General features: G+C 74.4%; 51 protein-coding genes (1 of these 51 only partly in view). 27 read left to right on the top strand and 24 right to left on the bottom strand.

Going from position 1 to position 56409, the window contains the following annotated elements; all coding sequences use genetic code 11:
• The first annotated feature begins 101 nt into the window (after positions 1-101).
• The 7 genes from RCG67_RS11290 (at position 102) to RCG67_RS11260 (ending at position 11581) form a co-directional block, all read left to right on the top strand.
• Positions 102-809, top strand: a complete 708-nt coding sequence (locus RCG67_RS11290) for a hypothetical protein (RefSeq protein WP_368826298.1) — start codon at positions 102-104, stop codon at positions 807-809.
• 33 nt (positions 810-842) lie between these two features.
• On the top strand, positions 843-5462 hold the full coding sequence (locus RCG67_RS11285; protein WP_368826296.1) for a fibrinogen-like YCDxxxxGGGW domain-containing protein: 4620 nt from the start codon (positions 843-845) through the stop codon (positions 5460-5462).
• Positions 5459-6289 carry a CDP-alcohol phosphatidyltransferase family protein gene (locus RCG67_RS11280; protein WP_368826294.1) on the top strand — a complete coding sequence of 277 codons (831 nt, stop codon included), beginning with the start codon at positions 5459-5461 and terminating at the stop codon, positions 6287-6289. Before RCG67_RS11285 ends, RCG67_RS11280 begins: the two co-directional genes overlap by 4 nt.
• The gene (locus RCG67_RS11275) at positions 6279-7244 is read left to right on the top strand and encodes a glycosyltransferase family 2 protein (protein ID WP_368826293.1); all 966 of its coding nucleotides are present in this window, start codon (positions 6279-6281) and stop codon (positions 7242-7244) included. The genes RCG67_RS11280 and RCG67_RS11275 overlap by 11 nt, the downstream gene beginning before the upstream one ends.
• Before the next feature lie 7 nt (positions 7245-7251).
• On the top strand, positions 7252-8526 hold the full coding sequence (locus RCG67_RS11270; protein WP_368826291.1) for an O-antigen ligase family protein: 1275 nt from the start codon (positions 7252-7254) through the stop codon (positions 8524-8526).
• Positions 8523-10049 carry a lipopolysaccharide biosynthesis protein gene (locus tag RCG67_RS11265; protein ID WP_368826289.1) on the top strand — a complete coding sequence of 509 codons (1527 nt, stop codon included), beginning with the start codon at positions 8523-8525 and terminating at the stop codon, positions 10047-10049. Before RCG67_RS11270 ends, RCG67_RS11265 begins: the two co-directional genes overlap by 4 nt.
• 170 nt (positions 10050-10219) lie before the next feature.
• Entirely contained in the window at positions 10220-11581 is a 1362-nt protein-coding gene (locus RCG67_RS11260) for a hypothetical protein (RefSeq protein ID WP_368826288.1), read from the top strand.
• Between the two features lie 70 nt (positions 11582-11651).
• Here the strand turns inward: RCG67_RS11260 and RCG67_RS11255 are convergent, their stop codons facing one another.
• Together RCG67_RS11255 and rsmA are read right to left on the bottom strand one after the other, a co-directional pair.
• Positions 11652-12599, bottom strand: a complete 948-nt coding sequence (locus RCG67_RS11255) for a 4-(cytidine 5'-diphospho)-2-C-methyl-D-erythritol kinase (protein WP_368826286.1) — start codon at positions 12597-12599, stop codon at positions 11652-11654.
• Positions 12596-13498 carry a 16S rRNA (adenine(1518)-N(6)/adenine(1519)-N(6))-dimethyltransferase RsmA gene (gene rsmA, locus RCG67_RS11250; RefSeq protein WP_368826284.1) on the bottom strand — a complete coding sequence of 301 codons (903 nt, stop codon included), beginning with the start codon at positions 13496-13498 and terminating at the stop codon, positions 12596-12598. Before rsmA ends, RCG67_RS11255 begins: the two co-directional genes overlap by 4 nt.
• Before the next feature lie 293 nt (positions 13499-13791).
• On the opposite strand from rsmA, the gene RCG67_RS11245 reads away from it, so the two are divergent.
• On the top strand, positions 13792-14688 hold the full coding sequence (locus tag RCG67_RS11245; RefSeq protein WP_368826282.1) for a DUF559 domain-containing protein: 897 nt from the start codon (positions 13792-13794) through the stop codon (positions 14686-14688).
• 505 nt (positions 14689-15193) lie between these two features.
• Here RCG67_RS11245 and RCG67_RS11240 read toward each other — a convergent pair.
• The gene (locus RCG67_RS11240) at positions 15194-16186 is read right to left on the bottom strand and encodes a TatD family hydrolase (protein ID WP_438612664.1); all 993 of its coding nucleotides are present in this window, start codon (positions 16184-16186) and stop codon (positions 15194-15196) included.
• Positions 16187-16406: 220 nt separating this feature from the next.
• Between RCG67_RS11240 and RCG67_RS11235 the strand changes: the two genes are divergently transcribed.
• The 5 genes from RCG67_RS11235 to RCG67_RS11215 all read left to right on the top strand — a co-directional run bounded on the left by RCG67_RS11235 (position 16407) and on the right by RCG67_RS11215 (position 22698).
• Positions 16407-17357: an AAA family ATPase gene (locus RCG67_RS11235; protein ID WP_368826326.1), complete on the top strand. Its 951-nt coding sequence runs from the start codon at positions 16407-16409 to the stop codon at positions 17355-17357.
• A gap of 53 nt (positions 17358-17410) precedes the next feature.
• Positions 17411-18718 (top strand): DUF58 domain-containing protein, encoded by a 1308-nt coding sequence (locus RCG67_RS11230; protein WP_368826276.1) that lies wholly within the window; start codon positions 17411-17413, stop codon positions 18716-18718.
• Positions 18715-21129 carry a transglutaminaseTgpA domain-containing protein gene (locus RCG67_RS11225; RefSeq protein WP_368826274.1) on the top strand — a complete coding sequence of 805 codons (2415 nt, stop codon included), beginning with the start codon at positions 18715-18717 and terminating at the stop codon, positions 21127-21129. Before RCG67_RS11230 ends, RCG67_RS11225 begins: the two co-directional genes overlap by 4 nt.
• 277 nt (positions 21130-21406) lie before the next feature.
• Positions 21407-21910, top strand: coding sequence for a hypothetical protein (locus RCG67_RS11220; protein WP_368826272.1), 504 nt, complete (start codon positions 21407-21409; stop codon positions 21908-21910).
• Between the two features lie 215 nt (positions 21911-22125).
• Complete coding sequence (locus RCG67_RS11215) at positions 22126-22698, top strand: hypothetical protein (protein ID WP_368826270.1); 573 nt, start codon at positions 22126-22128, stop codon at positions 22696-22698.
• A gap of 200 nt (positions 22699-22898) precedes the next feature.
• On the opposite strand, the gene cynS is transcribed toward RCG67_RS11215, so the two are convergent.
• From cynS to rsmI, 3 genes are all read right to left on the bottom strand, one after another.
• A complete protein-coding gene (cynS, locus tag RCG67_RS11210; RefSeq protein ID WP_368826268.1) occupies positions 22899-23348 on the bottom strand; it encodes a cyanase in 450 nt (149 codons plus the stop codon).
• Between the two features lie 262 nt (positions 23349-23610).
• Complete coding sequence (locus tag RCG67_RS11205; protein ID WP_368826266.1) at positions 23611-24453, bottom strand: formate/nitrite transporter family protein; 843 nt, start codon at positions 24451-24453, stop codon at positions 23611-23613.
• Between the two features lie 185 nt (positions 24454-24638).
• Positions 24639-25640 (bottom strand): 16S rRNA (cytidine(1402)-2'-O)-methyltransferase, encoded by a 1002-nt coding sequence (rsmI, locus tag RCG67_RS11200; protein ID WP_368826265.1) that lies wholly within the window; start codon positions 25638-25640, stop codon positions 24639-24641.
• A 78-nt stretch (positions 25641-25718) separates the two neighbouring features.
• On the opposite strand from rsmI, the gene RCG67_RS11195 reads away from it, so the two are divergent.
• Positions 25719-27362 carry a dolichyl-phosphate-mannose--protein mannosyltransferase gene (locus RCG67_RS11195; protein WP_368826263.1) on the top strand — a complete coding sequence of 548 codons (1644 nt, stop codon included), beginning with the start codon at positions 25719-25721 and terminating at the stop codon, positions 27360-27362.
• A 111-nt stretch (positions 27363-27473) separates the two neighbouring features.
• Here the strand turns inward: RCG67_RS11195 and RCG67_RS11190 are convergent, their stop codons facing one another.
• The 5 genes from RCG67_RS11190 to RCG67_RS11170 all read right to left on the bottom strand — a co-directional run bounded on the left by RCG67_RS11190 (position 27474) and on the right by RCG67_RS11170 (position 31937).
• Positions 27474-28520 carry a TIGR01906 family membrane protein gene (locus tag RCG67_RS11190; RefSeq protein ID WP_368826261.1) on the bottom strand — a complete coding sequence of 349 codons (1047 nt, stop codon included), beginning with the start codon at positions 28518-28520 and terminating at the stop codon, positions 27474-27476.
• 128 nt (positions 28521-28648) lie between these two features.
• On the bottom strand, positions 28649-29929 hold the full coding sequence (locus tag RCG67_RS11185) for a L,D-transpeptidase (RefSeq protein ID WP_368826259.1): 1281 nt from the start codon (positions 29927-29929) through the stop codon (positions 28649-28651).
• 152 nt (positions 29930-30081) lie between these two features.
• Entirely contained in the window at positions 30082-30402 is a 321-nt protein-coding gene (locus RCG67_RS11180) for a hypothetical protein (RefSeq protein ID WP_368826257.1), read from the bottom strand.
• A 321-nt stretch (positions 30403-30723) separates the two neighbouring features.
• Positions 30724-31392 carry a DUF3499 family protein gene (locus RCG67_RS11175; protein WP_368826255.1) on the bottom strand — a complete coding sequence of 223 codons (669 nt, stop codon included), beginning with the start codon at positions 31390-31392 and terminating at the stop codon, positions 30724-30726.
• A gap of 14 nt (positions 31393-31406) precedes the next feature.
• Positions 31407-31937 carry a WhiB family transcriptional regulator gene (locus RCG67_RS11170; protein ID WP_368826254.1) on the bottom strand — a complete coding sequence of 177 codons (531 nt, stop codon included), beginning with the start codon at positions 31935-31937 and terminating at the stop codon, positions 31407-31409.
• A gap of 310 nt (positions 31938-32247) precedes the next feature.
• Here RCG67_RS11170 and RCG67_RS11165 point away from each other — a divergent pair, with 310 nt between their 5' ends.
• Positions 32248-33036 carry a TIGR03089 family protein gene (locus RCG67_RS11165; protein ID WP_368826253.1) on the top strand — a complete coding sequence of 263 codons (789 nt, stop codon included), beginning with the start codon at positions 32248-32250 and terminating at the stop codon, positions 33034-33036.
• Between the two features lie 10 nt (positions 33037-33046).
• Here the strand turns inward: RCG67_RS11165 and RCG67_RS11160 are convergent, their stop codons facing one another.
• Positions 33047-33754 (bottom strand): GtrA family protein, encoded by a 708-nt coding sequence (locus RCG67_RS11160; RefSeq protein WP_368826251.1) that lies wholly within the window; start codon positions 33752-33754, stop codon positions 33047-33049.
• A gap of 239 nt (positions 33755-33993) precedes the next feature.
• On the opposite strand from RCG67_RS11160, the gene RCG67_RS11155 reads away from it, so the two are divergent.
• From RCG67_RS11155 to RCG67_RS11140, 4 genes are all read left to right on the top strand, one after another.
• Positions 33994-35109, top strand: a complete 1116-nt coding sequence (locus RCG67_RS11155) for a 5-(carboxyamino)imidazole ribonucleotide synthase (RefSeq protein WP_438612663.1) — start codon at positions 33994-33996, stop codon at positions 35107-35109.
• Positions 35110-35245: 136 nt separating this feature from the next.
• Positions 35246-35731 carry a 5-(carboxyamino)imidazole ribonucleotide mutase gene (gene purE, locus RCG67_RS11150; RefSeq protein WP_058874478.1) on the top strand — a complete coding sequence of 162 codons (486 nt, stop codon included), beginning with the start codon at positions 35246-35248 and terminating at the stop codon, positions 35729-35731.
• 49 nt (positions 35732-35780) lie between these two features.
• The gene (locus RCG67_RS11145; RefSeq protein WP_368826250.1) at positions 35781-37397 is read left to right on the top strand and encodes an LCP family protein; all 1617 of its coding nucleotides are present in this window, start codon (positions 35781-35783) and stop codon (positions 37395-37397) included.
• A gap of 55 nt (positions 37398-37452) precedes the next feature.
• Positions 37453-38472 carry a lipid II:glycine glycyltransferase FemX gene (locus RCG67_RS11140; protein ID WP_368826248.1) on the top strand — a complete coding sequence of 340 codons (1020 nt, stop codon included), beginning with the start codon at positions 37453-37455 and terminating at the stop codon, positions 38470-38472.
• A 153-nt stretch (positions 38473-38625) separates the two neighbouring features.
• On the opposite strand, the gene RCG67_RS11135 is transcribed toward RCG67_RS11140, so the two are convergent.
• Positions 38626-39801, bottom strand: a complete 1176-nt coding sequence (locus RCG67_RS11135; RefSeq protein WP_368826247.1) for a hypothetical protein — start codon at positions 39799-39801, stop codon at positions 38626-38628.
• A 210-nt stretch (positions 39802-40011) separates the two neighbouring features.
• Positions 40012-40959 carry a class II fructose-bisphosphatase gene (glpX, locus tag RCG67_RS11130; RefSeq protein ID WP_368826322.1) on the bottom strand — a complete coding sequence of 316 codons (948 nt, stop codon included), beginning with the start codon at positions 40957-40959 and terminating at the stop codon, positions 40012-40014.
• Positions 40960-41242: 283 nt separating this feature from the next.
• Between glpX and RCG67_RS11125 the strand changes: the two genes are divergently transcribed.
• The 3 genes from RCG67_RS11125 (at position 41243) to RCG67_RS11115 (ending at position 44100) form a co-directional block, all read left to right on the top strand.
• On the top strand, positions 41243-41953 hold the full coding sequence (locus RCG67_RS11125) for a DUF4245 domain-containing protein (RefSeq protein WP_368826246.1): 711 nt from the start codon (positions 41243-41245) through the stop codon (positions 41951-41953).
• Positions 41950-42600: a carbonic anhydrase gene (locus RCG67_RS11120; protein WP_368826244.1), complete on the top strand. Its 651-nt coding sequence runs from the start codon at positions 41950-41952 to the stop codon at positions 42598-42600. Before RCG67_RS11125 ends, RCG67_RS11120 begins: the two co-directional genes overlap by 4 nt.
• Positions 42601-42678: 78 nt before the next feature.
• Positions 42679-44100 carry a class II fumarate hydratase gene (locus RCG67_RS11115; RefSeq protein ID WP_368826242.1) on the top strand — a complete coding sequence of 474 codons (1422 nt, stop codon included), beginning with the start codon at positions 42679-42681 and terminating at the stop codon, positions 44098-44100.
• Between the two features lie 99 nt (positions 44101-44199).
• On the opposite strand, the gene RCG67_RS11110 is transcribed toward RCG67_RS11115, so the two are convergent.
• The 3 genes from RCG67_RS11110 to RCG67_RS11100 all read right to left on the bottom strand — a co-directional run bounded on the left by RCG67_RS11110 (position 44200) and on the right by RCG67_RS11100 (position 45641).
• Positions 44200-44445: an acyl carrier protein gene (locus RCG67_RS11110; RefSeq protein ID WP_368826241.1), complete on the bottom strand. Its 246-nt coding sequence runs from the start codon at positions 44443-44445 to the stop codon at positions 44200-44202.
• Positions 44446-44581: 136 nt separating this feature from the next.
• Positions 44582-45052, bottom strand: coding sequence for an NUDIX hydrolase (locus RCG67_RS11105; protein WP_368826239.1), 471 nt, complete (start codon positions 45050-45052; stop codon positions 44582-44584).
• A 64-nt stretch (positions 45053-45116) separates the two neighbouring features.
• Complete coding sequence (locus RCG67_RS11100) at positions 45117-45641, bottom strand: prepilin peptidase (RefSeq protein ID WP_368826237.1); 525 nt, start codon at positions 45639-45641, stop codon at positions 45117-45119.
• Between the two features lie 68 nt (positions 45642-45709).
• Here RCG67_RS11100 and RCG67_RS11095 point away from each other — a divergent pair, with 68 nt between their 5' ends.
• Positions 45710-46465: a hypothetical protein gene (locus RCG67_RS11095; protein WP_368826235.1), complete on the top strand. Its 756-nt coding sequence runs from the start codon at positions 45710-45712 to the stop codon at positions 46463-46465.
• A 103-nt stretch (positions 46466-46568) separates the two neighbouring features.
• Here the strand turns inward: RCG67_RS11095 and phoH2 are convergent, their stop codons facing one another.
• Entirely contained in the window at positions 46569-47918 is a 1350-nt protein-coding gene (phoH2, locus tag RCG67_RS11090; RefSeq protein WP_368826234.1) for an RNA 5'-3' helicase PhoH2, read from the bottom strand.
• 229 nt (positions 47919-48147) lie between these two features.
• A complete protein-coding gene (locus tag RCG67_RS11085; RefSeq protein ID WP_058874396.1) occupies positions 48148-48909 on the bottom strand; it encodes an isoprenyl transferase in 762 nt (253 codons plus the stop codon).
• A gap of 174 nt (positions 48910-49083) precedes the next feature.
• Between RCG67_RS11085 and trhA the strand changes: the two genes are divergently transcribed.
• Positions 49084-49791 (top strand): PAQR family membrane homeostasis protein TrhA, encoded by a 708-nt coding sequence (gene trhA / locus RCG67_RS11080; protein WP_368826232.1) that lies wholly within the window; start codon positions 49084-49086, stop codon positions 49789-49791.
• Here trhA and RCG67_RS11075 read toward each other — a convergent pair.
• Genes RCG67_RS11075 through mca form a run of 3 tightly spaced genes read right to left on the bottom strand, consistent with a single transcriptional unit; the run spans position 49784 to position 53220 of the window.
• Positions 49784-51898 (bottom strand): thioredoxin domain-containing protein, encoded by a 2115-nt coding sequence (locus tag RCG67_RS11075; RefSeq protein WP_368826230.1) that lies wholly within the window; start codon positions 51896-51898, stop codon positions 49784-49786. The two genes, trhA and RCG67_RS11075, sit on opposite strands and share 8 nt — an antisense overlap.
• Positions 51899-51952: 54 nt before the next feature.
• Entirely contained in the window at positions 51953-52333 is a 381-nt protein-coding gene (locus RCG67_RS11070) for a hypothetical protein (protein ID WP_368826229.1), read from the bottom strand.
• Positions 52334-52341: 8 nt separating this feature from the next.
• Positions 52342-53220 carry a mycothiol conjugate amidase Mca gene (gene mca, locus RCG67_RS11065; protein ID WP_368826320.1) on the bottom strand — a complete coding sequence of 293 codons (879 nt, stop codon included), beginning with the start codon at positions 53218-53220 and terminating at the stop codon, positions 52342-52344.
• Positions 53221-53424: 204 nt separating this feature from the next.
• Here mca and RCG67_RS11060 point away from each other — a divergent pair, with 204 nt between their 5' ends.
• The 3 genes from RCG67_RS11060 to RCG67_RS11050 all read left to right on the top strand — a co-directional run bounded on the left by RCG67_RS11060 (position 53425) and on the right by RCG67_RS11050 (position 54847).
• Positions 53425-53850, top strand: coding sequence for a DUF4307 domain-containing protein (locus RCG67_RS11060; RefSeq protein WP_368826228.1), 426 nt, complete (start codon positions 53425-53427; stop codon positions 53848-53850).
• Positions 53851-54126: 276 nt separating this feature from the next.
• Positions 54127-54630: a transcription elongation factor GreA gene (gene greA / locus RCG67_RS11055; RefSeq protein WP_058874391.1), complete on the top strand. Its 504-nt coding sequence runs from the start codon at positions 54127-54129 to the stop codon at positions 54628-54630.
• Between the two features lie 7 nt (positions 54631-54637).
• A complete protein-coding gene (locus RCG67_RS11050; RefSeq protein WP_368826226.1) occupies positions 54638-54847 on the top strand; it encodes a hypothetical protein in 210 nt (69 codons plus the stop codon).
• Positions 54848-54932: 85 nt separating this feature from the next.
• Here RCG67_RS11050 and ilvA read toward each other — a convergent pair whose 3' ends face one another.
• Together ilvA and RCG67_RS11040 are read right to left on the bottom strand one after the other, a co-directional pair.
• Positions 54933-56180 (bottom strand): threonine ammonia-lyase, encoded by a 1248-nt coding sequence (gene ilvA, locus RCG67_RS11045; protein ID WP_368826224.1) that lies wholly within the window; start codon positions 56178-56180, stop codon positions 54933-54935.
• Between the two features lie 100 nt (positions 56181-56280).
• Positions 56281-56409, bottom strand: the end of a protein-coding gene (locus RCG67_RS11040) for an AI-2E family transporter (protein ID WP_368826222.1). 1275 nt of this gene lie beyond the right edge of the window; 129 of the gene's 1404 nt are visible here — the last part of the coding sequence; the start codon falls outside the window, past its right edge; it ends in the stop codon at positions 56281-56283.

Here is a 56409-nt window from a genome sequence, read left to right as displayed (position 1 = left end):
TCGTCCGGGTGGCCGCGGGGGTCCCTCGACCCACAACCCGCGGCGGATCACCGCGGCGCCGGCCATTCGGCGCCGGAAGTTCAGATCTGGGGGGAGCTGACATGATCCTTGACCTGTCGTGCACATCGAGCACTCGAGGTCCCACTGTCCGTACTGCGCACCGGCTGCTCGGCGGGCTCGTGCTCGCCGGTCTGCTGGCCGGCTGCGGCGCCGCCGGCGACGACCCGGCGGCGGAGGCCCTCGAGGCCAACACCGTGGTGGAGCTGGAGACGCCGCAGGAGGTCAGCGCCAAGGACCTGCCCTCGGCGGAGCCCGTGGCCGCCGACGCGCCGGAGGTCGAGCAGATCGAGGCGGCGCTCGAGGCCCACGAGGCCTTCGTCCCCTCGGACGAGCCGGCCCCGGAGGACCCGGGCAACCCGCAGTCCGCCGCCGAGCTGGACGCCGGTCAGGAGCCCGCCGAGCTGGACCCGGCCGCCGTCGCGGTGGCCGAGGAGTCCGCCACCGGTGCCGCGCTCCAGGAGATCCTCGCGTCCCTGGCCGAGTTCGAGCACCAGGGCTGGGAGCAGCGCGGGGCGCCCGTCGTCGTCGGCGAGCCCGTCTCCGCCCCGCTGCCCACGGACGACGGCGAGGCCGTGCGCGTGACGGTCTGCCTGGACTCCTCCGAGGTCACCGTGGTGGACCGTGACGGCGTGGTCGTCAGCGGCAAGCAGAAGGGCCGGAAGGCCCTGCACAACTACGACCTCTTCCGCCAACCGGGTGAGTCCTGGCAAGTCGTCCAGCACGGCTTCCCCGACGACCCGACCTGCTGACCCGACCGCACGAACCTGTTGAGGAACCACACCATGGGAAACACGAACACCCCGCCCCGGGCGGACCGGGCCCGGCGCCGGGCCCGCACGGCCCGCACCAGGGCGAGCCTGAGCATCGGCACCGTCCTGGCCGTCGCCACGACGCTGCTGACGTTCGCCCCGTCGGGCGCCGCCGAGGCGCCGCCCGTCGACGGCAAGACCGCGGCCTCGGCCGCGGCGTCCTGCTGGGAGATCAAGCAGAAGGACCCGAAGTCGGCCTCCGGCGTCTACTGGCTGGTGACCCCGGCGATGACCGCACCCGAGCAGTTCTACTGCGACCAGGTGACCGACGGCGGCGGCTGGGTCCTCGTGGGCCGCGGCCGCAACGACTGGAAGGAGTACTACCAGGGCGTGGGCACGCCCAAGGACGTCTCCTCCACGGTCACGGGCACCGCGGCCTTCGCGCCCAAGCAGCTGTCCTCGGAGACGGTCGACGACCTCCTGAACGGGCAGCGTCCCGACTCCCTCGACGACGGCATCCGGCTGCGCCGGGCCCGGGACGCCGCGGGCACCACCTGGCAGGAGGGGCGGATGAAGATCTCCGCCAAGCCGTACTGGAACTGGGCCTTCGGCTCCCGCACCCCGGTGACCTCCTACTCGTTCACCTACGGCGGGAGCGTGGCCTCCGGGACCAGCGGCACCACCAACGACATCGGCACCACCGGCACAGCCCGCATGCGCTTCGAGGACACCGCCGAGACCAGCTGGCAGCGCGGCTTCCGATACGGCGACGAGATGGCCGGCAGCAACACGTCGACCACCTACCTGTGGTCGCCGGCCACGGGCGGCAAGGGCGCCATGCCCTTCACCCAGGTGTACCTGCGGCCCAAGGTCGACCAGAAGTCCTTCAGCGGCAAGGAGATCCCGGACTCCGGGACCGCCGCGATCGCCCAGCGGGCCCTGCCCAACAGCGGCGCCGAGCCCACCAAGTGGGGGGCCGTGGAGCGCGCCGACGGTCAGGGCGAGGAGATGAACACCGAGGTGCAGGCCCTCGAGCAGATCGGGAGCACGGTCTTCACCGGCGGCAACTTCAAGGCCATGCAGCGCAACGCGGCCGGCACCGGGCGGGTGGCCCAGTCCTACCTCGCGGCCTTCGACGTCAACACCGGTGAGCTGCGCACCGACTTCCGCCCCGTCTTCGACGGCCAGGTCAAGGCCCTCGCGGAGCTGCCGAACAACCGGCTCGCGGTGGGCGGGCGCTTCAGCACGGTCAACGGCGTGAGCTCCCCCGGCTTCGTGGTGCTCGACGCCACGACCGGCAAGGTGGACACCGCCTGGAACCTCAAGGTGGAGAACCTCCTCACCAACGGCGTCCTGCAGGTGCGCACCCTCGACGTGCAGGGCGACTGGCTCTACCTGGGCGGCGCCTTCACCCACCTCAGCGGCGGTCAGGAGACCGGCCGCGTCTACGCCCGCGCCGGCGCCCGCGTGAAGATCTCCACGCGCACCCCGGACACCTCCTGGAACCCCGAGTTCAACGGCACGGTGACCAGCATCGACGCCTCTACGAAGGGCGACCGGCTCTACGCGGCCGGCTACTTCAACCAGTCCCAGGACGCCTCGGCGTTCCGGCTCGCGTCCGTGCGGACCACCGCCGGCGCCCCTCTGGACACCTGGACCTGGGACCCGTCCATCCCGGTGGACTACGCCAACCCGGGTCAGGACGGCTTCCAGCTCGCCGTGCGAGAGCAGGGGAACACGGTGTGGGCCGGTGGCGCCGAGCACTCGATGTTCGGCTTCGACCGCTCCACCTTCCAGCGCACCTCCACGGGCATCACCACCGCCGGTGGCGACATCCAGGCGATCACCTCGACCGACAGCACGGTCTTCGGGGCGTGCCACTGCTTCAACTGGTTCAACGCCGGCGCCACGAAGTGGACCCGGCTCTCGACCCAGCCGACCACGGTGGCCGACCGGATCAACGCGATCGGCGCCTGGGACGCCGGCAGCGGACGCTTCATCCCCGGCTTCAACCCCGAGATCAAGGGCTTCGGCGGCTGGGGCATCTGGGCCACGCTGATGGACAGCAACGGGGTCCTGTGGACCGGCGGCGACGTCAACCGCAGCGTCTCCTCCACCGGCTCCCCGCAGTGGTCCGGCGGCTTCCTCCGCTTCGCCCCGCGGGACGCCAAGGCCCCGGCCGCGCCCACGGGCCTGAAGGTCGGCCTCGACGGGACCTCCGACGCCCTCACCTGGACGGCGGCCCCCGAGTCCGGGGTGACCTACCAGGTGCTGCGCAACGACCGGCCGGTCGGCACCGCCACGGGCACCAGCCTGAAGGTCCCGCACGTGGACGGCGCCCGGTACGCGGTGCGCGCGGCGGACGCCGCGGGCAACGTCTCCGCCTCCACCCCGGTGGTGCCGGCGGGCACGGAGCCGGCCCCCGAGCCGCAGCCCGAGCCCGAGCCCGGCACCAGCACCCTGATCGCCGCGGGCGCCACGTGGAAGTACCACCACAGCCGTGACGTCTCGCCCGGTGCGGACTGGACGTCCACCGGCTTCGACGACTCCGCGTGGAAGCAGGGCTCGGCCGTGCTCGGCTGGGGCGACTCCTCGGTGAAGACCACGCTGGTGGCCGACGGCACCCGCCCGATCGTCACCCAGTTCCGCCGGACCGTGGACGTGGCCGACGCCACGAAGGTCGCGAAGCTGACCCTCACGACCCGCGCCGACGACGGGGTGGTCCTCTTCGTCAACGGCAAGGAAGTGGTCCGCTCCAACGTCACCGACGGCTCCCTCACCGACGACCCGTACGCCACAGCCCCGCGCCGGACCGCCACCGCGGTGGCCGAGCCGGTCGTGGTCGAGGTGCCCGGATCGGCGCTGAAGACCGGCAAGAACGTGATCTCCGCCCAGATGCACTCCAACTGGACGAACACCACCGACGCCAGCTTCGACCTCACCGCCGTGGCCACCGCCGGCACGCAGCCGGCGCCGCCCGCCGAGGAGGAGCCGCCCGCAGAGGAGCCACCGGCCGAGGAACCGGCCGGTCCCGATGCGCTCGTGGCCGCCGGCGCCGAGTGGCGCTACCACCACGACCGGGCGAACCCCCCGGCCGCGGACTGGGCCGGCACCGAGTTCGACGACACCTCGTGGCAGAAGGGCTCGGCCGTGCTCGGCTGGGGCAGCGACCAGGTGAGGACCACTCTCGTGGCCGACGGCACCCGTCCGCTGGTGAGCTACTTCCGCCGCACCGTGGACGTCGCCGACGCCTCGGCGGTGGCGAAGCTCAAGATCACCACCCGGGCCGACGACGGCATCGCCGTCCACGTCAACGGGCACGAGGTCCTGCGGTCCAACCTGGCCGAGGGCTCCCTCGAGGACCACCCGTGGGCGCTGACCCCGCGGCGGACCGCGGTCGCCGAGGCCGAGCCGGTCGTGGTCGAGGTCCCCGCGGGGATGCTCCGCGACGGCGAGAACGTCATCGCCGCGCAGATGCACTCCAACTGGACCAACACCACGGACACCAGCTTCGACCTGACCGTCGAGACCGTCGCCGGCACCCAGCCGGCGCCCCCTGCGGAGGAGGAGAAGCCGCCGGCCGAGGAGCCGCAGCAGCCGGCCGATCCGGATGCGCTCGTCGCCGAGGGCGCCGCGTGGCGGTACCACCACGACCGCGAGAACCCGCCGGCCCGCGGCTGGGCGTCGACGGACTTCGACGACGCCTCCTGGAAGCAGGGCTCGGCCGTGCTCGGCTGGGGCGGCGACCAGGTGAGGACCACGCTGGTGGCCGACGGCACCCGCCCGCTTACCACCTACTTCCGCCGGTCGGTGCAGGTGGCCGATGCCTCCACGGTCGAGAAGCTGACCCTCACCACCCGGGCCGACGACGGCATCGCCGTCTACGTCAACGGGGAAGAGGTGACCCGCAGCAACCTGCCCGACGGGGTGCTGTCGTCCGGGACGTACGCGACCGCCCCGCGCCGGACCGCCACCGCGGTGGCCGAGCCCGTCACGGTGGAGGTCCCCGGCTGGATGCTGCGCGACGGCAAGAACGTCATCGCCGCCGAGATGCACTCCAACTGGACGAACACCACCGACGCCAGCTTCGACCTGAAGGCCGTGGTCACCGAGGGCGAGCAGCCCGAGGCGCCCGCGGTGCTGCCCGACGTCATCGCCCGCGGGGCCGAGTGGTCCTACCGGCACGAGGACTCGGCGCCGGAGGACGACTGGCAGGAGGCCGGCGCGGTCACGGGCTGGCTGAAGGGGAAGGCACCGTTCGGCTGGGGCACCCCGGTGGCCACGGAGCTGACCACGGACGGGCGCCGGCCGGTGGCCACCCAGTTCCGCAAGGAGTTCACGGTGGCGGACCCGGCGGCGCTCGGGGACCTGCAGCTCACCACCCGGGCCGACGACGGGATCGTGGTGCGGGTCAACGGCAAGGAGATCGTCCGGTCCAACATGCCGGAGGGCGACCTCGACTGGACCAGCTACACGCTGGGCGCCCGGCGCACCACCGCCGCCCTCGCCGACCCGGTCACCGCCGTGGTGCCGGCCTCGGCCCTGAAGGCAGGGGTCAACGTGGTCAGCGTCAGCATGCACCTCGACTACCGGGCGACCCCGGACGCCAGCTTCGACCTCGAGCTGGCGCCCCGCCCGGAGGACGCGGCATGAGCACCACCGCCACCACCGGCGGCGCCGGCGCCCCGCGGCGCCGGCCCACCTTCCCGGAGGCCCTGGCCGGGCTGCGCGCCGCGCAGAAGCCCGGCCAGGGGGTCCCGGCCTACACCCGGTGGGTCAACCGCCCGCTGGCCCGCTACGCCGCGGCCGAGGCGGCCGCGGCGGGGCTGACCCCCAACGGGGTGACCGCCCTCAGCGCGCTCCTCTCCGCGGCGGGACTGGCCGTGCTCGTGGCGGTCCCGCCGGCCCCGGCCACCGGCGTCGTCGTCGCCGTGCTCCTCGCGGCCGGCTACGTCCTGGACTCCGCCGACGGGCAGGTGGCCCGGCTCACGGGCACCGGCTCGCCGGCCGGGGAGTGGCTCGACCACGTGGTCGACTCGATCCGGACCCCGGCGCTGCACCTGGCCGTGGCGGCCGCCGCCCTGCTGCACCCGCGGCCGGAGGCCTTCCCGGCCGCGGCCCTGGCCGTGCTCGCCGCGCTGTTCGTGCTCGTGGAGGTCGGCCAGTTCATGAGCCAGATCCTCGCCGAGCAGCTGCGGCGCAAGGGCGGGATCGCCGGGCCGCCCTCGGGCGGGACGCTGCGCTCCTTCCTCAATCTGCCCACCGACGCGGGGGTCACCTGCTGGATCTTCCTCCTCTGGGGGATCCCCGCGCTCTTCCTGCCCGCCTACGCGATCCTGCTGGCCGCCCTCGCGGCGATCAGCGCGGTCTCGATGCGGCGCAAGTACCTGGGCCTGACCGCCCGGCCCGCCGACACCGCCCCGGGCGCCGACGCCGTCGGCGCCCTCCCGACCGACAGGAGCACCCGCCATGTCCGCTGACGTCCTCACCCCGGCCCCGGCCGCCGCCGCCGGCTTCCGCACCGAGCACCCGTCCGTGTCCGTCCTGATCGCCACCGCCGGGCGGCCGCAGATGCTGCGCGAGGCGGTCAGCGCGATCGTCGAGCAGGACTACGCCGGGCCCGTCCAGGTCGTGGTCGTCTTCGACCGCATCGAGGTGGACCCGCTCGAGGACGTCCGCGTCCCGGCCGGCGTGGAGCTGCGCACCGTGCCCAACACCCGCTCCCCCGGCCTGGTGGGCGCCCGCAACACCGGCGTCCACGCCGCCACCGGGGAGATCGTCGCCTTCTGCGACGACGACGACGTGTGGGCCCCGCACAAGCTCGCCCGGCAGGTGGCGCACTGGCACCGGCACCCGGAGGCCTCGGCGATCGCCGGCGCGATCGAGATCGTCTCCCACGAGCGCACCATCCGGCGCGTCCCGCAGGCCGTGGCCACCTTCCCCGAGCTGCTGGCCGACCGGATGATGGAGATCCACCCCTCCGCGCTGATCTGCCGCCGCGCCGACCTGTACGGGCCCGTGGGCCTCGTCGACGAGGACCTGCCCTCCTCCTACGGCGAGGACTACGACCTGCTGCTGCGCCTGGCCCGGCACGCCCCGGTGCACTCCGTGCCCGAGACCGTGCTGACCGTGCGCTGGGACCGGCCCTCCTTCTTCCGCCAGCAGTGGGGGGACATGGCCGACGCCCTGACCTACATGCTGCGCAAGTTCCCCGAGTTCGAGACCTCCGACCGGGGCACGGCCCTGATGGCGGGCCAGGTCGCCTTCGCCCACGCCGCTCGCGGCGACCGCCGGGAGGCCGTGCGGTGGGCCCGGGCCGCGCTGCGCCGGGACCGCGGGCAGCTGCGGGCCTGGGGGGCCCTGGCCGTGGCGAGCGGCGCGGTCAGCGCCGAGCGGCTGCAGAACGCCGTGTCCTTCTTCGGCCGAGGAGTGTGAGGCTGCCGTGGCCCTCCTGAGTCCCTCGGTGGTGCGGCCGGCCCCGGTCCGCCGCACCACCGCCGCCCTGCCCGCCTGGCCGCTGCTGGTCCTGTTCTGGGGGCTGCCGCTGATCTGGGCCTCCGGGGCCCTGCAGTTCGCCCCGGCGCTGCTCGCCGTGGCCATGCTCTTCCTGCTCGTGCTCCGCCGCGGCACCACGGTCCCGTGGCCGGCGTGGGTGCTCGGCGTGTTCCTGCTCTGGATGGCGGCGAGCTCGGTGCAGATCGAGGGCTTCGGCTCCTGGATGGGCTTCGCGCTGCGCTGGGTGAACATCTTCGCCGCGCTGATCTACTTCGTCTACTACTGGAACGCCCGGGAGACCCTGGACCACCGGCGGTTCCTGCGGGCCGCCGTGGTCGCGTGGGCCACGCTCGTGGGACTCGGCCTGCTGACGTTCGTGATCCCCGAGGCGCGGCTGACCACCCCGATCGGGCTGCTGCTGCCGGAGGGCATCACCTCCAACGCGCTCGTGCAGAACTTCTTCTTCCCGCCCCTCGCGGAGGTCCAGATGCCCTGGGGGGCGCCCGAGCCCTACAACCGGCCGGCCGCCCCGTTCCCGTACACCAACGGGTGGGGCTCCGGGTTCGTGCTCCTCACGCCCCTGGTGCTCGCCTACCTGACCACGGTGCGCTTCCGCGCCCGGCACCTGCTGATCGTGGCCGGGCTGCTGGCCTCGCTCGCCCCGGCCGTGGCCACGACCAACCGGGGCATGTTCCTCGGCATCGCCGTGGCGCTCGGGTACGTGATGGTCCGGATGGTCCTGCGGGGCCGGATCGGGGTCGCCCTGGCCGGGATCGCGGGCGTGGCCGCCGTCGGCGGCTGGCTCGTGGCCAGCGGCGCCGTCGAGCGGATCATGGGCCGGCAGGAGTACAGCGACAGCACGGGCACCCGCTCCGACCTGTACCGGGACACCTTCCTGGCCACCCTGGACTCGCCGCTGCTGGGCTACGGGGCGCCCCTCTACGACGAGACCGTCGGCATCGAGATGGGCACCCAGGGCTACGTCTGGACCCTGATGTTCTGCTACGGGCTCGTGGGCCTGGGCCTGTTCATGGCCTACCTGCACGGGACCACGCTGATGACCCTGAAGGTCCGCAGCACCACCGGGCTGCTCGTGCACTCCGCGCCCGTGGCCGCGTGCCTGTTCTTCACCTACTACGGCCTGGACGCGGTGCAGTTCATCCTGATCAGCCTGAGCCTGGCCGTGCTGCTGCGCTCCCGGCGCTACGGGGAGGGGCTGTGAGCCCGCAGCCGCTGGCGCGCTCGGGCTCGCTGACCTTCGTCTTCGTGGTCACCGGGGCGGGGCTGGCCTTCGCCGCCACGCTGGTGGTCTCCAACGCCTCGGGCGCGGCGGCGGCGGGGCAGTTCTTCCAGGTGGTGGCCGTGCTGGCGATCGCCACGACCCTGTCGACCTTCGGCGCCGACACCGGGCTGGTGCGGGCGGTCCCCGCCCTCACCGCCCGGGGCCAGGGCTCCGCGGTGACCGGGGTGCTGCGGATCGCGGGGCGCCCGGTGCTCGTGCTCGCCGCGGGCGTGGCCGCCACGGCGGCCGTGCTCACGGCCCTGCCGGGGGTCCTGCCCGAGGGCGTCGGCCCCGCCGTCCTGCTCGCCGCGCCCTTCCTGGTGCTCGGCGCCGTGCTCAACCTCGCCTTCGGCGCCCTGCGCGGGCTGCACCGGGTGCCGACCTTCTCCTTCCTGCAGAACGTGGTGCTGCCCTCGCTGCGGGTGCTCGGCGTCCTCGCCGTCGTCCTCGCCGGCGGAGGGCTGCTGGCCCTCACCGCCGCGTGGACGGTGCCGGTCGCCGTGGTCGCCGTGCTCGCCCTCGTGCTGCTGCGCCGGTACCTCCGAGGTCTGCGCGACGAGCCCGGGGCCGCGGCCCCGCCGGGGACGGCGGTGCAGCGGCGGGCGTTCTGGTCCTTCTCCTCCGCCCGCGGCGTGACCGCCTTCGTCGAGGCTCTGCTCGAGTGGCTCGACGTGCTGCTCGTGGCCGCGTTCCTGGGCCCCGCCGCCGCGGGCGTCTACGGCGTGGTCAACCGGTGCATCCGGGTGGGCGCCATGCTCGACCACACCGCGCGCATCGTCACGGGCCCGTCCATCAGCGCGGCACTGGCGGTCGACGACCTCGCCACCGCCCGGTCCGTGTTCACCCGCACCACCGCGGTGCTCGTGGCCGGCGCCTGGCCCTTCTACCTCACGCTGCTGCTGTTCGGGCCGGTCATCCTGTCCTTCTTCGGCGAGGGCTTCGAGTCCGGCTACCCCGCGATGCTCGTCATCGCCTCCGCCATGCTCCTGGCCGTCTCGGCCGGCGGGGTGCAGTCCCTGCTGCTGATGGCCGGGCGCAGCCGCTGGCAGCTGATGAACAAGTCCGCCGCCCTGGCCGTGGCGGTGACCCTGAACCTGTGGCTGATCCCGCAGTGGGGCCTCGTGGGGGCGGCCACGGCATGGGCGGCGTCGGTGCTCACCGACACGGGACTGGCCCTGTTCCAGTCCGTGCGGCTGCTCGGCATCGCCCCGCGCTGGTCCGTGGTGGGCGCCATCGCCGCGGCCGCCGCGGTGCTCACCGGCGGCGGCGGGCTGGCGGTCCGCGCCCTGCTCGGCTCCGGCACCACCGGACTGCTCGTGCACCTCGCGCTGACCGGTCTGCTGGTGGCCGGCGCCGCGGCGGTGCTCGTGCTCCGGGGCCGGACCGCCGTCCGGGGGACGGACGCCGAGGCGTGTGGCCCGAAGAGGCCACGCAGTTCCCGGGTCCTGCTGTGGTCCCGCTGAGTTTGCATCTGTAACATTCAAATCGATCGACATCGGATCAGGACGCCGCCGGCCGGGCTGGACTCGGCAGCGCTTCCGAGAGGCCGCGGTCGGCGATCCGCCGGGGGGCGGACGCCGGGCACGGCCGCACCGTCCGAGACGACCCGCGATCCACCAGGGGGGAAATCCACATGAGCGAGACTCTGAACACCATCGGCGCCGACCGGCGCCGGACCCGGGACGACACCGTCCGGACCCGGCCGCGCCGCCCGGAGCCGGCGGACCCGACGCCGCCGTGGCGCCGCGTCCTGCGCCGCTGGCCCACGATCCTCAGCACCTGGCTCGTGGTCCTGGCCGCCGCCGTGGTCGCGGGCCTGCTGTGGCCGCCGACCTACCAGGCGACCGCCTCGATGACCGTCACCCCGAGCGCGGTGAACCCGCTCACGGGCGACTCCGGCTTCGAGGACGTCGAGATGCAGACGGAGATGGCCACGATGGCCTCCCAGCGCATCACCCTGCGGGCCGCGGCCCTGCTGCAGGACGTCCCCGTCGAGGAGGCCGACCCCGCACTGGCCGAGGACCTGCTCGAGCGGCTCTCGACCACTGCCCCGGACGACACCCAGGTGCTCCGGGTGACGGTCACCGCCGACGACCCCGACCAGGCCGCCGAGCGGGCCAACGCCCTGGCCACCGCGTACCTCGCCGACCGCGGCGAGGACGTGCAGACCACCGCCGACGACACCCTGCAGCGCATCGACCGGTCCATCGCCGGCCTCGAGCGCAGCGACGACGACTCCTCCTCCCTGCGGCAGCTGCGCGAGCAGCGCACGGCCCTGGCTCTCATCGCCCCGACCCCGGGCCGCGTGATCAGCGAGGCCACGCCGCCGCAGGAGCCCTCCTCAGCCGGGCTGCTGCTCTTCGTGGCCGGCGGGCTGGTCGGCGGGCTGGTGCTCGGCGCCCTCGCCGGAGCCCTCCGGGAGCGCGCGGACCGCAGCGTGCGCCGGCCCGACCGGCTCGCCGACGCGACCGGCTCGCCCGTGGTGGTGCTGAACTCCGAGGACGACGAGGACGGCGCCCTCGAGCTGCTGCGCCGGCTCGCCCAGGACGAGGACCGCGCCGTGCCGCGGCCCGGCTCCCGGATCGCCGTGCACTCGACCCTGCCCGGTCAGGCGGCGGTCGTCGTCCGGGCCCTGGACAACGTGGTCTCCTCGTGGGGCGGCACCGTCGAGGTCGTGGGCGCGGACACGCTCACCGAGGCCGTGGGTCCGCTGGGCGACACGAACTGGCTGGGCATGGACGACACCACGCCCTCGCTGCTCGTGGCCACGGTCCCGCCGCGGGCCGGGGCGGCCGAGCTGGCCGCCCTCACCGACCGGGTCGACGGCGTGGTGCTGGCCGTGGAGCCCCGGGGCCGGCTGCGCCGGTTCGAGGAGCGCTTCGAGCGGCTCAGCGGCCGCGGCGCCGCCGTGGTGCCCGCGTTCGTGGTGCAGCGCCAGACCCGCCCGGCGGCGGACCCGGTGCCCGCCCAGGAGACCGGGCCGCAGCACCGCTGACCGTCCGCCGGCGCCGCCTGAACCCGGGAGGTCAGGTCCGATCCAGGCGCCGGCGGTCGAACGCCAGGGGTCAGGGAGCCCGCACCGCGAGAGCGGGCGCTCCCTGGCCCCTGAGCACGTCCGCGAGGTCCTCGGCCGCAGCAGCCTCCGCCACGAGATGGGCCACGGTGGGCCCGGACCCGGACACGAAGCTCGCCAGGACGCCGGCGGCCGCACCGGCGGCCAGCACGGGCGCCAGCTGCGGGGCGAGCGAGAGGGCCGCGGCCTGCAGGTCGTTGGCCAGCAGCGGGGCCAGCTCGGCGGCCTGCCCGGTGCGCAGGGCCTCCTCGAGGCCCGCCGGCAGCCGGGGCGGCGGGACGTCCTCGTGCGTGCGCAGGCGGTCCAGCTCGGCGTAGACCGCGGGCGTCGACAGCCCGGCCTCGGCCGCCACCAGGACCAGGTGCAGCGGCGCTCCGACCGGCACCGGCCGCAGGTGCGCCCCCGTCCCGGTGCCCACGGCCGCCCCGCCCGTCAGCGCGAACGGCACGTCGGCGCCGAGGCCGGCCGCGAGCTGCAGCAGCGCGTCGTCGTCGAGCGCGGGCTCCCCGGAGACGCGGGCGGCGAGCCGGTTCACGGCGAGCAGGGCCGCTGCGGCGTCCGCGGAGCCCCCGCCCATGCCGCCGGCCACCGGCACGGCCTTCTCGATCTGCAGGTGCAGTCCGCCCGAGAGCCGCGGGAAGCGCGCGAGCACGGCCTCGGCGGCCCGGACCGCCAGGTTGGACCCGTCGGTGGGCACCGCGTCCAGGGTGAACGTCCCCCGGTCGATCTGCTGGGCCACGAGCGAGCCCGGGACCGCCGCCACGCCCACGCTGGTGCCGGCGCCCCGGGTCGGTGCGGCCGTCACGGTCTCCCCCGTGCTCACCGCGCAGTACAGGCTCGCGACGTCGTGGTAGCCGTCCGGGCGCGGCGGGCCCGCGGCGAAGAACAGGTTGACCTTCCCGGGGGCGGCGGCCCGCTCCGGGCGCGGTGTGGCGGTCATGCCCCGCGCACCCCCGCGGTCAGTCCCGCGGCGGCGCCGGCCTGGGCGATCCGGGCGAACGCGTGCACGTCCAGCTTCTCGCCGCGCTCGCCCGGGTCGATCCCGGCCGCCGCGAGGATCTCCCCGGCCGCCGCGGCGGAGCCCGCCCACCCGGCCAGGGCGGCCCGCAGCGTCTTGCGCCGCTGGGCGAAGGCCGCGTCCACCGCCGCGAACACCAGCTCCCGGTCCACGTCCGCCACCGGCTGCTCGCGGCGCACGAAGCGCACCAGCCCCGAGGCGATCTTCGGGGCCGGCCAGAACACGTTCTTCCCGATGGTCCCGGCCTTGGTGACCTCGGCGTACCACGAGGCCTTCACCGACGGCACCCCGTAGACCTTGGAGCCCGGCGCGGCGGCCAGCCGGTCCGCGACCTCCTCCTGCACCATCACCAGCCCACGGCGGATCGAGGGGAAGCGGGCCAGCAGGTGCAGCAGCACCGGGACGGCCACGTTGTACGGCAGGTTCGCCACCAGGGCGGTGGGCTCGGCGGGCAGCTCCTCGACGCGCATGGCGTCCTGCTCGAGCACGGTCAGCCGGCCCGCCAGCTCGGGGCGCAGCCGCTCCACCGTGTGCGGCAGCTGCGCCGCCAGCGGCGGGTCGATCTCCACGGCCACGACCTGCTCGGCGGCGTCCAGCAGCCCGAGGGTCAGCGAGCCGAGCCCCGGTCCCACCTCCAGCACCGTCTCGTGCTCGCCCAGCCGTGCGGCGGCGATGATCCTCCGGATCGTGTTGGGGTCGATCACGAAGTTCTGCCCGAGCGTCTTGGTCGGCCGGATGCCGAGCTGCTCCGCGAGCGCGCGGATCTCCGCGGGTCCCAGCAGGGCGCGGGCGGCGGGCTCTGGAGCACTGGATTCAGTCACCGAGCCATCGTATCGGCCGCACTCCCTCGCCCCGCGCCCTGCCTCTCCCCGTCCGTCTGCCGCCTCTGCCGCCTCTGCCGCCGAGTCCCCACGCTCCACCCCCCGCGGGCGTCGAGTCCCCAATGTTGTTCCGTGTCCCCAGGAATCGGCATGGGGAAATGCGACTGGATTGGGGGCTCGGCGGGAACGCCATTTCCACTCCCCATTTCTGTGTTGCATGTCCATGTCGTGCGCTTGTTCTTCATCGCGGCGGCGCCGGACCACCGAGACGTCGTTCCAGCTATCAACAGGGCATGACCGAGCTCATGAGCCTCACCCAGTTGCACGACACCGGCCTCAGCGGCCACGAGATCCGGCGTCGACTCCGTGTCGGCGAGCTCCACCGGGTCCACCCCGGCTACTTCACGTCGTCGGACGGCTACCGGCAGCTCAGGCCCGAGGAGCAGTCGTTGCTCCGGCACCGGGCGCTCACCCGCGCTGCCTCCGTGCCACCGGTGTTCTGTCTCGCCTCGGCCGCCCTCGTGCACGGCCTCCATCTGCGCCGTGTCCCCGCCCGCCTGCACACGCTCACCCGGCCGGGCCAGGGAACCCACAACGGATACGCCGGAGTCGTCAGGCATCAGGAGCCGCTGCCCGAGACAGACATCGTCACGATCCATGGCCTGCGTGCCACCTCGGGCGAGCGCACGCTGCTGGACTGCGCCCGGTTGCTGCCCTTCACCGACGCCGTGGTCCTGGCGGACCAGGCGCACCGCTTCGGTCTCACGCGGATCGCGCTGGAGAACCGCCTGTCGGAGTGGGCGGGCCGACGGGGCGTGCGCCGGGCGCGGCGCGTGCTGGACGCCATGGACACGCGTTCCGAGTCCGTGGGTGAGACCCTCACCCGCCTGATGCTGGCGGAGTCCGGCCTGCCGGCGCCGGAACTGCAGTGGGTGATCGTGGGACGGACGGGGTCCTACCGGGCGGACTTCGCATGGCCCGAGCAGCGGCTCGTGCTCGAGTTCGACGGCGAGACGAAGTACGCGGACTCCGCCGCCACCGTGATCCGCAACGAGCGACGGCGCGAGATCGAGATCCAGGAGCTGGGGTGGACCGTCATCCGGGTGGGCTGGCACGACGTCGTGCGCTCCCCCGCCACGACCGTCGCCCGGGTCGAAGCTGCCCTGCGCCGCTCAGCCGTCACCCGCTGACCCGCACTCGCTGACCCGCACCCCCGGCCCCGCCCACCGTTGCGGCACCCCGCCACCGCAGTGACCGGACCGTGCCGCACCACCCGCCCTGCTGCGCCACACCGTTTTCCGGGGGTGAGCGACGGTATGCCGTCGAACCCCCAGGTTTTCCGTGTTTCCCCATGAATGTTCCTGGGGAATTGCGATGGCTCTGGGGGCTCGCCGTCTGTGAACGCCACAGTGTGGGGACTCGGCGCACAAGATCAGCCGGGCCTTGGGGACTCGGATATGCCAGGCATCACAACGTGGGGAGTCGGCGATGCAAGACGCCACAGCCTGGGGACTCGGCTATGCGAGGCACCACAGCCTGGGGACTCGGCGATGCAAGACGCCACAGTGTGGGGAGTCAGCGATGTCGGGCGCCGCAACGTGGGGACTCGGCACCCGTGGGCAGCCGAGATGTGGGGACTCGGTGATGCGGATGGGGTGGAGGGGGCAGGAGGGAGGGGCGGGGCCAGGGAACGGGTCAGAACTGGCCGTAGACCTCCACCGTGTTCGACCAGAGGCGCTCGCACAGCGGCTCCAGCTCCTGCTCCAGGATCCCGGCCATGCCGCGCACCGTGTAGTTGACCACGTAGCTGGCGTTGGGCCGGCCCCGGTAGGGGTGCGGGGTGAGGAACGGCGCGTCGGTCTCGGTGAGCACGAGCTCGGGGCGGGCGGTGCGCAGCGCGGCTTTCAGGTCGTGGCTGTTCTTGAAGGTGACGGTGCCGGAGAAGGACATGTACCAGCCGTGCTCGTTGCAGATCCGCGCGAGCTCCTCGTCCCCGGAGAAGCAGTGGAACACGGTGCGCTCGGGGGCGCCCTCCTCCAGCAGGACGGCGACGACGTCGGCGTGGGCGTCCCGGTCGTGGATCTGCAGCGCCTTGCCGGTCTCCTTCGCGAAGCGGATGTGCTCCCGGAAGGACGCCTTCTGGTGCTCCCGGCCCTGTCCCTCGGTGCGGAAGTAGTCGAGGCCGGTCTCGCCGAAGGCCCGCACCCGCTCGTGCTCCCCGAGCTCCCGGATCGCGGCGAGCGCCTCGTCGAGGGCCCCGGCGGCCGCGAGCTTCGGCGCCTCGTTGGGGTGCAGCGCCACCGCGGCGAGCACCCGGGGGTCGGCCCCGGCGGCGGCCACGGCGAAGCGGGAGGACGGGACGTCGCAGCCGACCTGGACGAGCCCGCCCACGCCGGCGAGGGCGGCGGCGTCCGCGGCGTCGCGCACCGAGACCTGGACCCGGCCGTCCTGCAGGTCCAGGTGGGTGTGGTTGTCGGCCACCGGGTGCGGCAGCGGCTCCGGCGCAGGCGGGTAGGAGAGGTTGCGGCGGCGCCCGTCGTCGGCCTGGGCGGAGCGCCGCCGGGTGCCCTCCCCCGCGGGGACGTCCTCGGGCACGGCGTAGTGCTCGGGCTCGTAGGCGGCGGGGACCGCACCCGGGGCGGGAGCGGGCCGCGCGGCGGGGTCCGGCCACAGGGAGGCGGTGAGCAGGGTGGCGTTGGGGTCGGTCACGGGCGGCACCTCGGAAAGGATCGGGATGAAATGGGGAAGGAAAAGAGCGGGTCGCGAAGAGACGGACGGATCCGGTGAGCTCCGGCCGGTCCGGGACCGGGGCGGAACACGCGGGCACGTTCCGCCCCGACCAATCTACGAGCTGCGCCCCGTGCGGACATACTGGGAGCAGCAGCCCGAGCAGGAAGCCGAGGAGCCCATGGAGTCCTTCCCCCAGTACACGCAAGCGATCCTGGACCGGATCAACGCGGTGATCGACGGCAAGCCCGAGGCGGCGCGCACGGCTCTGAGCGTGCTGCTGGCCGGCGGGCACCTGCTGGTCGAGGACGTGCCGGGCGTGGGCAAGACCATGCTGGCACGCACGCTGGCGAGCGCGATCGGCGGCACGGTCTCGCGCGTGCAGTTCACCCCGGACCTGCTGCCCACGGACATCACGGGCGTCTCGGTCTACGACCAGGCTCGGCGCGAGTTCGAGTTCAAGCCGGGCCCGGTGTTCGCCAACGTGGTGATCGGGGACGAGATCAACCGGGCCTCGGCCAAGACCCAGTCCGCGCTGCTCGAGTGCATGGCGGAGGGACAGGTCACGGCGGACGGCACCACCTACCGGCTGTCGAGCCCGTTCATGGTGGTGGCCACGCAGAACCCCGTGGAGATGGACGGCACGTTCCCGCTCCCGGAGGCGCAGCGGGACCGGTTCACGGCCCGGATCTCGATGGGCTACCCGGACACCGAGGCGGAGATGACGATGCTCACCGACCACGGCGGCGGCTCCCCGCTGGCGGGCCTGCAGCCGGTGGTCTCCGTCGAGGACGCGGCCCGCCTGGTGGCGCACGTGCGCGGCATCCACGTCTCGGACGCGGTGCGCGCCTACGTGGTGGCCCTGGGCCAGGCCACGCGCTCGCACCCGCAGATCCGGCTGGGCGCCAGTCCCCGGGCGCTGCTCCAGCTGCAGGCCGCGGCCCGCGCGGAGGCCGCCCTGAGCGGGCGGGAGTACGTCCTGCCCGACGACGTGCGGGCGGTCGCGGTGCCCGTGCTCGCCCACCGCCTGATCCTGGACCGCCGCGCCGGCACGGACTCCGCGGAGGAGCTGGTGCGGGCGGTGCTGGACGAGGTGCGGGTCCCGGCCGAGCACACCCCCCGGACCCGATGAGCCGCCGGCCGGATCCGGGCCGGACGGCGGAGGGCGAGCGTGCGGAGCAGCCCGTGGACTCCCGTGCCCGGTTCACGGGGCGCGGCTGGGCGTTCCTCGGGGCGGGCGCGCTGTGCCTGCTGCTGGCCACCTGGCTGGGCCGCAAGGACGTGCTGGCGCTGGCCCTGTTCCTGGGCGGGGCCCCGCTGTTCGCGGCGCTGTCCCTGTACGTGGTCAAGCCGAGGGTGCTGCTCAAGCGCGGCGTGGAGCCGGCGCTCGTGACGGCCGGGGACTCGGCCGTGGTCCGGCTGCGCGTGCGGCACCGGACCCGGCGCGGCGGCACGGTCACCGGTGCGGTGGCCGTGCACGAGACGGTGCCCGAGCCGCTGGGCGGGGACCGCGAGCTGAGCGTGACGGCGAGCGGGGAGCCCGCCGCCTACACGGTGCGGCCGCGCCGCCGCGGCGTGTACGCCCTGGGCCCGGCCACGGTGCGGGTCGCCGACCCGTTCGGGCTCGCCGCCGAGCTGCTCGACGCCTCCGAGCGGACGTCCCTGCACGTGGCCCCGGACCCCGTGGAGCTGCCGGAGATCAGCGCCGACCGGCTGCGGGAGTCCGGCACCGACCCGTCCCGGACGGCGCAGCCGCAGCCGGGCCCCGACAACGTCACCACCCGCGAGTACCGGCACGGGGACCCCATGCGGCGGGTCCACTGGGCCGCCTCCGCCAAGCAGGGCCGGCTGATGGTCCGCCAGGAGGACCCCCGCAGCACCCGCCGCCTCGTCCTGGTCCTGGACCGCGGCGAGGCCTCCTGGCCCGGCGAGCGGCTGTGGGCGGGCGTGCTCCCCAGCACCGCGGAGTTCGAGTGGGCCGTGTCCTTCACCGCCGCCGTGCTCGAGCACCTCACCCAGCGCGAGACCGCCGTGCACGCCCTCGACACCTTCGGCCGCCCGCTCCCCCGCGGCGGCGAGGACGACGACGACGCACCCGCCCGCACCGCGGCCGTCACCGACGACGGCGCCGAGGACGCCCGGCACGGACTGGCGCGGGTGCGTCCGGATCCCGCGCCGCGTACGTCGGCCACCGGCGGGACCGCCGAGGACCCGCTGGCCGACCGGTTCGACCGGGACGGGCTGGTCCACCCCGTGCTGCTGGTCTCCGGGGACCTCTCGGCGCCGGCCGCCGAGCGGGTCCTGGGCGGCACGCAGCGGGCCGCCGCCGGCAGCGCCGTGCTGGTGGGCTCCTCCCCCGGCCGGGACCCGGACGGGGCGGCGGTGCTGGAGGCGGCGGGCTGGTCCGTCGTCGTCGTGCCGGCCTCCGCCGCGCCCGAGGACGCGTGGGCGCAGCTGGGCACCGGGGCCCGCACGGCCGGAGCCGTCCGGTGAGCGCCGCCGTCCGCGCCCCGTCGGCCGCACCGGTCGCCGCCGGGCCGCCGGAGACCCCGGGAACGCTGGTCCGCCGCCCGGTGGGCGCCGTCCTGGGCCTGGCCGGCACGGTCCTCGCGGCGGTCTGGCTGTCCCTCGTGGCCCTGACCGGCGTCCTCGACGGCACCGGGTGGGTGCCGGGGTCGCTGCTCGCCGCCCTCGCCGTGGTCGCCGCGACCGCGACGTCCCGGGTGCTGCGGCTGCCGGGCGCGCTGGCCCCGCTGTTCGGCGCCGGCGCCCTGGTGCTCGTGCTCACGGTGCTGTTCCTGCGGGAGCCCGCGCTGCTCGGCCTGGTCCCCACCCCGGGGAGCCTGGCTCTCGCCGCGCAGCTGTGGCAGGAGGCGGCCGGGGTCGCCGCGGAGCGGCCCGCCCCGTACCCGGACGCCGCGGCGCTCGCGTTCGTCGCGGCCCTGGTGACCGGGGCCGTGACCCTGTTCGTGGACACCGTGCTCGTGGCGCTGCGGCTGCCGGGGCTCAGCGCGCTCGGCGTGCTGGCGCTGCTGGTGGTGCCCGCCCTGGTGCTCCCGGAGAGCGTGGGGGCGGCCGGGACGGCGGCCGCCGTGCTCGCCGCCCTGGTCCTGCTCGGCGGCGGACGGCGCTTCGGCGCGGTGCGGGAGCCCCGCACCGCGGCGGCACCGGGCAGCTGGCCGCGGGCCCTCGTGGTGGGCGCCGGGGTGCTCGCCGTGACCCTGCTGGTCCCGGGCCTGGTCCCCGGTTTCGTCAACGGCGCGTTCCCGCAGGGCAGCGGCCTCGCCGGCGAGCGCGCCTCCGGGGTGGGCCCGCTGCGGGCCGTGGGCCAGGACCTGCGCTCCGCGGAGCAGCTGCCGCGCCTGGAGTACACCACGAGCACCGGCGAGCCCGAGCTGCTGCGGGTGCTCACCCTGACCGACTTCTCCGGCGCGGAGTGGTTCCCGGACAGCACCGGGCTGGAGCCCGGGCCCGGCACCCTCGCGCCCACCCCGCTGCAGCCGGTGGGCGACGGCCCCGAGCGCACCACCGCCGTGGAGCTGCGGGACTGGTCGGAGCGCTGGCTGCCGCTGCCGTGGGCGCCCGTGGGCGTGACGGGGCTCGAGGACGGCGACTGGGCCTGGAGCCCCCGGGACCTCGCCGTGCACGGGGGGCAGGTCCCTCCGCAGGGCACGGCCTACGAGGTGCGCTCGGTCGCACCCGAGCCCACCTCCGCGCAGCTGCGCGAGGCCCCTGCCGCGCCGGAGACCCCGGAGCTCGCCCCGTACCTGGAGCTGCCCGAGCAGTCCCCGGCGGCCCTCCAGGACGCCGCCCGGGAGCGCGCCGGCGACGCCCCCACGGCGTTCGACCAGGCCCTGGCCCTGCAGGAGTGGCTGCGCTCCGACGAGTTCCGCTACGACGTGGACGCCCCGCTCGCCCAGGGCTACGACGCCGGCGGCATGGGTTCCCTCGAGGAGTTCCTGGCCGTGCGCACGGGCTACGCCGGGCACTTCGCCCCGGCGATGGCGGTCATGGCCCGGGAGCTGGGCATCCCCGCCCGCGTGGCGGTCGGCTACCTCCCGGCCACCGGGACGGACGCCGCGGACGCGGCACCGGGCGCCGCGCCGGAGGCCGAGGAGCCCTTCGGGGCCGCGGCGGACCCGGGCGCCTTTCCGGTCCTGCCCCGCGACGCCCACGCGTGGCCGGAGCTGTGGTTCGAGGGCTCCGGCTGGGTGCGCTTCGAGCCGACCCCCGGCACGGGCGACCTCCCCGGCTACGCCGCCGAGGGCTCCCAGGACGGGGACGGGCAGTCGCAGGAGGGCGAGGGCACCGCGGAGCCCACCGGTGAGCCGACCGACGCCCCCACCCCCGCGAGCACGGCGGACAGCTCCGAGACGGACGCGCCCTCGGCCGAGCCGACGGCCGTGCCGACCCCGGAGTCCTCCGCCGCGCCGGCGCCCGAGGAGGACGCCGAACCGGCGGTGTGGCCGGCCTGGCTCGCCGGGGGGCTGGCCGCCGCGCTGCTCGCCCTGCTGGCTGCGCTCCCCCGGCTGCTCCGGTCGCGGCGGCGCCTTCGCCGGCTCCGGGTCCTGGGCGACGAGGAGGCCCCCGCACCGCAGCGGGCCCTGGCAGGGTGGGCCGAGGTCGAGGACCTCGCCGTCGACCACGGCGTGGGCCGCGCCGCCGCGGAGACGCCCCGGGCGTTCGTCGACCGGCTCGGCGCCCTGCTACCGGCGGCCGCGGCGCCGCTGGGACGCCTCGGCCGGGACGTGGAGCAGGCCCTCTACGCGCCGGGCACCGCGGCGTGGTCGCCCGAGGCCGCGCCGGCGGACGTCACGGCGCTGCGGTCGGCCCTGGCCGAGCGCGGCGGACCCGGCGCCGGGCGGGCCCGGTGGTTTCCCCGCTCCGTGACCGCCCGGCGCTGAACGGGATAGGACGTGCCGACGCACGACAGGGGTTCAGCCGAGCCCCGGCCCACCATTCGCACCGCGTACAACCACGGATGGACAGGAATTCTCCACCCGGAGGCGGACTCCAGCGGATGATCCATCGGTCACTCTTGACTCATGCAGGGCCGCCCGGTCGGAACACCACCCGGCGAGAGCGGCGAACACATCGCTCGTCCCATGCAGTGCTTCCCCGAGATGTCGGATGGAAGCACGTCCCCGCTCCATCCGCTCCCTCACGTCAGGACCATCTGCCATGTTCGCTTCCCAGCACCCGGATGCCGCTCACACCTCCTCACGCCGACGTTCTTCCCGAACCAGGGTGCTCGTGGCCGGAACGCTCCTCGCCCTCGCCGGATCCACTCTCGCCGTCGCCCCGGCGCAGGCCGCCACCACGCGCGACGGATGCACTGTCACGCCTCTCGCGCCGAAGAGCCAGAACAACGGCCAGTCGGTGCTGCTCCGTGTCACGGTCAAGTGCAAGCCGGACACCACCCTCAGTGTCGAGAGCCAGCTGTGGGAAAAGGATGGCGGTGGCAATCCCGACGACAGGCAGGGGCCGGTGGAGAAGCGGCACTGGGTCTATGTGAAGGACGCCAATCCCCGGACCCTCTCCTACGTGCGAGACGTTCCCAACACGGAGACAGGCGCCGAGGAGGTGTACCACTCCGTCCGGTTCCAGGTGCGTCCGGCCGGGGACTGGCTCTTCGGCCAGTGGACGAACTGGGAGGAGAGCCCCTGGACGGTCTTTCCGCAGTAGGGAGCACGACGGGGAGCCCTGCACCCGATGAGCCGGGCTCCCCGTTGCGCCGCGGCCCACGTTCTCAACGGTGCGGGGCCCCGGCGTCCCGAGGAAGCTGTGGCCGGCGCGGCCACAGGACGAAAGACCTTGGGGCGCGTCGTATGTCTCGCGGAGACCCTCGCGAGAGCTGACAGAACAGCCACAGAACATGAGAACGGAAGAGTGGCTCCCCGATGCCCGCACACGACCGAGGACCCGAGGACGACGCGCTGCCAGCACGGACGGAGGCCCCGGAAGAGCACTCGCCGGCCACGGCCCTTCGGCTCATCGGAGTCTTCGAGCAGCGATGTGGTGCCGGCCGCGCCCAGGTGTCCACTGTGCGGTTCGATGGCGATCGCACGGAGCTCCAGCTTTCCTCCGGACAGGAACTCTCGTTTCCGCATCTGCGGCCGCTGCAGGATTTCCTCGCCGCCCGCGCTCGGGAAGCACGTGAGGCGGTGTCCACGACCGGGCGTCCATCCGGCGCCGAGGAGCGAGCGCAGTGGGAGTGGTGGTACGAGGTGCTGCTGGACCTGGCAGCCTATCCGTCCTACTTCGAAGACCTGCATCCCCGTCTGGAGGTGCTCGCCGTGCACCGGAGTCCGCACGCCGCCGTCATCACCGTCGGGGACGGGAGGATCACCGAGACGTATCGGGTGTCCCGGGCTCCGGAGGACCAGTTCCCCCTCGGCATCCCGGACGACATCCGTTACAGCTTCGACAACGCGGCCGCGAAGGAACCGCCGTTCGCGAAGAGGGTTCGGTAGTTCTGTCCTGTGGCCACGCGGATCCACGAGCTCCGTGGGAAGCACGCTTGTTCTCAGGCGGCCCTCCGGCGCGCAGTACCGCCCCGATGAGCCGGCTCGAATGCCGAGTCCCCCGTGTGTTCGCAGTTCCCCCCGATTGGTCCAGGGGACTTGCGGGCAGACGGGGGACTCGGCGCTGTGCGGGACCGGAGGGCGGGGAGTCACCACTTGTAGTCGAGGAACTTGCCGTCGAAGGTCACCACCACGCGGTCGCCGTCCGGGTCGGGGCGGCGCGAGACGTCGACGCGGAAGTTGATGGCGCTCATGATCCCGTCACCGAACTCCTCGTGGATGAGCTCCTTGAGGGCCGGCCCGTAGACGGAGAGCGCCTCCACGAACCGGTAGACCGTGGGGTCCGACATCCGCGCCGGATCGGTGCCGCGCGACGGCTGCTGCTGCAGGCTCTCGGCGACCGTCCCGTCCAGCCCCAGGAGGTCGCAGACCTGCCGTGCCTGCTCCGGGGTCATGGGGTGCTGCCCCAGCAGCGCGGCGGTCGTCCAGACGTGCGGGGCGCGGATCTCGTCGGCGATCTCGCGCCAGGACAGGCCGCGGCGCACCCGCGCCGCGGCCACGAGCTCGGCGGCGCCGGACTTGGACAGGATGGGGGTCATCTCGAACTCCTCGGGAGGACGGCGAACGGGTCGGGTGGCCGGATCGGTCGGACGGCGAGCTGGTGCGGACGGCGGTGAGCTGGTGCGACGGTGACGAAACGGCCGGAGCGAGGTGGCGGTGACAGCCGTGCGCCGGACGGGACCAGCAGGTGGGAACGACCGCAAGTCGGACGGGACGAGCTCGTGGTGACAGCCGCGAGCCGGCCGGGCGCGACGTCCTAAGAGGAGCACGGGGCGTCGGGCGGACCTCCGGATCCCGTGCTCACGCGACCGGGACGCGGTCCTCCTGCGGGACGGGCCGGGCGCGGGACGCCCCGGTGCGGGCGTGCGTGGCGTAGAGGGTGAGCCCCACGAAGGTCAGCCCGCCCACGAGGTTGCCGAGCACGGTGGGGATCTCGTTCCACACGAGGTAGTCCATGACGGAGAAGTCGCCGCCGAGGATGAGACCGGAGGGGAACAGGAACATGTTGACGATCGAGTGCTCGAAGCCCATGTAGAAGAACAGCAGGATGGGCATCCACATGGCGATCACCTTGCCGGAGACGCTCGTGGACATCATGGCGGCGACCACCCCGGTGGAGACCATCCAGTTGCACAGCACGGCCCGGACGAACAGCGTGAGCATCCCGGCGGCGCCGTACTCCGCGTAGCCGACGGTGCGGCCCTCGCCGATCGAGCCGATGGCCTGGCCCACCTCGTCGGGCGGGGTGGAGAAGCCGTAGGTGAAGATGATGGCCATCATCACGGCCACGGTGAACGCGCCGGCGAAGTTGCCCGTGAACACCAGACCCCAGTTGCGCAGCATCGAGCGGACCGTGACGCCGGGGCGCTTGTCGATGAGCGCGAGCGGCACCAGGGTGAACACGCCGGTCAGGAGGTCGAAGCCGAGCAGGTACAGCAGGCAGAAGCCGACCGGGAAGAGCAGGGCCCCGACCACCGCCTGGCCCGTCTGCACGGTGACCGTGACGGCGAACGCCGCGGCGAGGGCGAGGATCGCGCCGGCCATGAACGCCCTGATCAGGGTGTCACGGGTGGACATGAAGACCTTCGCCTCTCCGGCGTCGATCATCTTGGTGACGAAGTCTGCGGGCAGCACGTAGGACATGGCATGGCTCCGTTGTTCGACGGACGGGAGGACACCGGGGCCCGCGCCGCACGTGCCCGGGTCCCGGTGCGTCCGAGTCTGGCCGGACGATGTTTCCGCACCGTGTCGCCGGCCGGGGTCCCGGATCAATTCGGTCTCACGGGATCGCGGCCCGTGCGTGAGGCGGGGCCCGGATCCGCCGCTCGTCAGCCCTTGCGGGAAGCGAGCACCGTCTCGTAGAGCTCCCGCTTGCCCACGCCCGTGCGGGCGGCGACCTGGCCGGTGGCGTCCTTGAGCCGGGTCCCACCGGCCACGAGCGCCTCGACCTCGGCCACGAGGTCCTCGGGCCGGGCGGCCTCGGGGGCGGGGGCACCGGCGACGACGACGGCGATCTCCCCGCGCACCTGACCCTGCCCGCACCAGTCGACGAGCTCGGCGAGCGAGCCCCGCACGACCTCCTCGTGCAGCTTGGTGAGCTCCCGGGCGACGACCGCCCGGCGGCCGGCCCCGAAGGCGTCCCGCAGCGCGGTGAGCATGACCTCGAGCCGGTGCGGCGCCTCGTAGAAGACCATGGTGCGCCGCTCGCCGTCGAGCTCGGCCAGCCGGCCGGCGCGCTCCGAGGACTTCCGCGGCAGGAAGCCCTCGAACGTGAACCGGTCCGTGGGCAGGCCGGACACGGCCAGGGCCATGAGCACCGCCGAGGGGCCGGGGATCGCGGTGACGGTCAGGCCCTCGGCGGCCGCGGCCTCCGCGAGCCGGTAGCCGGGGTCGGAGACGGTGGGCATCCCGGCGTCGGAGAGGACCAGCACGGTGCTCCCGGCGCGGACGGCGTCGAGCAGCTCGGCGACCCGTCCGGCCTCGTTGTGCTCGTGGTGGGTGAGCACCCGACCGCGCGTGGTGACGCCGAGGCCGGCCGTGAGCCGGCGCAGTCGCCGGGTGTCCTCGACGGCGAGCACGTCCGCGGTCTCGAGGGCCGCCCGCAGCCGGGGCGGCGCGTCGCCGAGGTTGCCGATCGGGGTGCCTGCGAGGACCACCTGCCCGGGACCGGCGGGGCCGCTGCCGGAGTCGTCGCCGCCGACAGCATTGCCGGAGCCGTTGCCGACGTCGCTGCCGGAGTGACCGCCGGAGCCGCCGGAGCCGTTGCCGGGGTCGCTGTCGGAGCCGGCGGGAGCGTCGGCGGGGGCGTCGTCGTGAGGTTCCGTGTGCACGGCTCCACTGTACGGCGCGCTCCGCGGGGCGCCTCCGGGGGTCCGCGGGCGGTGGGACGCGTCCCCTACGATGACACCGTGAGTTCCTCGGTGCGCGCCCCAGTCCTGGCCCCGGAGCCTCGGCCCGCGGCACCGGTGGGCACGCTGCGCGGGTCCCTGGCCCCCGCCGCGCTGCGGGAGCGGCTGCTGCCGGCCCCCTCCGCGGTGGCCCGGTTCGCGTGGCTGGCCCCGCTGCTGGTGGTCCTGCTCGGCGGGCTGCTGCGCTTCTACCGGCTCTCCCACCCGGACGCGATCGTCTTCGACGAGACCTACTACGTGAAGGACTCCTACTCCCTGCTGCTGCACGGCTACGAGCGGCAGTGGCCGGAGGGCGCGGACGAGCAGTTCGTGGCCGGCACCCCGCCCGAGGCCCTGGACTCCCCCTCCTACGTGGTCCACCCGCCGGCCGGGAAGTGGCTCATCGCCTTCGGCATGTGGCTGTTCGGCGCCGAGGACCCCGTGGGGTGGCGCTTCTCGGCGGCGCTGATCGGCACGCTCTCCATCGCGCTGGTGTGCGCCGCGGGGTGGCTGCTCTTCCGCTCGGTCACGGTCGCCACGCTGGCGGGGCTGTTCACCGCGGTGGACGGGCTGCACCTGGTGCAGTCCCGGCTCGCGATGCTGGACGTCTTCCTGATGTTCTTCGTGCTGCTCGCGTTCGTGCTGCTCCTGCTGGACCGGGAGCACGGGCGCCGCCGCCTGGTCGCCCGGCTGGGCGTGCCCCCCGGCAGCGGTGTCCCGGACGCGGAGCTGCGGCGGCGCCTGGAGTGGGGGCCGTGGCTGGGCGTGCGGTGGTGGCGGATCGCGGCGGGCGTGGCTTGCGGGCTCGCGGTCGGGGTGAAGTGGAGCGCCCTGTTCCTGGTGGCGGCGCTGGGCGTGCTCACGGTGCTGTGGGACCTCAACGCCCGCCGGGTGGCCGGGGTGCAGCGCTGGCCGGCCGCCGGGGTGCTCAAGGACGGTGTGCCCGCGTTCTTCGCGGTCGTCGGGACGGGCCTGGTGGTCTACGTGTCCACCTGGGCGGGCTGGTTCGCCTCCTCGGACGCCTACGACCGCACCTGGGCGCAGCAGCACCCGGGCGAGGGCCCCCAGTGGCTCCCCCCGCCCCTGCGCTCGCTGTGGGCCTACCACTCCTCCGCCTACGGCTTCCACAGCGGGCTGGGCACCGACCACTCCTACGAGGCGCTGCCGTGGCTGTGGCTCACCCTGGGCCGGCCCACCTCCTACTTCTACGAGGACCCGGAGCGGGGCACCGCCGGGTGCGCGGTGGAGCACTGCTCGCAGGCGATCCTCAACATCGGCAACCCGCTGCTGTGGTGGACGGCGATCGCCGCCGTGCTCGTGGCCGCGTGGCTGTGGGCGGTGCGGCGGGACTGGCGCTTCGGGGCGCTGACCGGCGTGTTCGCTGCCGGGTACCTGCCCTGGTTCCTGTTCCCCGAGCGCACCATGTACTACTTCTACGCGCTGCCCGTGCAGCCGGTCCTGATGCTCGTGCTCGCCGGCACGCTCGGCCTGGTCCTGGGCCGGCCCGGGGACACCGTGCGGCGTCGGCGCGCGGGACTCGCGGTGGTCGGCGTGTTCACGGCCGCGGTGCTGCTGCTGAGCGCGCACTTCGCGCCGATCTGGTACGCGGAGACCGTCGAGTACGCCCAGTGGCGGGAGCGGATGTGGTTCGACGCCTGGATCTGAACCGGCGATACGGGCCGGGTCCCCCGCGGACGGCACCCGGACCCGCTCAGTGGCCGGGCCGGCGTCTCGTGACCGTCCCGCGCCCGTCCGGAGCCCGGCGCCCGGACCGGCTCAGCGGCCGGCCAGCCGCCGCTTGAGCTCCTGCCGCCGGCGCACCCGGTCGAGGGCCCGGTGCCGGCGGAAGGCGGTGGGCCAGGTGGCGGCCATGATTGCGAGCGCCCCCAGGAGGGCGAGCCCGGCCACCGCGATCGCCGCGTCCATCCAGAACTGGGTCGGATACAGCCGGATGAGCGTGTCCGAGGCGCGGAAGGTCCAGGACCCGTCGGCGAAGAAGAGGGAGTGGAACAGCGCGAAGAACTGCTGCCAGCCGAGCACCGCGGCAACCGCCAGCACGACCAGCAGCACCACGGTCAGCCACGAGCCGAAGAACAGGGCTCCGGAGGCGGCCCCGGGGGCCTTCGCCCGCAGGTACAGGCACGAGACGATGCCGAGCAGCGCCAGGACGGCGACCGCGGCGAGGGCGCCCTGGAGCACGATCTTCACATCGGTCATGTGGGCGACCTCGGAGCCGAGGAACAGCTGGGCGCCGTCCGCGTCCTGCAGCCCGCCGAGGAACGCGGGCGGGGCCCAGTTCATGACGTAGTCCAGTCCGTAGGACCCGAAGGTCATCCGCTCCTCGGTGGAGAAGCCGTAGGAGTCCGCCGGGAAGCCGGGGCGGTGGTACTCCGCCCACAGGAACAGGGGCGTGGCCACCACGCGCACCGCCGCGGCGAGCAGGGCGAGCGGGAGCACGAGCACGAGGAAGACCTGCTGCAGCTTCGGCAGCCGCGGTTCGTCCGCCAGGGCGTCCCGGCGCAGCGCGGCCCGGCGGCGGGCCTCCTCGTCCGGGTCGTCGTCCCCCGCGGCCTCGGCGGCCCCGACGGCGCGGGAGCCCCCGCCCGTGCGGCCGGGTGCGCGGCGCTGCCCGGCGCCGCGGTGGTCCCCGGACGCGCCGCGGCGGGCGTCGTCGTGCCCGTCGTGCTGCTCGTCCTCGGGCGCGGTGTCCGCGGGGACGACGGCGGGGAGCAGGCCCGTCCACACGGGCTCTTCGTGCCGGTCCTCGTCGGCGGGCGGATCGGCCTGCTGCCAGGGGGCCTTGTCGTTGCTGGGGGTGGCCACGGGCGGTCCTTCGGTCGGTGGGGTTCGGTGGCGGGGCGGGCGGGACCGCTCCGGCCGGTCCCGATCCTACCCACGACCGGCACGGCGTCCTCCCACGCCAGGCGCACCGGGGTCTCAGCGGCGGGCCGTCACCAGTTGCCCTTCCACTGCTCGTCCGCGTAGTGCTCGAGCGGGATGTTCCAGTCGCCGTACCCGTCGTCGGGGTCGGCCTGCGGATAGCCGGTGCCCACGACCTCCACGACGTCCCCGGGGCGGAACACGTCGTGGATGAACTTCGCGCCCTCGGGCGGCATGCCCACGCACCCGTGGGAGACGTTGGCGACCCCGAGGACGGGCATCGCCGACGGCAGCGCCTGGTGCACGAACTCGCCGCTGGCCGTCAGCCGGGACACGTTGGAGGCCCAGAAGGTGTCATACCAGTGCGGGTCCCCCGGCTGCAGGTCCAGGGAGGAGGCCTTGAACAGGTACTGCGGGGCCTGCTCCATGATCACCTTCTGCCCCGTGGTGGAGGGCCAGTCCTCGTTGCCGAGGGTCACCGGGAACGTCCCCGCGACCTCGCCGTCCACCCAGGCGGTCAGCGTCTTGGTCTCGTTGTCGACGCGGGCGTAGTGCTCGGCGCCGGTCGAGAAGCTCCGGCGCAGGTCGTGGTTGCCGACCATCCCGTGGCCCACGTCGAGCCCGAGCAGGTCGAGGGAGACCGTGATCTGCGCGTGCGGTGCCCACTTCTCGGCGGGCCGGTAGCGGACCATCGTGTCCGAGTACCAGCGGAAGGCGCCCGCCCGGTCGCCGCCGCCCTCGACGGTGACGGCCTGCTCGACCCGCTCCTTGTGCACCACGGGCTCGGAGAAGGTGAACTCCAGGACCTGCCCGGTGCCGTAGGTCCCGCCGTCGGCCACGTTGAGGCGGGCGTCCACCTCGTGGGCGGCGAGCACGGTCGTGAACGTGCTGCTGCCCGTCGTCGTGGCCGCGGCCCCGGACGCGGCGCTCCAGTGCAGCGCGTACCGGGTGTCGAAGTCCAGGACCTCGGTGCTGGTCCAGGTGCGCCCGTCGGCGGAGAGCTCCCCCGGGACGGGCTCGCCGCCCGCGGCGGGGACGAGGACGACGTCGGTCAGCTCGCCCCGGTCGGCGCGCACGACGACCGGTTCCACGGGATTGTGCTCGACCGCGGCGTCCGCGGGGGCGACGGTGACCTCGGCCGGGGCGACCGTGGCCGGTGGGCTCGTGGACGACGGCACGGACGACGCCGCGGACGAGGCGGTGGCGGCCGGTCCTTCCGCGGCAGCCCCCGAGGCCTGTGCGCAGCCGGTGGCGAGCAGGACCGTCACCGCACCCAGCGCGAGCAGGCGCCGGGGAGCCGGCGACTGTCGCGGAGCAGGCAGCACGGGATCCGGGGAAGAGGGCAGGGGCATGGGGAACGGCACCTCGGGCGTCAGGGGGGGGTGGGGGGAACGCTGGGGGAACTGCTTCCACGATAGGTCCCCGGACCGTGCCCGGCCGCACCCGGACCCCGCGGATCACGAATGTTAACTCCTTCGTGACCCGCGGCGTTGCGCCCCGGTCCTCAGCGGCCGGGGGTGAGGCAGGCGATGCCGCCGGTGATCGGGTAGACCGGGTGCACGCCGTCGCGGAACGGGCGGTCGCTCATCAGCCGGTCGGCGTCCACGGGGATCAGCGTCCCGCCCGTGAGGGGGCACCGCAGGATCTCGACGAGACCTGGGGCCAGGGCGACCGCCGGGGGCGCCGGTGCCGGTCCGGGAGCGGGCAGCTCCCAGGGCGCCGGACGGAGGCCGCCCCGTGCCTCGGGGAGCCGGGCGGGCCCGGTCTCGTGGTGGGGCTCGGCGCGGAGATCGTGCGTCGGCTGCGTCGTTGCAGGGACAGTCATGGGGGGACTCCTGGTGCTCCGGGGGGAAGAGCGTCCCGCACCGGACAGGCGCGGTCTGCGGCTCATCCTAGGGCCGGAGCAGGCACCTGGTCCGCAACCGGGCGGGGACGCGCGGTGCCGGCCCGGGCGGAATCCCGGCGCAGTTCCGGCTTGCGGCCGGGCGAGGGCGCGCGGTGCCGGCCCGGGCGGAATCCCGGCGCAGTTCAGGCCTGCGGCCGGGCGAGGGCGCGCGGTGCCGGCCCGGGCGGAATCCCGGATCGGTCCAGGCCGGCGGCCGGGCGAGGACGCGCGGTGCCGGGCCGGGCGGAGGCCCGTCGCGGTTCAGGCCTGCGGCCGGGCAGAGCCTCCGCGGGCGGCGGGCCGGCGAAGGTGCGCTCGTTGCAGGGCAGTGGGCATCGGGACGTCGTGCCACACCACGTCGGGGCCCGGCGCCGCGGCCGGACCGGACGCAGCGGCCGCGGCGGTGGTCCGGGGGCTCCCGGGCGCGGGCGCCGGGGTCGCCCGCGGGCCGCTCTCCGGGCCGGCCGCCCGGGACCGCTCGGGCGCAGGCTCAGGGGTCGCCGCCGGACCCCTCTCCGGATTCCTCGCCCCGAGCCCGTCAGGACGCGCCGAGCGCAGGTCAGCGGGCCGTGAGGCCGAGGAGCGCGACGAGGAGGAGCGGGGCAGGGAGACGTCGCGCAGCACCGTCCGCGGACGGTCGCGCACGGGCGCGGCCGGCTCGTCCTCCCGGACGGCCTCGGCCACCGCACCGATGTCCTCGCGCCGGGCCCGGGCCTCCGGCAGCTCCAGGCGGACGACGCGCCAGCCCCGCGGCACCGTGAGCCGATCCGCGTGCACGGCGCACAGGTCGTAGGCGTGGGGTTCGGCGTGCCCGGCGAGCGGACCGACCACGGCGGTCGAGTCCGAGTACACGTAGGTGAGGGTCATGACCGCGTCCCGCGTGCAGGTCTGGCGGGAGCAGAGGCGGGTGGCGCTGCAGGAGGAGGTCATGGCCCGAAACTACCTCAGCGGGCGAGGCGGCGCAGGCGGCGGCGCTCGCGCTCGGAGAGCCCGCCCCAGATGCCGAACTTCTCGTCCTTGCTCATCGCGTAGTCGAGGCACTCGGCCTGCACGGGGCAGGCCTCGCACACGCGCTTGGCGTCACGCGTGGATCCGCCCTTCTCGGGGAAGAAGGCCTCCGGGTCGGTCTGGGCGCACAGCGCGTCGGTCTGCCACGCCAGCTCCCCCTCGTCCTCCTCGACGGCGTACAGCCCGGCCACGGAGCTCCAGTCGGAGCCCTCGTCGGCGGCGGGCGCCTCGAGCAGGTCGAGGGCGGGTGCCGCTCCCCCGCCCGAGAGGTCCTGAACGGCCTCGTGGGCCTTGAGGTACGCGGTGGCCTGGTCCTCGAGGCTGCCGCCCACCCGGCGGACGTGCCGCTCGGCGGCGCGGGGGTCCACGGGGTCCACGAACCAGTCCTCGGGCACCGAGCGCATGCTCCGGCGACGGGCGCCGAGGGGGGTGGTGTCCACGACCTGCTGGCGTGCGGCCTCTCCCATGACTTTCCTTCCATCCGACACGATTGCCCGGGTCCGGCAGACTTCGGGGGGCGCCGGCCCGTGCATCCCGGAGAACGTATCCTTGCTGATCGTCTGCCGGACTTCCCAATTACACGTGTGTAACTACTGTGGCGTCAACCCTCCTCGGGAAGGCGCCCTTAAGACCCTAACCGCGATGAATGCCGTTGGGAGTAGACGTTTTTCCACGTCACGGCGCGATTTCGGGAACTCGCCGGGGACCGTGAAGAATACGTTCCCACGCATATGCTCGGCTGCCGTGACCGGTGGCGGGCACCCACGAGGAGGAACCATGGCCACCCCGATCCCCGACTCTGTCCCCCGTTTGATGGACAACCTGCGGAGCAGCAGCCGCCCCGCCCTCATCTGGTACGGCCGGGACGGCGAGCGCGTGGAACTCTCCGGGCGGGTGCTCGACAACTGGGCGGCCAAGACCGCCAACCTGTGGGTGGACGAGCTGGACCTCGAGGCGGGCGACGTCGTGGCCCTCGGCGAGGAGGTGCACTGGCGCAGCCTCGCGGTCGCCCTGGGCACGTGGTGCATGGGGGCGGCCGTACGGACGGTCGATCCGCTCGGCGGCGCGGCGGAGCCCGGCGACCGGGCCGTGGTGGGGCTCGTCGACGCGCAGGGGGCGACACCGCCGCTGCTGGACCGGGTGCCCTCCGGTGCGCGGGCGGTGGTCCTGGACCGGCCGGCGCTCTCGCTCGGCTACCGCGGCGAGCTGCCGGGCGGGGACGTCCTGGACTACTGCGCCGAGATCCGCTCCCACGCGGACGTCTACGCCGGCTTCGAGGAGCCGGCCCCGGAGGGCGACGCCCTCCGGGCGGCGGGGACCGACGGATTCCTGGCCCACGGTCGCCTGCTGCCGGCGGCGGGCGAACTCCGGTCCGGACGGGAGGACGCGTGGGGCACGGCCGCCGCGGTGCACGTGCCGGGACGGCGGATGGACGCCGCGTTCCTGCTGGGGGTGCTGGCCGTGCTGGCCGGGGGCCGCGCCGCAGTCGTCACGGACCGGCCGGAGGACGCCGCCGAAGACGCCTGGCGGTCCGTGCTGGCGGCCGAGAACGCCGTGGGCTTCTGAGCGGGGAGCCTCAGCGGCCCTCGGCCGGACCCGCGCCCTCGTGGGCGTCCGGTCCGGGGCCCGCCGTGCTCTCCGTCCGGGGCTGGTCGTGGGCCAGGGGCTGGTCCTGGGTCCGGAGGCGGTCGTGGGTCCGGGGCTGCTCCTGGGTCCGCGGGTGGTCGTGCGCCCGCCGCTGCCCGTGCTCCCGGTCGGAGCGCTCGGCGCCCTCGCCCGTCTGACGCCCCGTGATGAGGGCGATCTCGAGCGCCGCGGTGTCCGCGAAGTTCGGGTCCTCGTCGAGCTCCTCGGTGAAGACCCAGAAGCGGTAGGCGAAGTAGCGGAAGACCGTGCCGAGGACGGTGCCGATGATCGTGCCGGAGACGAAGGACGCGTAGGCGCTGGTGAGGCCCAGGACGTAGTAGCTGAAGCCGAGGCAGCCGAGCTCGATGGCCATGCCGATGCCGTTGGCCACGAGGAACTGGATCAGTTCGCGGCGCTTGTCCGACTGGCGCTTGTGCCGGAAGGTCCACAGCCGGTTGGCGACCCAGGCGAAGACGATGGCCACGGCCGTCGCCACGAACTTGGCCTTGAGGTGGCCGTCCTGGAAGACCGTGTGCATCAGGATCCAGGTGAGCGACGCGTTGATGACGAACGCGAGCGCGCCCACGACACCGAACTTCATGAGTTCCTTGACGAAGAGGTGCCACAGGGCATCGAAACGGTCGACGAGACGGTTCACGCGGCTTCAGGTCTCCCAGGTGGTGAGTCGGTGGGCGCCGGCCGGCGCAGCGGTCGACGAGCACGGGAGAGCGCCCGCGGCGGACCTCGGCACATCTTACCCCTCCCTTCCCCGGGGCCACCGGAAAGCTGCAGCACGGTCCGCCGGGAGGGCCCGGGAGACCGGGATACCCTGGTCGGGTGAATTCTTCTGTGACCGTCCCTGTCGTCGGCGTCGTCGGAGGCGGGCAGCTCGCCCGCATGATGGCGCCCTCCGCCACAGCCCTGGGGCTCGAGCTGCGCGTGCTCGCCGAGGGCCCCGACGTCTCGGCGGTCGCCGCCGTGCCCACCGCGCCCGTGGGCGACTACACCGACCTCGAGGTGCTGCGCCGGTTCGCCCGGGGCGTCGACGTCCTGACGTTCGACCACGAGCACGTGCCCACCGAGCACCTGCGGACCCTGCTCGCCGAGGGCGTCGACGTGCGCCCGGGCCCGGACGCCCTGGTGCACGCCCAGGACAAGCTGTGGATGCGCGCGGCCGTGGAGCGCCTCGGGCTGCCGAACCCGCAGTGGGCGGCGGTCGCCGACGTCGAGGAGCTGATCGCCTTCGGCGAGCGCACCGGCTGGCCCGTGGTGCTCAAGACGCCGCGCGGCGGCTACGACGGCAAGGGCGTGATGATCCTCGGCACGGCCGAGGACGCCCGCGGCGCCGAGCCGGCGCAGTGGTTCGCGCGCACCGACGGCCCCCTGCTGGCCGAGGAGAAGGTCGGCTTCTCCCGCGAGCTGTCCGCGCTCGTGGCCCGCACCCCCTCCGGCGAGGTGCGGGCGTGGCCGGTGGTGGAGTCGATCCAGGTGGACGGCGTCTGCGACGAGGTGCTCGCGCCCGCCCCGCAGCTGCTGCCCGAGGTCGCGTCCGCGGCCGCCGACGCCGCCCGGACGCTGGCCACGGAGCTGGGGGTGACCGGGGTGATGGCCGTGGAGCTCTTCGAGACCCCTGGCCGCGGCCCCGGCTTCCTGGTCAACGAGCTGGCCATGCGCCCGCACAACTCCGGGCACTGGACCATGGACGGGTCCGTGACGAGCCAGTTCGAGCAGCACCTGCGCGCCGTGCTGGACCTCCCGCTCGGGGACACCGCGCTGATCGGCGGGTCCGCGGTGATGAAGAACTACCTGGGCGGGGCGAACCAGGACCTCTTCGGCGCCTACCGGGCCGCGATGAGCGCGGAGCCCCGCGCGAAGATCCACAACTACGGCAAGGCCGTGCGGCCCGGACGCAAGATCGGCCACGTCAACGTCACCGGCGCCGCGGACGAGATCCCGGAGCTGCGCCGGCGGGCGTCCCGGGCCGCGGCCGTGCTGCGCGACGGGCAGGCCTGACCAGCGTGCCTCCCACGGCCCGTCCAGCCGGGACGGATAGCGTAGCCCCAGACCGGACCGCGACGGCGGCCCCGGCACGCCGAGCAGCCCAGGAGCACCAGTGAACGAGAAGCAGCAGCCCGCCGTGGGCGTCGTGATGGGCTCGGACTCCGACTGGCCCGTGATGGAGGCCGCCGCCACCGCGCTCGAGGAGTTCGGGATCCCGTACGAGGCCGACGTCGTCTCCGCCCACCGGATGCCCACCGAGATGATCGAGTACGGCCGGCAGGCCCACGAGCGGGGGCTGCGGGTGATCATCGCCGGGGCCGGCGGCGCCGCCCACCTGCCGGGGATGCTCGCCGCGGTGACTCCCCTGCCGGTGATCGGCGTCCCCGTCCCCCTGAAGACCCTCGACGGCATGGACTCGCTGCTGTCGATCGTGCAGATGCCCGCCGGCGTGCCGGTGGCCACGGTCTCCATCGGCGGGGCCCGCAACGCCGGGCTGCTGGCCGCCCGGATCCTCGCCGCCGGCACGGACCCGCAGGCCGAGGCGCTGCGCGGACAGCTCCTGCGCTTCGCCGCCGAGCTGCGGCAGACCGCCCACGACAAGGGCGCCGCCCTGCGCACCCGCCTCGGCGGCTGACCGGCCGCCCCGCACCTGCCCTGCCCGCCCTTCCCCGCCGGAGCTGCCCGTGAACGGCCACACCCCCCGCGCTGAGCACGATCCCCGTCCGCCGCACGACCCGTCCGCCGAGGACTCCCGCCCCCGGGACCTCCCGCCGGACGCCGTGACGGCCGTGCGGGGCGTCGACGACGGCGCGGCGAGCCCGCCCCGGCTCACGGACCCGCTGCGCCACCCCCAGCACGCCGGGGACGGCACCCGGGCCCGGCGCGCCTGGACGCTGCTGCTGTCCACGCTCGTGGTCCCCGGCAGCGCCCAGCTCGTCGCGGGCCGGCGGGCCACGGGGCGTGCCGCGCTCAAGGTCGACGTGGTCGTCTGGGCCGCGGCCGCCCTCGCGCTCCTCAGCCTGCTCCTGTGGCGGACCCCGCTCGTGTGGTTCCTGACGAACTCGTTCACGTCGCTGCTCGTGATCGCCGGGCTGGTGGCCCTCGCGCTCGGGTGGGCGTTCCTCTTCTTCGACACGTTCCGGCTCATCCGCCCCGGTCTGCTGGTGCGGCGGACCCGCCGGGCGGTGGCCGCGGCCACCGTGGCGCTGATGCTGCTCACCTCCGGCGGGCTGGCCTACTCCGCCTACCTGCTGTCCGTGACGCGCGGGGCGGTCTCGGACGTCTTCGGCGGCGGGCTGCCCTTCCGTCCCTCGGACGGGCGGTACAACATCCTGCTCATGGGCACCGACTCCGGGGAGGACCGCTCGGGCCGCCGCCCCGACTCGATGACGGTGCTCAGCGTGGACGCGGACTCCGGACGGACCGTGACGATCTCCCTGCCCCGCAACCTGCAGAACACCCCGTTCCCCGAGGACTCGCCGCTGGCGGACGTCTACCCCGAAGGCTTCGACTGCGGCGACGCGTGCATCCTCAACGCCCTCTACACCGACGTCGTCAACAACCACGCCGAGCTCTACCCCGACGCCGCGGACCCCGGCGCCGAGGCCATGAAGGACGCCGCGGAGGGCATCCTCGGCATCGAGGTCCAGGCCTACGCGATCGTCGAGATGAACGGCTTCGAGCAGCTCGTGGACGCCCTGGGTGGGATCACCATCGACGTCGGCGGGCGCGTGCCCATCGGCGGCGGCACCGACCTGGTCACGGGCCTGCCCAACGAGATCTTCGGGTACATCGAGCCGGGGGTCCAGCACCTGGACGGCTACGAAGCGCTCTGGTACGCCCGGTCCCGCGAGGGCGCCACGGACTACGACCGCCAGGCGCGCCAGCGCTGCGTGCAGGCCGCCATGCTCAAGCAGCTGAACCCGGTCAACGTGCTGACGCGCTTCGAGGACCTCGCTGAGTCGGGGACGCAGGTCGTCGAGACCGACATCCCGCAGAGCCAGATCGGCTCCTTCGTGGACGTGGCGCTCAAGGCCAAGGAGCACGAGCTCGTGCAGTTCGCCGCCGGCCCGCCCTACTACGACCCGTCCTTCCCCACCTACCCCGACTACGACCGGCTGCACGAGGACGTGGACCGGGTGCTCGAGGAGGCCACGGACCGCGGCGCGCGGGACGCGGAGGCCCTGCCCGCAGGCACGCCGGTGGGCCCCGGGATCGCGATGACCGTTCCCGTCCCGGCGGCGCAACCCCTCGTGACAACGCAGGAACTCACCCCCAACGGCACCTGCTCCGTGCCCTGACCGGGCCGTCCCGCAGGGCGGCGGCGGCGCCCGGACGCCCCGGTACAGTGGGGGCGTGGCGAACATACTGCAGTCGAACGCATGGGCCATCTTCCAGCGGAACCTGGGGCACAAGGTCTTCCAGGCCTCCGGGGACGGATGGCGCTACCTCGCCGTCCTCGAGGGCGGCCGGACCGGCCGCTACCTCTACTGCCCGTACGGCCCCGAGGCGCAGACCCCGCAGGCCTTCGAGGCCGCGCTCGAGGACCTCACCCGCACCGCACGCGCCGAGCGGTGCTGGTTCGTGCGGGTGGAGCCCGTGGACGCCGCGGTGACGGACGGGCTCGAGACGCCGGAGGCCTCCCTGCGCCGGCGCGGACTGCGCCCGGCGCCCCGGCAGGTCCAGCCCGGGCACACCCAGGTCATCGACCTCACCCAGGACGAGGACGCGATCCTCAAGGACATGAAGTCCACCAACCGCAACCTGCACCGCAACATCGCCAAGAAGGGCGTGACCTTCACGACCTCGACCGACCCGGAGGACGTCGACGTGCTACTGGGCTTCCTCGAGGCCACCGCCGAGCGCAAGGACTTCGCCCGCCAGCAGGACGCCTATCTGCGCGAGGCGGCCCGCAGCCTCATGCCCGTGGGCGCGGCGGCCCTGTACGTGGCCCGGCTGGACGGGGAGCCCATCGGCGCCTCCCTCGTCTATGACTCCGACGACACCCGCACCTACGCCCACGCCGCGATGGACTTCGAGCACCGCAGGCTCTCGGCGGGGATCCCGCTGGTCGTGCGGATGGTCCTCGACGCCAAGCAGAAGGGCCTGAGCCGGTTCGACCTCTTCGGCACCGCGCCCGAGGACGCCGGCCCGGAGCACGCGTGGCACGGCTTCACGAAGTTCAAGAAGTCCTTCGGCGGCCGCCCGGAGTCCTACCCCGGGACCTGGGACCTGCCCGTGAGCCGGGGCGGGTACGCCGCGTACACCGGGGTGCGCGCCGCCCGGGAGGCCGCGCTCGCGGCCCGCAAGAGCCTTCCCGGTCTGCCGGACCGGCTGCGGCAGGCCGTCGCCGGCGTGCGCCGCCGGGAGGGCTGAGCGCTCCCCCGACGGGTCGGGCAGGCGCCGGATCCACCGGCACCGGACGGATCAGCGCCGCACAGTCCGGAGCGGTGCGGCACGACTCGGTGCGGCCCGGTCCCGAGCCGCAGAGCTCGGCACCGCACGGAGCGGTCCTGCGCCCGTGTGCCCTCAGCGCCCCGCGGCGTCGCGCAGGGCGGACATCCCCTCCGTGACCACCCGGCGGGTGAGGTCCCGGGCCCGCCGGGCCCGTCCCCTGGCCGGGCGCCCCGCGTCGTCGTCGGCCTCGGGCTCGTCGTCGGGCTCGCCGTGCTCGGGCGACCACGCGGGAACGGACTCGCCCAGGCCCAGCTCCGCGGCGACCGCCGTGCCCGTGGCCGCTGCCGCGGCGTCGGCACGGTCCTGCGAGAACTCCCCGGCCGGCCCGCGCCCCAGGGGCATCTCCCACGGTCCCAGCACCGGCCGTTCCGCCCCGGCCAGCTCGCGGACCACGAGCGGCACCTCCGTCTCGTCCGGGTCGCCGCCGTCGAGCCGCTGGACGCGTCGCTTCTGCAGCTCCACGATCCCGGTCAGCAGCAGGGCGTCGTCCACGCCGAGGTCCCGGCCCCGGCGGGTGAAGCCGAGCCGGTAGATCATCGCCAGGCCGCGGGTGTGCACGAACCACAGGTAGCCCAGCGCCGCCTCGCGGCCGTCCTCGGCGGCCTCGGTGGCCACGAGCAGCAGCGAGTCATCGCCCAGGTCCTCGAGCAGCTGGGTGATGAGCCGGGTCCGGAGCCCGATGTTCGCCAGGACCCGGCTGCCGGCCGTCACCTCGCGCACCGTCACGCCCGGGGTGCGCAGCGCCGCGCGGCACCGGTCCAGGGTGGCCTCCGAGAGCCGCCGCGAGAGGTCCCGCTCGGTCTCCCCCAGCAGCACCTCCAGCCGCCGCGGCTCCTCCGGGCCGGGTCCCGCGGCGGGACGCGCGAACCCGGCGGCCTCCAGCGCCTCCCGGGTGCCGGGGCCGCGGAGGGTGTCGGCCTGGAAGCGCAGCAGCACCGCCGAGTGCTCCTCCCGCGCCCAGTCGGCGAGCGCGGCGGCGACCACGGGCAGGTCCTCGGGCCGGTGGACGTGGCAGTGCACGGTCCCGGCGACCACCCGTTCGGCCTCGGAGCGCAGGTAGAGCTGGGCGTAGCCCACGGTGCGCTGCTCGGCGTCGTGGACCATGACCCGGTCGACCCGCAGGGCCGGGCCCTCGGCGGAGATCTGTGCCTCGCCGATGCCCCACAGCTGCTGCGGGTGCCCGCCGGTCACCCGGACGGTGGCGTCCCAGGTCTTGCGGTTGGGGCAGGGGCTGACCGTGGTGCTCACGTGGGGATCCTCCTCGTCACCCGGGCGCTCCGCCCCGGCTGGGGGACCGCGGTCGGCGCCCGCAGTTCGGGCTCCAGTCTAGAGCCGGGAGGGGGCGCGGCAGGCGCCGGACACGGTGTGACAGGGGACGGGAGGACCCCCGCACCGGTGGACGGTGCGGGGGTCTTGGGCCGCGGCCGCGGGCCGCGTCCGGCGGGCTCGGCGCCGGGCTCAGTGCCGGGCGTACTTCTCCCACTTGGAGGCGAGGTGCTCCGCCTCGACCATGCGCACGGTCCCGGAGCGGGAGCGCATCACGATGGACTGGGTGGTGATCTGGCGGCCGCGGTAGCGCACGCCCCGCAGCAGGTCGCCGTCGGTGATGCCCGTCGCGGCGAAGAAGCAGTTGTCCGAGGTGACGAGGTCGTCGGTGCTCATCACGGCGTCGAGGTCCAGGCCGGCGTCGAGCGCCTTCTGCTTCTCGTCGTCGTCCGTGGGCGCCAGCCGGCCCTGGATGATGCCGCCCGTGGCCTTGATGGCACACGCCGTGACGATGCCCTCCGGGGTGCCGCCGATGCCCATCATGACGTCCACGCCGGTGCCCTCGCGGCAGGCCGCGATCGCTCCGGCCACGTCCCCGTCGAGGATCATCCGGGTGCGGGCGCCGGTGGCCCGGATCTCGTCGACGAGCTTTTGGTGGCGCGGCCGGTCCAGCACGCACACGGTGAGCTGGTTGATGTTGATGCCCTTGGCCCTGGCCACGAGGTGCAGGTTCTGCTTGACGGGCAGGCGGAGGTCCACGAAGTCGGCGGCCTCCGGGCCCACCACGAGCTTGTCCATGTAGAAGACGGCTGAGGGGTCGAACATCGATCCGCCGTCGGCCACCGCGATGACGGCCAGGGCGTTGTTCATGCCGAGCGCGGTGAGGCGGGTGCCGTCGATGGGGTCCACGGCGACGTCGGAGGACGGCCCGGTGCCGTCGCCCACCTGCTCGCCGTTGAACAGCATCGGGGCCTCGTCCTTCTCGCCCTCGCCGATGACCACGGTGCCGTTGAAGTGCACGGTGGAGAGCAGGGACCGCATGGCGTCGACCGCGGCCCCGTCGGCGGCGAGCTTGTCGCCGGCGCCGACCCACTGGCCGCCGGCGATCGCCGCCGCCTCGGTGGTCCGCACCAGCTCCATCGCCAGGTTGCGGTCGGCCACGTTGTTGGTGCGCGCGGGGATCGTTCCGGTGGTTTCTTCGGCCACGTTGTTCCTCACCTTCGAGTTCACGTTCTGCGGGACCCCCGGGCCGGGCTCGGCCGCGGGGGCGGTCCACGTCCCGCCCAGCATATCGCCCGCTCCCCTGCGGACCGCGATCCGCCTCACATTCACGGCCGGGTGGTTGCCGGCGGGACCGGGAGCTTCCCGGCGGGACGGACAGGGCGCGGCGGACAGGGCAGCGTGGACAGGGCACAATGGACGGGTGAGTTCCTCGACCCCCGACCGTCCCTCCGAGACCCCTGCGGCGGAGCAGGCCGCGCCCGGGCACCCCGCGTCCCCCGGCACCGCGCCCGGCGCCGGGGCCCCGGAGCAGCCGCTGCCGCAGATCACGGAGAAGCAGGCCCGGCGGCTCAACGCCCCCGTGCAGGGGATGATCATCTCGATGGCCGTCCTGCTCCTGCTGGTCCTGCCCTTCGTGTGGCTCCAGCCCCGCCCCGACGCCCAGCCGTACCGTCCGGACGTCGACGTGGCGCAGGAGGCGGACTACGTCGCGGACGAGGCGCCCTTCACCCCGGTCGTGCCGGAGCCCGGCGAGGGCTGGACCGCCAACTACGCCCGGTGGAACGGCGGCGCCGCCGAGGGCGTGCCCTTCTGGGAGATCGGCTGGGCCACCCCGCAGGGCAGCTTCATCGGTCTCGTGCAGACGTCCCTGGCCAACCCCACGTGGCTGGCCCAGCAGACCGAGGCCGTCCCCGCCACCGCGGAGGTCGAGGCCGGGGGCGTGCCGTGGGACGTGCACGTCCGGGAGGAGTCCCGGAACCAGGACGCCCTGACCGTGTACACGGGAGAGGTCAACGGCTCCACCGTGGTGCTCAGGGGCGACGCGCCCGGCGCCGAGCTGGACCGGCTGGCCGCCGCCGTCGCCGAGGACCTCACCGATGCCCCTGCCCCGCGAACCACGGAGACGCCATGAACCCGGACAGCCGCCCCGAAGACACCTCGCCCCGCACCCCGGCCGCCGCCTGGCAGCGCCTGCGCGAGGGCAACGCCCGCTTCGTCGCGGGCGAGTCCATGCACCCCAACCAGGACGCCTCCCGCCGGCAGTCCGTGGCGGGCGGGCAGAACCCGTTCGCCGTGATCTTCGGCTGCTCGGACTCGCGGCTGGCCGCGGAGATCATTTTCGACCTCGGACTGGGTGACGCGTTCGTGGTGCGCACCGCCGGGCAGGTCATCGACGACGCCGTGCTCGGCTCCATCGAGTACTCCGTGGCGAACCTCGGCACGCCGCTGATCATGGTGCTCGGCCACGACTCCTGCGGGGCCGTGACCGCCGCGCACGACGTCGCCGGCTCCGGGCAGATGCCCCGCGGCTTCCAGCGGGACCTCATCGAGCGGATCATGCCGTCCGTGCTGGAGACCCAGCGCGCCGGCCGGCAGGACGTCAACTCGGCCGTCGTGGAGCACACCAAGCAGACGGCGTCGCGGCTCATGGAGCAGTCCCGGGTGATCGCGGACGCGGTCTCCAACGGGGACGTCGCCGTGGTCGGCGTCTTCTACCACCTGGAGGACGGCGAGGCGGAGCTCGTGCACGGGCACGGCACCTGGCTCCCGGCCCGCTGAACCGGGCCGCCCGGCCGACGGCCGTCACGGCGGGCCGGGCGTGCCGGGCGTCACCTGCGGCTGTCCTAGACTGACGCCATGGCTGATACCACCGCAGAGACCACCGAGTACCGCATCGAGCACGACACCATGGGCGAGGTCCGCGTTCCCGCGAACGCGCTGTACCGCGCGCAGACCCAGCGGGCGGTCGAGAACTTCCCCATCTCGGGCAAGCCGCTCGAGCCCCAGCACATCGTCGCGCTGGCGCAGATCAAGAAGGCCGCCGCCAAGGCGAACGCGGAGCTGGGGGTGCTCGACGACGAGCGCGCCCGGGCCATCGCGGACGCCGCGGACAAGGTCGCCACGGGGCAGTACGACGAGCACTTCCCGATCGACGTCTTCCAGACCGGCTCCGGGACGTCCTCCAACATGAACACCAACGAGGTGCTGGCGACCCTCGCCAACCAGGCGCTCGAGGGCACGGACGTCGAGGTCCACCCCAACGACCACGTCAACGCCTCGCAGTCCTCCAACGACGTCTTCCCGACCTCCGTGCACGTGGCCGTCACGGGCGCGCTGGTCAACGACCTGGTCCCGGCCATGACGCAGCTCGCCGAGTCCCTCGAGAGGAAGGCCGCGGAGTTCCGGGACGTCGTGAAGTCCGGGCGCACCCACCTCATGGACGCCACCCCGGTCACCCTGGGCCAGGAGTTCGGCGGCTACGCCGCGCAGGTGCGCTACGGCATCGAGCGCGTGCAGTCCTCGCTGCCGCGCGTGGCCGAGGTCCCGCTGGGCGGCACGGCGGTGGGCACCGGCATCAACACCCCCGCCGGCTTCTCCGCCCGCGTGATCGAGCTGCTCGCCGAGGAGACCGGGCTGCCCATCACCGAGGCCCGCAACCACTTCGAGGCCCAGGCCAACCGGGACGGCCTGGTCGAGGCCTCCGGCCAGCTGCGCAACGTGGCCTACAGCTACATGAAGATCAACAACGACCTGCGCTGGATGGGCTCCGGCCCCAACACCGGCCTGGGCGAGATCCTGATCCCCGACCTCCAGCCCGGTTCCTCCATCATGCCCGGCAAGGTCAATCCGGTGATCTGCGAGTCCACCATCCAGGTCTGCGCGCAGGTGATCGGCAACGACACCACGGTCTCGCTGTCCTCCACCAACGGCGCGTTCGAGCTCAACGTGGGCATCCCGGTCATGGCCTCGGCCCTGCTGGAGTCGATCCGGCTGCTCGCGAACTCCTCGCGCGTGATGGCGGAGAAGATGATCGACGGGCTCGAGGCGAACACGGAGCGCTGCCGCTTCCTCGCCGAGGCGTCGCCGTCCATCGTGACCCCGCTGAACAAGGCCATCGGCTACGAGGCCGCCGCGAAGATCGCCAAGCACGCCGTGGCGAACAAGATGACGGTGCGGGAGGCGACCATCGCCCTGGGCTACGTGGAGGACGGCCGGCTCACCGAGGAGCAGCTGGACCGGGCGCTGGACGTCACCACCATGACGGGCCCCAACGCCTGAGCCGCCGCTCCCCGCGCCGAGGGGTCGCGCCCGCCAGGAGGATCCTGTGCGGACGCGACCCCTCGCGTCGTACCGCGGCGGCTCGCGCGCCGGAGCGGGTCAGGAGGTCACGGCCGGGCCGGACTCGTCGGACTTGGAGAGCTCCTTGATGAACTCGTGGCACTTCCGGGCACGCTCGGCGTCCTGGTTCATCACCTGCTCGAAGAACTCGGCGATGTCGTCGCGGCCGGCGTTGCGGGCGTCCCGCACGTACTGGCCGTAGTCGTGGCCTGCTTTGAGCGAGTGGTACTGCACGGAGACCAGGTCGTAGGTCACGTCGTCGAAACCGGTCTGTCCTGCGGGCATGTCGTTCCTCCTTGCTCGTTGGTGCTCGTCGGGTGGACGTTTCCGAGTCTAGGAACGTGTGCTCCGCCCCACAAGTAAGCACACTGTGTTTCTCGTGGGGTCCTGGGGGCGCGCCCGGCGGGAACGAGGTCGGGGCTCAGACCACGAAGCGGGCGCGGCCGTCGTGGGCGAGCGCCGCGTCGAGCCGGGCCCGCTGGTGCGGTGGCAGCGGCGGGGTGTCCTCGGGGGCGAACCAGCCGACCTCGAGCGACTCGTCGTCGTTGACGCGGGCCTCGCCGGAGACCCAGCGGCAGCGGAACGTGTGGTCCAGGAACTGGCAGCGGTCCCCGTTCGGGTACCGCACGGGCTCCCCCGCCTTGATCGCCACGAGGTCCTCCACGACGGCGACGACGCCGGTCTCCTCGAGGCACTCCCGCACCGCCGTGACCGCCGGCTCCTCGCCGGGCTCCACGATCCCGCTCACCAGTCCCCAGTTGCCGTTGTCGCTGCGCCTGGCCAGCAGCACCCGCCCGTCGTCGCGCAGCACCACGGCGGTGACGGCCGGCAGCCACAGGAGGTCGTGGCCGATCTTCTCCCGGAGGGACAGGACGAACTCGGGGGTGGGCATGCGGGCTCCTCGTGCAGGGTCGCCGGTCGGTGGGGTCCGGCCCATTCTGGCAGGCCGGCACGGGTCACAGCAGCAGGAGGACGCCGAGGGCCCCGGTGATCATGGCGGGGCCGAACGCCGCCCGGGAGCCGGCGTCCACCCGGCGCAGCGCCACCAGCACGGCCCCGGCCAGGCCGCCGAGCACGAACCCGGCCGCCGCCCCGAGCACGGCGTGCCAGACGGAGGCGAAGCCCAGGCACATGCCGAGCAGCCCGGAGAGCCGGACGTCGCCCATGCCCATCCCGGCCGGGTGCAGCAGCCGGAGCAGGACGTAGAGCCCGCCCACGACCACCAGGCCCCACAGCATCCACAGCAGCCGGACGGGCTCGCCGGCCACGACCGCCGCCGCGCCCAGCAGCACCGCGCACACGGGGTAGAGCGGGCGCACCACGCGGCCGGGCAGGCGGTGCTCCCGCACGTCCGTGCGCCACAGCCACGCGCACGCGGCCGTGAGCACGGCGGTGCCGAGCACCGCGAGCGCCGCGGCGGTCCAGCCGGCGGCGTCCCCGCGGGCGAGCTGCTCGGTCAGGAAGGTGCTCACACCGGGCATCGTAGCCCCGGTCCCCGCGCCGGGCGGGACTCCTGTGGACGTCCGGGGCCGCTCCCTAGACTGGGCCCATGTCCCGCTCCCCCGTGCCCGCGCCCACCGACCCGGACGAGTTCCGGGCCCTGAGCCGTTCCTCGCCGTGGCGCTGGGACACCGTGCGCTTCGTCCTGTCCTGGCCGGTCCCGGACGGCACCGTGCCCCGCGAGCCCGTCCGGGCCTGGGTCCGCCGCCCGGACGCGCTGCGCGTCGAGGCCCTGGACGGCACCCCGCTGTACACGGCCGGCACGCGGGAGCAGTCGCTCGACGACTTCTACGTCGCCTCGACCCCGGCCTCGTGGCTGCTGGCGCCGCGGCTCGTGGCCCCGGTGTACACGGACTCCGGGCTCGTGGAGCGCCGGCCCGAGGCGGCCTACGGGGACCCCGTGTTCGGCGGCGGACGCTGGCAGGCCATCCTCGACCCGGTCGAGCTGGCCGGGGACGCCCCCGTGCCGCCCTACCTCCCGGAGCGGCAGCCCTGCACGGTCGAGGACGTCAGCACCGGCACCCACCACGGGCGGCGGGTGCGCGGCGCGGTGGTGGTCCCCGGCCACGCCTACGCGCCGATCACTCCGGGGCACCCCCTCGCCCCGGCCCGCACCCGGGTGCTCCTCGACGAGCGGACGGCGATCTGCGTCCGCTCCGAGGTGCTCGAGGGGCCGCTGGCCGGCACGGGCCACGACCTGCTCATCGAGGCCGTGGACGAGGACCTCATCGACGACCTCTTCGCCTCGGTGCGCCTGGACCTCACGGACGTGAGCCGGCACCTGCCCTGGCCCGTCGGCCCCTGAGGCCGCTCGGACCCCCGGCGCCCCCGAGGTTCCGGAGGGCCTCGGCACGTCCGGGCCCCACCGCCCGGGGACGGCGGCGGGGTCCCGGACGGGGAGCCGGGGCTCAGCCGTCCAGGTCGCCCAGCACCTCCGTGACGAGGGCGGCGATCGGCGAGCGCTCCGAGCGGGTCAGCGTGACGTGGCCGAAGAGCGGGTGGCCCTTGAGCGCTTCGACCACGGCGGTCACCCCGTCGTGGCGGCCCACCCGGAGGTTGTCGCGCTGGGCGACGTCGTGGGTCATGACCACCTTGGAGTTCTGCCCGATCCGGGAGAGCACGGTGAGCAGCACGTTCTTCTCGAGGGACTGGGCCTCGTCCACGATCACGAAGGCGTCGTGCAGGGACCGGCCGCGGATGTGCGTGAGCGGCAGCACCTCGAGCATCCCCCGGTCGAGCACCTCCTCGACCACCTCCTGCGAGACCAGCGCCCCGAGGGTGTCGAAGACGGCCTGGCCCCACGGGTTCATCTTCTCCTCCTCGGAGCCGGGCAGGTAGCCGAGCTCCTGGCCGCCCACCGCGTAGAGGGGCCGGAAGACCATGACCTTGCGGTGCTCGCGGCGCTCCATCACCGTCTCCAGTCCCGCGCACAGGGCCAGGGCGGACTTGCCGGTGCCCGCGCGCCCGCCCAGCGAGACGATGCCCACCTCGGGGTCCAGCAGGAGGTCGATCGCGAGGCGCTGCTCGGCGGAGCGCCCGTTGACGCCGAAGACGTCCCGGTCGCCGCGGACCACCCGGGCGGAGCCGTCGGCGCGGACCCGGGCCAGGGCGCTGCCGCGCACGGAGTGCAGGGTCAGGCCGGTGTTGGCGGGCATCCCGCCGGTGCCCGGGACCACCACGGCCTCGCCGCCGTAGAGCCGGTCCACGACGTCGTCGGGCACGTCGAGCGCGGCGGTCCCGGACCACTCGACGTCGGAGCCGACCCACTCGGCCCGGTACTCCTCGGCCTCGAGGCCCAGGGCGGAGGCCTTGACCCGCATCGGCAGGTCCTTGGAGACGATGCACACGTCCTTGCCCTCGTTGGCGAGGCTCAGGGCCACGGCCAGGATCAGGGAGTCGTTGTCCTTGAGCCGGAAGCTCACCGGCAGGACGGTGTCCGAGACGTGGTTGAGCTCCACCACGAGGCTCCCGCCCTCGTCGCCCAGGGGCACGGGCCGGTTGAGCCCGCCGTGCTCCACCCGCAGGTCGTCCAGCAGCCGCAGCGCCTGCCGGGCGAAGTAGCCCAGCTCCGGGTCGTGCCGCTTTCCCTCGAGCTCCGTGATCACGATGACGGGGAGCACCACCTGGTGCTCGGCGAAGCGCAGGATCGCCCGGGGGTCGGACAGCAGCACCGAGGTGTCGATCACGTAGGAGCGCACCCCGGCGCCCAGGGGGGCGGTGATGTCGACGATGCGCTCCTGCTTCTTGGAGATGCTCATGGCGGCCCTTCCTCTCCGGTGCGGTGGGCGGCGTCCGCGCCGTCCACCTGAGGACAACGTATGCGGACCGGCCCCACCATGCGAGCAGAAACGGTGAACGGCGCGGAAATTGCCCGCGACGACCCGGGACGACCGCGGCGACGCCGGCGAGGCACGACGTCGGGGGCCGGCGGCAGGGCCGGCGACAGCACCGATGACAGGGGACGACGACGGGCGCGGCCGGGTCCGCTCAGCCGCCGAAACGCCGCTGCCGGGACGCGTAGTCGCGCAGCGCCCGCAGGAAGTCCACGCGCCGGAAGTCCGGCCACAGCGCCTCGCAGAAGTAGTACTCGCTGTAGGCGGACTGCCACATGAGGAACCCGGACAGCCGCTGCTCCCCGGAGGTGCGGATCAGCAGGTCCGGGTCCGGCTGCCCGCGCGTGTAGAGGTGCTGGGAGATGTCCTCCACGGACAGGCTCTGCGCGAGCTCCCGCACGTCCGTGCCGGCCTCGAGCGCCTCCGTGAGCACCTCCCGCACGGCGTCCACGATCTCCTGCCGGCCCCCGTAGCCGACCGCGATGTTCAGGTGCGGTCCGGCGTTGCCCGCGGTGCGCTCCGTGAGGTCGGCCAGGCAGTCCGCGAGCCGCGGCGGCAGCATCTCGAGGGCGCCGACGGGCTGGGCCCGGCAGATGCCGGCCTCGGTGAGGGTGTCCATGAGGTCGGAGATGATCTCGAGCAGGGGCTCCAGCTCGGCGGCCGGGCGCTTGAGGTTCTCGGTGGAGAGGATGTAGAGGGTGACCACCTCGATGTCCAGCTCCCGGCACCAGCCGAGGAACTCGACGATCTTCTGCGCCCCGGCCTTGTGCCCGTCCGCGGTCGAGGCGCCGAACTGCTTGGCCCACCGCCGGTTGCCGTCCACGAGGACGCCGACGTGCTTGGGCAGCCGCCGCGGGTCGAGGCCGGTGGAGAGCCTGCGCTCGTAGAACCGGTAGAGCGGCCGTGGCTTGGGCATCTGTGCTTCCTCCCGGGTTCGCGCGCACGGTGTCGGTGGTGGTCCCGGACGTGGTGGGGGCCACGGCGCCGGACGTGGCGGCCGTCACGGACCCGGCCGGCTCTCGGGGACGCCTCCTAAACTACCCGGTGGGAGACCGGTCGGACTCACGCACAGCACGCCGGAAGGATCATCATGGAGCACTCGCACGGCGCCGTCGGCCGGGCCGCCGGTCGCGTCGAGCAGGCGGTCGAGCACCGGATCGAGGACCTCGTGGAGCGCAAGCCCGCGTGGCGGGGCTGGATCCACGCGAGTTTCACGCCCGTCGTCGTCGTCCTGGGTCTCGTGGCCATCCTGCTGGCGCCCAGCGCCGAGCTGCGGATCGCGTGCGCCGTGTACGGCGGAACGGGCATCCTGCTGTTCGGCGTGTCGGCGATCTACCACCGCGCCTACTGGCCCCGGCGGCTGCACATGGTCCTGCGCCGGATGGACCACTCGAACATCGCGCTGCTGATCGCCGGCACCTACACGCCGCTGGCCGTCGCGCTGCTGGCCCCGGCGCAGTCCCGGCTGCTGCTCGTCGTGATCTGGTCCTGCGCCGCCGCCCTGGTGGCCTTCCGGCTGCTGTGGACCCTCGCGCCCCGCTGGCTGTACACCCCGCTGTACGTGGTGATGGGCTGCCTGGCCCTGTTCTACCTCCCGCAGTTCTGGCAGGCCAGCCCGCCGGCCGCCGCGCTCACCGCCGCCGGCGGAGTGGCCTACATCACCGGGGCCGTGGTGTACGGCACCCGGCGCCCGCGGCTGCTGCCCGAGGTGTTCAGCTTCCACGAGGTCTTCCACGCCTTCACGGTGCTGGGCTTCGTGCTGCACTACGTGGCGATCATGCTCGCGATGCTCAGCTGAGCGGGTCCGCCCCGGCCAGCTGCTCCTGGAGCTCCGCGACCGAGTGCACGGGCGCGCGGCAGGCGAAGTCCCGGCACACGTACACCGTGAACCGCCCGCCGAGCGCGGCCTTCCCGCGGGCCGAGCCCGGCGCCCCCGGGGCGTCGGCGTCCACCACGCGCGTGCTCAGCACCGCGGCGGGGCCCACGGCCCGCCGGGCCGCGAGCTTGTCCTCGGCGGTCCCGCCGGCGAGCACCACGTGCGCCGGGGCGGAGCCGAGCTCGGCCCGCACGGCCAGGGCCCGGCCGGCGCTGCGGGGCGAGCGGCGGGCCAGCAGCTCCAGGGGCCCCAGCAGGGCGGGGACCGCCCCCAGCCGGTGCTCGTCCTCCTCGAGGGCCCACAGCTCCACGAGCACCGCGGCGAGCACGGCCGTCCCGGCCGGGGTGACGTCGTCGAGGGGCTCCGCCCGCCCGGAGCTGCCCGCCGCGAGCAGCGGCGCCGGGACGTCCGCCAGGTCGGACCAGACCCGCTCCGGCCCGCCGTCCGGGCCGGGGTGCGAGAACCGCTCCGCGGCGACGTCGGCGAGCTCCCGGGCCCGCTCGTACCAGGGCGTCGCCCCGGTGGCCCGGTAGAGCGCGAGGAAGCCCTCGGCGACCATCGCGTAGTCCTCGAGCAGGCCCTCGATCGAGCGCTCCGCCGAGCCCGCGTGGCTGGTGCGCGCCAGGCTCCGGCGGGACGCGTCCCAGTGCACCGCCCACAGGTGCGCTGCGGCCTCCTCGGCGGCGAGCACGAGCGCCGGGTCCTCCAGCAGCACCCCGGCCTCCGCGAGCGCGGTGACCGTCATCCCGTTCCAGCCGGCCACGACCTTGTCGTCCCGGGCCGGGGCGGGGCGCCGGGAGCGGGCGGCCGCGAGCTCGGGGCGGGCGTCGTCCCACAGCGCCTGGTCGGCCCCGCCCAGGACCCGCCCGGGGTGCAGGGGCTGCGGGGCCCCGGCCGCCACGCCCATGAGGTCGGCCACGGCCGTGCCGCGGTCGGCGCCCAGGACCTCGCGCAGCTCCGACCGGCTCCACACGTAGAACGCGCCCTCGCCGCTGTGCACGTCCCCGTCCGCGGAGACCGTGTCCGCGTCCAGGGAGGACGCGAACGCCCCGCCGGGCAGGCGCAGCTCCGCCAGCAGGAACCCGGCGGTGTCCGCGGCGGCCCGCGCGTGGCCGGCGCCGGGGTCCGCGACCGCGGCCCGCGCGCAGGCCCGCAGCAGCTGGGCGTTGTCGTAGAGCATCTTCTCGTAGTGCGGCAGGGACCACTCTCGGGTCACGGAGTACCGGTGGAAGCCTCCGCCCACGTGGTCGAACAGCGCGGAGCCGCACATCGCGCCGAGGGTGCGCCCGAGCAGGCCCCGCGCCCGGTCCGCGGTCCGCGGGGCCCCGCCGGCGGCGAGCCGCTCCAGCAGGAGCAGCACCGTGGAGGGCGGGAACTTGGGGGCGCCGCCGAAGCCCCCGTGCGCGGGGTCCTCGTCCGCCAGGAGCACGTCCAGTGCCGCGGAGGCCAGGTCCGGCCCGTCCTCCTCCGGCTCCCCGCTCGCCGGCACGGTCACGGCGGCGCCGGCGAGGGCGGAGCGCAGGTCCTCGGCCTGCCCGGCGATGGCCCGGGCGACCGTGTCCGCGGCCTGCTCGAGCTCGTCCCGGCGGGTCGACCACGCGGTGGCCACGGCCTCGAGGACCTGCCGGAAGGACGGCATGCCGTGCGCGGGCCGCGCCGGGAAGTACGTGCCCGCGTGGAACGCCCGCCCGTCCGGGGTGAGGAACGCGCTCATGGGCCAGCCGCCCTGGCGGGTGATCAGCTGCGTGGCCACCATGTAGGTGGCGTCCACGTCGGGGCGCTCCTCGCGGTCCACCTTGACGGGCACGAAGTGCTCGTTGAGGTAGGCGCCGACCTCGGGGTCCTCGAAGGACTCGTGGGCCATCACGTGGCACCAGTGGCAGGCGGCGTAGCCCACGGAGAGGAACACCGGCACGTCGCGGCGGGCCGCCTCGGCGAACGCGGCGGCGTCGAACGGCTGCCAGTCCACGGGGTTGTCCGCGTGCTGGCGCAGGTAGGCGGAGGACTGTCCGGTCAATCGGTTGGCCACGGGAGCTCCTCGGATCTCGGGTCCTGCACACGGGCCCGCGGACGGGCCCCGGTCTCAGCCGCGCCGGTCGGGGCCCTCCGGCCCCTCGGCCGGCGCCACCGGGTCTCCCCCTGCGCCCCGGGCCCCGGCGCTCCCGGCGCCGTCGTCCCGGGCGTCCCCGGCGGTCCGGGTGTCGTCCGCCCCGGCGTAGCCGCCCACCCGCTCCTGGGCGGCCCGGCGCTCGGCGTACTCCGCACGGTAGCGCAGACGGCGGTTGCGGCGGTTGAAGTCCCGCACGAGGAAGATGACGGCCACGGCCAGGAGCAGCGTCATGAGGAAGCCCAGCACGCCGGGGGTCACCTGGCTCGGGTCCAGGCCGGGGCGCAGGGTGCCCTCGTCGATCGGGTTGGGCGCCATCGCCGGCAGCAGGGCGAGCGCGTTCAGCACGGTGCTCATCGCGGCGTTCAGCCCGCGATCCCGGCGAACAGGTCGTGCTCCGGCAGCTCGGTGGGCACCCGGGACTCGGCGAGCACGTAGTCCTCCCACGGCCACACCTCGGACTGCAGCTCGGCGGAGACGGCGAAGAACATCCCGTCCGGCGCCACCTGGGTGCGGTGGCTGCGCAGCGCCTCGTCCCGCAGCGGGAACGTGTCCGGGCACCGCACCTTGGTGGTGGTCTCGTGCCGGGGGGCCGGTGGGCGGTGGCCCTCGGGGTCGCTCTCCTGCAGCATCGCGATCCGGGCCGCGTACGGGGACTGCAGGCCCCGCTCCTCGAGGGCCTCGTGCAGGGCCACGAAGCGCTCCAGGTTGAACGCCCGGTCGTAGTAGAGCTTCTGCGGGGTCCACGGCTCGCCGAGACCTGGGTACCGCTCCGGGTCCCCGGCCGCGCGGAACGCCTCGACGGAGACGTTGTGCGTCTGGATGTGGTCCGGGTGCGGGTAGCCGCCGTTCTCGTCGTAGGTGAGGATCACGTGCGGCCGGAACCGGCGCACGAGCCGGACCAGGGGCGCGGCGGCGCGCTCGAGCGGCTGCAGCGCGAAGCAGCCCGGCGGCAGCGGCGGCAGCGGGTCCCCCTCGGGCAGGCCGGAGTCCATGAAGCCGAGCCAGCGGTGGCGGACGTCCAGCGCCGCGGCCGCGTGCGCCATCTCGTGCCGGCGCAGGCCGGTCAGGTCCCGCTCGGCGTGCGGGTGGCCCTCCATCTCGGCGTTGAGGATCGACCCCCGCTCCCCACCGGTGCACGTGGCCACCATGACCTCGACCCCCTGCCGGACGTAGTGGGCCATGGTCGCGGCGCCCTTGCTCGACTCGTCGTCGGGGTGGGCGTGGACGGCCAGCAGGCGCATCTCTGACAGGGAGGTCACTCGGGGAATCCTCTCGGGAACGGTCGGGGGAACGGGACGCGGCCGGTGCGGGCACGGGCCGCCGCCCATTTTACGCGTTCGCCGGGCGGGCCCGCGCCCGGGATGCTCCCAGGGGTCTCGGCTACAGTGGCCGGGCGGCGGCCGGCTCCGGCGCCGCCGCTCCCGCCCCCGAGACCCGAGGCCGCCGTGTCCACCGACTCCCCAGACCTGCTCTCCGACCGCTACGGAGCCCCCCGCCGCGAGCGCCGCATCGGGCCGCGCAGCTGGATCGGGCTCGCGGCGGCGGCCACCGTGCTGACGGCCGTGTTCGTCGTCTGGGTGGTGACGGCCCGGCAGGGCGCCCCCACGTTCAAGGACATCGGCTTCGAAGTGGTCTCGGAGGCCCGGGCCACGGCCGACTTCGAGCTCACCAAGCGCCCCGGGGACGTGGTGACGTGCGCGGTGCAGGCGCTCAACCAGGAGTACGCGGTGGTGGGCTGGGCCGAGGTGACCGTCGGGGCCGTGCCCGCGGAGCGGCTGAGCGAGGGCGGGACGAGCTCCCACCGGGCGGCCGTGCGCACCACGAACCTGGCGACCACCGCGGTCGTGGACTCCTGCTGGGTCGAGGAATGAGCCGCGCGGCGCCCGGGGCGCCCGGGGCGCCCGTGTGTCGCCGCCGACACCGTTCTTTGGGCTTGTCCGCCCGCCCCGCCTAGACTGGGCACCAGGACTCCCCGTCCCCGGCAGCCGGACACCGTCCGAACGGACGACCTGCACCGGGGCGGGGTCTTTGCGTAGCGGGCCCCTGCACCACCGGCGGCCCGCACCGCCGTCCCGGTCCGCCGCGGACCCGCCCGGACTCCCGGGCGGGCAGCCGCGGCCCGACCGACCGTCCACCGAGGAGAGAATGTGACCACCACGAACAAGACCGGCGCCTGGCTCACCCAGGAGGCCTACGACCGCCTGAAGAAGGAGCTCGACCACATCTCCGGCCCGTACCGGCAGGAGATCGTGGAGCGCATCGACCAGGCCCGCTCGGAGGGCGACCTCAAGGAGAACGGCGGCTACCACGCCGCCCGCGAGGAGCAGAGCAAGAACGAGGGGCGCATCGTCCACCTCAAGAACCTGCTCGAGAACGCCCAGGTCGGCGAGGCCCCGGCGGACGACGGCGTGGTCGAGGCCGGCATGGTCGTCACCGCCGAGATCGCCGGCGAGGCGATGACCTTCCTCATCGGCTCCCGCGAGGTGGCCGAGGACCTGGCCGCCGGCAGCGACCTCGAGGTCTTCTCCGAGAAGTCCCCCATGGGCTCCGCGATCTCCGGCCACCGGGTCGGCGACGAGCTGTCCTACACCGCGCCCAACGGCAAGGACATCCCGGTCAAGATCCTGGACGCCAAGCCGTTCAAGGGCTGAGGCCCCGGTGACGACCCACTGGCTGCGCAGTCCCGGTCCCGGCACCAAGGTCCTGCTGGTCCTGACGGTGGTGCTCGGGGCCGCGGCCGTCGTGCTGCACTTCACGGGCCAGGGCGACCCGGCCGCGAGCGAGCCCGGCAGCCTGCGCAACATCTTCGTCTTCGCGACGTTCGTCAGCGCGTTCGCCACCTACCTCACCGGCCGGCGCCGCTCCTGACGCCGCGCCCGCCCACGACGGCGCCGGTCCCCGCGGGGACCGGCGCCGTCGTCGTCCGTGGCCCGGGACCGGGCCCCGCGCGCGGTCAGTGCACGACGACGGGGTGGTAGCCCTCCGCCTCGAGCGCCCGGAGGACCTGGCGGCAGTGCTCGTGGCCCTTGGTCTCCATGTCGATGGTGATGGACACGTCCCCCAGGCTGAGCGAGCCGCCGATCCGGGTGTGGTCCACGCCGGTGACGTTGGCGTCCTGGACCGCGATGAGCTGGGAGATGCGCGCGAGCTCGCCCGGGCGGTCGGTGAGCATCATCTTGATGGTCATGTACCGGCCGGCCGCGGAGAGGCCCCGCTGGATGACCTTGAGCATGAGCATGGGGTCCACGTTGCCGCCCGAGAGCACCACCACCGTGTTCCCGAGGTCCGGGTACGCGGCCTGCAGGCGGCCGTCCAGCAGAGCCGCGACGCCGACGGCGCCGGCCGGCTCCACCACGAGCTTGTTGCGCTCGAGCAGGAAGATCAGCGCCTGGGCGAGGGAGTCCTCGGAGACCGTCACGACGTCGTCGGTGAGCTCCTTGATGATGCTGAACGGCAGCTGCCCCGGCTTGCCCACGGCGATGCCGTCCGCGATGGTCGAGACCCGGTCCAGGGTCACGAGTGCGTCCCCCGCGAGGGAGGGCGGGTAGGCGGCCGCGTTCTCGGCCTGCACGCCGATGAGCCGGATCGGCCGGCCCAGCTGCTCGGCCCGGGCCTTGACCGCCACCGCCACGCCGGCGAGCAGCCCCCCGCCGCCCACACCGGTGATGACGGTGTCGACGTCGGGCACCTGCTCGAGCACCTCGAGCCCGAGCGTGCCCTGTCCGGCCACGATGTCCGCGTGGTCGAAGGGGTGGACGAACACCGCTCCGGTGGCGGTGGCGTGGCGCTGGGCCTCGGCGAGCGCCTCGTCCACGGTGGTGCCGTGCAGGATCACCTCGGCCCCGTGGTCCTGGGTCGCGGCGATCTTGGGCAGGGCCGCGCCCAGGGGCATGTAGATGCGCGCGGTGATGCCGAGCTTGGCCGCGGCGAGGGCCACTCCCTGGGCGTGGTTGCCGGCGGAGGCCGCCACGACGCCCCGGGCCTTCTCCTCGTCGGTGAGCTTGGCCATCCGCACGTAGGCGCCGCGGACCTTGAAGGAGCCGGCGCGCTGGAGGTTCTCGGCCTTGAGGTTGACCTCGGAGCCGACCAGTCGGGACAGCGCCCGGGAGTGGGCCACCGGCGTCCGGTCGATCACGCCCTCGAGGAGCGCGGCGGCGTCCTGGATGTCGGCGAGGCGGACGGGCAGTTCGGCCAGGCTCACGGTGCGTCTTCTTTCCCGGTCGGGGCGTGGGGCGGGACCGCGGCGGGCCGCTGGGCCCGCCCACGGTGAGCGCCCGCCGGCGGCGGGCGCGGTCCTCATCCTAGTCGTTGCCCGGTGGCCGCTCGGGCGCGGCCGGGAGCCCCCCACCGGCACCGTTGCCGCCGGCCCCGCGGCCGGTGCGCCGGCCCGCTCCCGCCGCGGCCCGGGCGCGGTCGTCCCGGCGGCCGCG

Origin of the sequence: Kocuria cellulosilytica, from assembly GCF_040981245.1 — a bacterium.
GTDB lineage: Bacteria > Actinomycetota > Actinomycetes > Actinomycetales > Micrococcaceae > Kocuria > Kocuria cellulosilytica.
Note: the sequence above shows the minus strand (reverse complement) of the source record. Positions and strands in the feature narration are given on the sequence as shown.

Coding starts and splice junctions, on each gene's coding strand:
- RCG67_RS11110 (WP_368826241.1), bottom strand. CDS start 44,445: ATGCCCGCAGGACAGACCGGTTTCGACGACGTGACCTACGACCTGGTC.
- mca (WP_368826320.1), bottom strand. CDS start 53,220: ATGCGCCTGCTGGCCGTCCACGCCCACCCCGACGACGAGTCGAGCAAG.
- RCG67_RS11285 (WP_368826296.1), top strand. CDS start 843: ATGGGAAACACGAACACCCCGCCCCGGGCGGACCGGGCCCGGCGCCGG.
- RCG67_RS11245 (WP_368826282.1), top strand. CDS start 13,792: ATGACCGAGCTCATGAGCCTCACCCAGTTGCACGACACCGGCCTCAGC.
- RCG67_RS11100 (WP_368826237.1), bottom strand. CDS start 45,641: ATGCCCGGTGTGAGCACCTTCCTGACCGAGCAGCTCGCCCGCGGGGAC.
- RCG67_RS11180 (WP_368826257.1), bottom strand. CDS start 30,402: ATGACTGTCCCTGCAACGACGCAGCCGACGCACGATCTCCGCGCCGAG.
- purE (WP_058874478.1), top strand. CDS start 35,246: ATGGGCTCGGACTCCGACTGGCCCGTGATGGAGGCCGCCGCCACCGCG.
- RCG67_RS11105 (WP_368826239.1), bottom strand. CDS start 45,052: ATGCCCACCCCCGAGTTCGTCCTGTCCCTCCGGGAGAAGATCGGCCAC.
- trhA (WP_368826232.1), top strand. CDS start 49,084: ATGGAGCACTCGCACGGCGCCGTCGGCCGGGCCGCCGGTCGCGTCGAG.
- RCG67_RS11220 (WP_368826272.1), top strand. CDS start 21,407: ATGTTCGCTTCCCAGCACCCGGATGCCGCTCACACCTCCTCACGCCGA.
- RCG67_RS11155 (WP_438612663.1), top strand. CDS start 33,994: ATGATGGCGCCCTCCGCCACAGCCCTGGGGCTCGAGCTGCGCGTGCTC.
- RCG67_RS11070 (WP_368826229.1), bottom strand. CDS start 52,333: ATGAGCACCGTGCTGAACGCGCTCGCCCTGCTGCCGGCGATGGCGCCC.
- RCG67_RS11085 (WP_058874396.1), bottom strand. CDS start 48,909: ATGCCCAAGCCACGGCCGCTCTACCGGTTCTACGAGCGCAGGCTCTCC.
- RCG67_RS11095 (WP_368826235.1), top strand. CDS start 45,710: ATGTCCCGCTCCCCCGTGCCCGCGCCCACCGACCCGGACGAGTTCCGG.
- RCG67_RS11120 (WP_368826244.1), top strand. CDS start 41,950: ATGAACCCGGACAGCCGCCCCGAAGACACCTCGCCCCGCACCCCGGCC.
- cynS (WP_368826268.1), bottom strand. CDS start 23,348: ATGACCCCCATCCTGTCCAAGTCCGGCGCCGCCGAGCTCGTGGCCGCG.
- RCG67_RS11170 (WP_368826254.1), bottom strand. CDS start 31,937: ATGGGAGAGGCCGCACGCCAGCAGGTCGTGGACACCACCCCCCTCGGC.
- RCG67_RS11280 (WP_368826294.1), top strand. CDS start 5,459: ATGAGCACCACCGCCACCACCGGCGGCGCCGGCGCCCCGCGGCGCCGG.
- RCG67_RS11290 (WP_368826298.1), top strand. CDS start 102: ATGATCCTTGACCTGTCGTGCACATCGAGCACTCGAGGTCCCACTGTC.
- RCG67_RS11175 (WP_368826255.1), bottom strand. CDS start 31,392: ATGACCTCCTCCTGCAGCGCCACCCGCCTCTGCTCCCGCCAGACCTGC.
- RCG67_RS11115 (WP_368826242.1), top strand. CDS start 42,679: ATGGCTGATACCACCGCAGAGACCACCGAGTACCGCATCGAGCACGAC.
- RCG67_RS11165 (WP_368826253.1), top strand. CDS start 32,248: ATGGCCACCCCGATCCCCGACTCTGTCCCCCGTTTGATGGACAACCTG.
- RCG67_RS11215 (WP_368826270.1), top strand. CDS start 22,126: ATGCCCGCACACGACCGAGGACCCGAGGACGACGCGCTGCCAGCACGG.
- RCG67_RS11185 (WP_368826259.1), bottom strand. CDS start 29,929: ATGCCCCTGCCCTCTTCCCCGGATCCCGTGCTGCCTGCTCCGCGACAG.
- RCG67_RS11255 (WP_368826286.1), bottom strand. CDS start 12,599: ATGACCGCCACACCGCGCCCGGAGCGGGCCGCCGCCCCCGGGAAGGTC.
- RCG67_RS11260 (WP_368826288.1), top strand. CDS start 10,220: ATGAGCGAGACTCTGAACACCATCGGCGCCGACCGGCGCCGGACCCGG.
- RCG67_RS11235 (WP_368826326.1), top strand. CDS start 16,407: ATGGAGTCCTTCCCCCAGTACACGCAAGCGATCCTGGACCGGATCAAC.
- phoH2 (WP_368826234.1), bottom strand. CDS start 47,918: ATGAGCATCTCCAAGAAGCAGGAGCGCATCGTCGACATCACCGCCCCC.
- RCG67_RS11205 (WP_368826266.1), bottom strand. CDS start 24,453: ATGTCCTACGTGCTGCCCGCAGACTTCGTCACCAAGATGATCGACGCC.
- RCG67_RS11275 (WP_368826293.1), top strand. CDS start 6,279: ATGTCCGCTGACGTCCTCACCCCGGCCCCGGCCGCCGCCGCCGGCTTC.
- glpX (WP_368826322.1), bottom strand. CDS start 40,959: ATGGAGCTGGTGCGGACCACCGAGGCGGCGGCGATCGCCGGCGGCCAG.